The organism is Nocardia sp. BMG111209, assembly GCF_000381925.1.
Lineage (GTDB): Bacteria > Actinomycetota > Actinomycetes > Mycobacteriales > Mycobacteriaceae > Nocardia.
In genome coordinates this window covers 861,114-918,784 of the sequence record NZ_KB907307.1, presented here as the reverse complement: position 1 = coordinate 918,784, position 57,671 = coordinate 861,114, and the positions used below count along the sequence as shown (strand labels likewise).

Annotated in this window: 50 protein-coding genes and 1 riboswitch (2 of these 51 cut by a window edge); of the genes, 22 read left to right on the top strand and 28 right to left on the bottom strand. The window is 70.9% G+C overall.

What is annotated here, in order from left to right; genetic code table 11:
- Positions 1 to 319, bottom strand: the 5' portion of a protein-coding gene (locus G361_RS0104110; RefSeq protein ID WP_026342672.1) for an SDR family NAD(P)-dependent oxidoreductase. Its footprint begins 509 nt before the window's first position; the window shows 319 of its 828 coding nt (coding positions 1-319); the start codon lies at positions 317 to 319; the stop codon falls past the left edge of the window.
- A 26-nt stretch (positions 320 to 345) separates the two neighbouring features.
- Entirely contained in the window at positions 346 to 1,914 is a 1,569-nt protein-coding gene (locus tag G361_RS0104105) for a succinic semialdehyde dehydrogenase (RefSeq protein WP_019925782.1), read from the bottom strand.
- Between the two features lie 131 nt (positions 1,915 to 2,045).
- Between G361_RS0104105 and G361_RS0104100 the strand changes: the two genes are divergently transcribed.
- On the top strand, positions 2,046 to 2,744 hold the full coding sequence (locus G361_RS0104100) for a TetR/AcrR family transcriptional regulator (protein ID WP_155981292.1): 699 nt from the start codon (positions 2,046 to 2,048) through the stop codon (positions 2,742 to 2,744).
- Here the strand turns inward: G361_RS0104100 and recD are convergent.
- From recD to recC, 3 genes are all read right to left on the bottom strand, one after another.
- Positions 2,733 to 4,616, bottom strand: a complete 1,884-nt coding sequence (gene recD, locus G361_RS0104095) for an exodeoxyribonuclease V subunit alpha (RefSeq protein ID WP_019925780.1) — start codon at positions 4,614 to 4,616, stop codon at positions 2,733 to 2,735. The genes G361_RS0104100 and recD overlap by 12 nt on opposite strands.
- A complete protein-coding gene (locus G361_RS0104090; protein ID WP_026342671.1) occupies positions 4,613 to 7,906 on the bottom strand; it encodes a UvrD-helicase domain-containing protein in 3,294 nt (1,097 codons plus the stop codon). Before G361_RS0104090 ends, recD begins: the two co-directional genes overlap by 4 nt.
- A 281-nt stretch (positions 7,907 to 8,187) precedes the next feature.
- On the bottom strand, positions 8,188 to 11,604 hold the full coding sequence (recC, locus tag G361_RS0104085) for an exodeoxyribonuclease V subunit gamma (RefSeq protein ID WP_019925778.1): 3,417 nt from the start codon (positions 11,602 to 11,604) through the stop codon (positions 8,188 to 8,190).
- 374 nt (positions 11,605 to 11,978) lie between these two features.
- Between recC and G361_RS0104080 the strand changes: the two genes are divergently transcribed.
- Entirely contained in the window at positions 11,979 to 12,185 is a 207-nt protein-coding gene (locus tag G361_RS0104080; protein WP_026342670.1) for a hypothetical protein, read from the top strand.
- A gap of 42 nt (positions 12,186 to 12,227) precedes the next feature.
- Positions 12,228 to 13,112 (top strand): hypothetical protein, encoded by an 885-nt coding sequence (locus G361_RS0104075; protein ID WP_019925776.1) that lies wholly within the window; start codon positions 12,228 to 12,230, stop codon positions 13,110 to 13,112.
- Here the strand turns inward: G361_RS0104075 and G361_RS0104070 are convergent.
- The 5 genes from G361_RS0104070 to G361_RS42265 all read right to left on the bottom strand — a co-directional run bounded on the left by G361_RS0104070 (position 13,109) and on the right by G361_RS42265 (position 19,168).
- A complete protein-coding gene (locus G361_RS0104070; RefSeq protein ID WP_196814409.1) occupies positions 13,109 to 13,891 on the bottom strand; it encodes an N-formylglutamate amidohydrolase in 783 nt (260 codons plus the stop codon). The genes G361_RS0104075 and G361_RS0104070 overlap by 4 nt on opposite strands.
- Positions 13,892 to 13,914: 23 nt before the next feature.
- Positions 13,915 to 15,378 (bottom strand): cytochrome P450, encoded by a 1,464-nt coding sequence (locus G361_RS0104065; RefSeq protein WP_019925774.1) that lies wholly within the window; start codon positions 15,376 to 15,378, stop codon positions 13,915 to 13,917.
- 173 nt (positions 15,379 to 15,551) lie between these two features.
- Entirely contained in the window at positions 15,552 to 15,839 is a 288-nt protein-coding gene (locus G361_RS0104060) for a hypothetical protein (protein WP_019925773.1), read from the bottom strand.
- 69 nt (positions 15,840 to 15,908) lie between these two features.
- Entirely contained in the window at positions 15,909 to 17,138 is a 1,230-nt protein-coding gene (locus G361_RS0104055; RefSeq protein WP_019925772.1) for an LGFP repeat-containing protein, read from the bottom strand.
- A gap of 8 nt (positions 17,139 to 17,146) precedes the next feature.
- On the bottom strand, positions 17,147 to 19,168 hold the full coding sequence (locus G361_RS42265) for a hypothetical protein (protein WP_155981291.1): 2,022 nt from the start codon (positions 19,166 to 19,168) through the stop codon (positions 17,147 to 17,149).
- Between the two features lie 276 nt (positions 19,169 to 19,444).
- On the opposite strand from G361_RS42265, the gene G361_RS46635 reads away from it, so the two are divergent.
- The 4 genes from G361_RS46635 (at position 19,445) to G361_RS0104030 (ending at position 23,686) form a co-directional block, all read left to right on the top strand.
- On the top strand, positions 19,445 to 20,155 hold the full coding sequence (locus G361_RS46635) for a TetR/AcrR family transcriptional regulator (RefSeq protein ID WP_019925770.1): 711 nt from the start codon (positions 19,445 to 19,447) through the stop codon (positions 20,153 to 20,155).
- Between the two features lie 103 nt (positions 20,156 to 20,258).
- On the top strand, positions 20,259 to 21,662 hold the full coding sequence (locus G361_RS42255; RefSeq protein WP_019925769.1) for an NAD(P)/FAD-dependent oxidoreductase: 1,404 nt from the start codon (positions 20,259 to 20,261) through the stop codon (positions 21,660 to 21,662).
- A gap of 115 nt (positions 21,663 to 21,777) precedes the next feature.
- A complete protein-coding gene (locus tag G361_RS46630) occupies positions 21,778 to 22,671 on the top strand; it encodes a hypothetical protein (protein WP_019925768.1) in 894 nt (297 codons plus the stop codon).
- Positions 22,672 to 23,065: 394 nt separating this feature from the next.
- Complete coding sequence (locus G361_RS0104030; protein ID WP_019925767.1) at positions 23,066 to 23,686, top strand: hypothetical protein; 621 nt, start codon at positions 23,066 to 23,068, stop codon at positions 23,684 to 23,686.
- A gap of 203 nt (positions 23,687 to 23,889) precedes the next feature.
- Here G361_RS0104030 and G361_RS42245 read toward each other — a convergent pair whose 3' ends face one another.
- From G361_RS42245 to G361_RS0104005, 5 genes are all read right to left on the bottom strand, one after another.
- Positions 23,890 to 24,594: an urease accessory protein UreD gene (locus G361_RS42245; protein WP_019925766.1), complete on the bottom strand. Its 705-nt coding sequence runs from the start codon at positions 24,592 to 24,594 to the stop codon at positions 23,890 to 23,892.
- Positions 24,584 to 25,285: an urease accessory protein UreG gene (gene ureG / locus G361_RS0104020; protein WP_026342668.1), complete on the bottom strand. Its 702-nt coding sequence runs from the start codon at positions 25,283 to 25,285 to the stop codon at positions 24,584 to 24,586. Before ureG ends, G361_RS42245 begins: the two co-directional genes overlap by 11 nt.
- Positions 25,286 to 25,354: 69 nt before the next feature.
- Positions 25,355 to 25,987: an urease accessory protein UreF gene (locus G361_RS0104015; RefSeq protein ID WP_026342667.1), complete on the bottom strand. Its 633-nt coding sequence runs from the start codon at positions 25,985 to 25,987 to the stop codon at positions 25,355 to 25,357.
- Between the two features lie 64 nt (positions 25,988 to 26,051).
- Positions 26,052 to 26,885, bottom strand: a complete 834-nt coding sequence (locus G361_RS42240; protein WP_019925763.1) for an SDR family NAD(P)-dependent oxidoreductase — start codon at positions 26,883 to 26,885, stop codon at positions 26,052 to 26,054.
- An 84-nt stretch (positions 26,886 to 26,969) separates the two neighbouring features.
- Entirely contained in the window at positions 26,970 to 28,466 is a 1,497-nt protein-coding gene (locus G361_RS0104005) for an MFS transporter (RefSeq protein WP_019925762.1), read from the bottom strand.
- Between the two features lie 91 nt (positions 28,467 to 28,557).
- On the opposite strand from G361_RS0104005, the gene G361_RS0104000 reads away from it, so the two are divergent.
- Complete coding sequence (locus tag G361_RS0104000) at positions 28,558 to 29,256, top strand: TetR/AcrR family transcriptional regulator (RefSeq protein ID WP_019925761.1); 699 nt, start codon at positions 28,558 to 28,560, stop codon at positions 29,254 to 29,256.
- On the opposite strand, the gene G361_RS0103995 is transcribed toward G361_RS0104000, so the two are convergent.
- The 5 genes from G361_RS0103995 to G361_RS0103975 all read right to left on the bottom strand — a co-directional run bounded on the left by G361_RS0103995 (position 29,241) and on the right by G361_RS0103975 (position 32,991).
- Positions 29,241 to 30,962 carry an urease subunit alpha gene (locus G361_RS0103995; RefSeq protein ID WP_019925760.1) on the bottom strand — a complete coding sequence of 574 codons (1,722 nt, stop codon included), beginning with the start codon at positions 30,960 to 30,962 and terminating at the stop codon, positions 29,241 to 29,243. The two genes, G361_RS0104000 and G361_RS0103995, sit on opposite strands and share 16 nt — an antisense overlap.
- Complete coding sequence (locus G361_RS0103990; protein ID WP_019925759.1) at positions 30,962 to 31,309, bottom strand: urease subunit beta; 348 nt, start codon at positions 31,307 to 31,309, stop codon at positions 30,962 to 30,964. Before G361_RS0103990 ends, G361_RS0103995 begins: the two co-directional genes overlap by 1 nt.
- Positions 31,310 to 31,317: 8 nt before the next feature.
- Complete coding sequence (locus G361_RS0103985) at positions 31,318 to 31,620, bottom strand: urease subunit gamma (RefSeq protein ID WP_019925758.1); 303 nt, start codon at positions 31,618 to 31,620, stop codon at positions 31,318 to 31,320.
- Positions 31,621 to 31,699: 79 nt separating this feature from the next.
- The gene (locus tag G361_RS0103980) at positions 31,700 to 32,140 is read right to left on the bottom strand and encodes a PaaI family thioesterase (protein ID WP_026342665.1); all 441 of its coding nucleotides are present in this window, start codon (positions 32,138 to 32,140) and stop codon (positions 31,700 to 31,702) included.
- A 143-nt stretch (positions 32,141 to 32,283) separates the two neighbouring features.
- Entirely contained in the window at positions 32,284 to 32,991 is a 708-nt protein-coding gene (locus tag G361_RS0103975) for a hypothetical protein (protein WP_026342664.1), read from the bottom strand.
- A gap of 119 nt (positions 32,992 to 33,110) precedes the next feature.
- Between G361_RS0103975 and G361_RS0103970 the strand changes: the two genes are divergently transcribed.
- The 11 genes from G361_RS0103970 (at position 33,111) to G361_RS0103920 (ending at position 46,910) form a co-directional block, all read left to right on the top strand.
- Positions 33,111 to 34,163, top strand: coding sequence for an iron ABC transporter permease (locus G361_RS0103970; RefSeq protein ID WP_019925755.1), 1,053 nt, complete (start codon positions 33,111 to 33,113; stop codon positions 34,161 to 34,163).
- Positions 34,164 to 34,231: 68 nt separating this feature from the next.
- Positions 34,232 to 35,350: an iron chelate uptake ABC transporter family permease subunit gene (locus G361_RS0103965; protein ID WP_036494069.1), complete on the top strand. Its 1,119-nt coding sequence runs from the start codon at positions 34,232 to 34,234 to the stop codon at positions 35,348 to 35,350.
- Positions 35,347 to 36,249 carry an ABC transporter ATP-binding protein gene (locus G361_RS0103960; protein WP_019925753.1) on the top strand — a complete coding sequence of 301 codons (903 nt, stop codon included), beginning with the start codon at positions 35,347 to 35,349 and terminating at the stop codon, positions 36,247 to 36,249. The genes G361_RS0103965 and G361_RS0103960 overlap by 4 nt, the downstream gene beginning before the upstream one ends.
- A gap of 77 nt (positions 36,250 to 36,326) precedes the next feature.
- Positions 36,327 to 36,749: a BlaI/MecI/CopY family transcriptional regulator gene (locus G361_RS0103955; protein ID WP_026342662.1), complete on the top strand. Its 423-nt coding sequence runs from the start codon at positions 36,327 to 36,329 to the stop codon at positions 36,747 to 36,749.
- Between the two features lie 53 nt (positions 36,750 to 36,802).
- Positions 36,803 to 37,744 (top strand): M56 family metallopeptidase, encoded by a 942-nt coding sequence (locus G361_RS0103950; RefSeq protein WP_026342661.1) that lies wholly within the window; start codon positions 36,803 to 36,805, stop codon positions 37,742 to 37,744.
- On the top strand, positions 37,737 to 39,365 hold the full coding sequence (locus G361_RS50700; protein ID WP_019925750.1) for a DEAD/DEAH box helicase: 1,629 nt from the start codon (positions 37,737 to 37,739) through the stop codon (positions 39,363 to 39,365). The genes G361_RS0103950 and G361_RS50700 overlap by 8 nt, the downstream gene beginning before the upstream one ends.
- A 249-nt stretch (positions 39,366 to 39,614) precedes the next feature.
- Positions 39,615 to 41,051: a GuaB1 family IMP dehydrogenase-related protein gene (locus tag G361_RS0103940; RefSeq protein WP_026342660.1), complete on the top strand. Its 1,437-nt coding sequence runs from the start codon at positions 39,615 to 39,617 to the stop codon at positions 41,049 to 41,051.
- 244 nt (positions 41,052 to 41,295) lie between these two features.
- Positions 41,296 to 42,669 (top strand): hemolysin family protein, encoded by a 1,374-nt coding sequence (locus tag G361_RS0103935; protein WP_026342659.1) that lies wholly within the window; start codon positions 41,296 to 41,298, stop codon positions 42,667 to 42,669.
- On the top strand, positions 42,662 to 43,726 hold the full coding sequence (locus G361_RS0103930; protein ID WP_019925747.1) for a hemolysin family protein: 1,065 nt from the start codon (positions 42,662 to 42,664) through the stop codon (positions 43,724 to 43,726). Before G361_RS0103935 ends, G361_RS0103930 begins: the two co-directional genes overlap by 8 nt.
- Positions 43,723 to 44,613 (top strand): hypothetical protein, encoded by an 891-nt coding sequence (locus G361_RS0103925; RefSeq protein ID WP_019925746.1) that lies wholly within the window; start codon positions 43,723 to 43,725, stop codon positions 44,611 to 44,613. Before G361_RS0103930 ends, G361_RS0103925 begins: the two co-directional genes overlap by 4 nt.
- A 113-nt stretch (positions 44,614 to 44,726) precedes the next feature.
- Positions 44,727 to 46,910 (top strand): malate synthase G, encoded by a 2,184-nt coding sequence (locus G361_RS0103920; protein ID WP_019925745.1) that lies wholly within the window; start codon positions 44,727 to 44,729, stop codon positions 46,908 to 46,910.
- Between the two features lie 96 nt (positions 46,911 to 47,006).
- Here G361_RS0103920 and G361_RS0103915 read toward each other — a convergent pair whose 3' ends face one another.
- From G361_RS0103915 to G361_RS0103905, 3 genes are read right to left on the bottom strand one after another with little or no spacing between them, the layout of a single operon-like run.
- Positions 47,007 to 47,312 carry a DUF3349 domain-containing protein gene (locus G361_RS0103915; RefSeq protein WP_019925744.1) on the bottom strand — a complete coding sequence of 102 codons (306 nt, stop codon included), beginning with the start codon at positions 47,310 to 47,312 and terminating at the stop codon, positions 47,007 to 47,009.
- Between the two features lie 10 nt (positions 47,313 to 47,322).
- A complete protein-coding gene (locus G361_RS0103910; RefSeq protein ID WP_019925743.1) occupies positions 47,323 to 47,625 on the bottom strand; it encodes a hypothetical protein in 303 nt (100 codons plus the stop codon).
- Positions 47,626 to 47,636: 11 nt separating this feature from the next.
- Positions 47,637 to 48,818 (bottom strand): inorganic phosphate transporter, encoded by a 1,182-nt coding sequence (locus G361_RS0103905; RefSeq protein ID WP_026342658.1) that lies wholly within the window; start codon positions 48,816 to 48,818, stop codon positions 47,637 to 47,639.
- Positions 48,819 to 49,546: 728 nt separating this feature from the next.
- On the opposite strand from G361_RS0103905, the gene G361_RS42225 reads away from it, so the two are divergent.
- The 3 genes from G361_RS42225 (at position 49,547) to G361_RS0103885 (ending at position 52,167) form a co-directional block, all read left to right on the top strand.
- Positions 49,547 to 50,119, top strand: coding sequence for an HNH endonuclease (locus G361_RS42225; protein WP_052172724.1), 573 nt, complete (start codon positions 49,547 to 49,549; stop codon positions 50,117 to 50,119).
- On the top strand, positions 50,116 to 50,376 hold the full coding sequence (locus G361_RS0103890) for a WhiB family transcriptional regulator (RefSeq protein WP_019925739.1): 261 nt from the start codon (positions 50,116 to 50,118) through the stop codon (positions 50,374 to 50,376). The genes G361_RS42225 and G361_RS0103890 overlap by 4 nt, the downstream gene beginning before the upstream one ends.
- A 108-nt stretch (positions 50,377 to 50,484) precedes the next feature.
- Positions 50,485 to 52,167 carry a VWA domain-containing protein gene (locus G361_RS0103885; RefSeq protein ID WP_196814408.1) on the top strand — a complete coding sequence of 561 codons (1,683 nt, stop codon included), beginning with the start codon at positions 50,485 to 50,487 and terminating at the stop codon, positions 52,165 to 52,167.
- A 12-nt stretch (positions 52,168 to 52,179) separates the two neighbouring features.
- Here the strand turns inward: G361_RS0103885 and gcvP are convergent, their stop codons facing one another.
- From gcvP to G361_RS0103860, 5 genes are all read right to left on the bottom strand, one after another.
- On the bottom strand, positions 52,180 to 55,032 hold the full coding sequence (gene gcvP / locus G361_RS0103880) for an aminomethyl-transferring glycine dehydrogenase (protein WP_019925737.1): 2,853 nt from the start codon (positions 55,030 to 55,032) through the stop codon (positions 52,180 to 52,182).
- A 187-nt stretch (positions 55,033 to 55,219) separates the two neighbouring features.
- Positions 55,220 to 55,312: riboswitch (glycine riboswitch) on the bottom strand.
- 59 nt (positions 55,313 to 55,371) lie between these two features.
- Positions 55,372 to 55,965 (bottom strand): MerR family transcriptional regulator, encoded by a 594-nt coding sequence (locus G361_RS0103875; protein WP_052172620.1) that lies wholly within the window; start codon positions 55,963 to 55,965, stop codon positions 55,372 to 55,374.
- 173 nt (positions 55,966 to 56,138) lie between these two features.
- A complete protein-coding gene (locus tag G361_RS0103870) occupies positions 56,139 to 56,612 on the bottom strand; it encodes a bifunctional nuclease family protein (protein ID WP_026342656.1) in 474 nt (157 codons plus the stop codon).
- A 72-nt stretch (positions 56,613 to 56,684) separates the two neighbouring features.
- Positions 56,685 to 57,491, bottom strand: coding sequence for a MerR family transcriptional regulator (locus tag G361_RS0103865; protein WP_026342655.1), 807 nt, complete (start codon positions 57,489 to 57,491; stop codon positions 56,685 to 56,687).
- A 14-nt stretch (positions 57,492 to 57,505) separates the two neighbouring features.
- On the bottom strand, positions 57,506 to 57,671 hold the final stretch of the coding sequence (locus tag G361_RS0103860) for an FHA domain-containing protein (protein ID WP_019925733.1). Its footprint extends 314 nt past the window's final position; only the last 166 of its 480 coding nucleotides appear in the window; its start codon lies off the right edge, out of view — the gene reads right to left on this strand; the stop codon is at positions 57,506 to 57,508.

The following is a 57,671-nucleotide window of genomic DNA, read 5'->3' as shown; positions in this document are numbered from 1 at the left end:
CCGCGGTTTCCCAGAAGTACCGATTACCGTGCACCACACCGGCATTGTTGACCAGAATGTCGACGGTGCCGATTTCGCGGTGCACGCGGTCGGCCGCCGCCGCGATCGCCTGCCGATCGGACAGGTCCACGACGTATCGGTGGATCCGGCTGACGCCCGCCGCGGTCAGTTCGGCGGCGGTGTCGGCCAGGGCCGCCGCGTCGATATCCCACAGCACCACGTGCGCGGCCCGCTCGCGCACCGCGCGCTGCGCGAACGATCTGCCCAACCCCCGTGCGGCGCCGGTGATCAGCACCGTCGCCCCGGCCACCGTATCCATGCCCTCGCTCCGTTCGTTGCGCGAATTCACTGCTGCCGCAGCGCTTTCATGAGGCCGAAGTACCGGGTCAGGGTCTTCGCCCACACCGCCTCCGACATGCCCGGCAGCGGCGCGATCGGCAGCGCCCGCTGGGTGGCGACCGTTTGGGTGTCGACGTACTTCCGCAGGCCTTCCGGCCCGTGCCGGCGGCCGCTGCCCGAATCGCCCAGTCCGCCCGAGGGCGCGGCGACACTCCCCCACGCGGCGAGGTAACCCTCGTTCACGTTGACCGAACCGGCCCGCACCCGCGCGGCGACCGCGCGGGCGTGCGCGACGTCGCGGCCGCACACGCTCGCGTTGAGCCCGTAGGCGGTGTCGTTGGCCTGTTCGACGGCCTCGTCGTCGCTGCTCACGCGGTAGATCGACACCACCGGGCCGAAGGTCTCCTCCCGGTACACCGTCATCCCCGGCGTGACACCGGTGAGGACGGTGGGCTCGTGGAAGTACGGGCTCAGTTCCGGCCGGGCCCGCCCGCCGGCGAGTACGGTCGCCCCCTTCGCGACCGCGTCGCCGACGTGCGCGGTGACCGTGTCCAGCTGCCGCCGGAAGGTCAGTGAACCCAGCTCGTACGAATAGTCGAGGGCCGAGCCGAGCGTGAGTGCCTCGGTGCGCGTGGTGAATTCGGCGACGAACCGGTCGTACCCGCTGTCGTGCACGTAGATCCGCTCGATCGATTCGCACAACTGGCCCGCGGAGGCGAAGCAGGCCCGCACCGCGATCCGCGCGGCCGCGCGCGGATCGGCATCGGCCAGCACCAGCATCGGATTCTTCCCGCCCAGTTCGAGCGAGCAGCCGATGAGGCGCTCGCCGGCCTGCCGGGCGATGATGCGGCCGGTAGCGCTGGATCCGGTGTAGTCGACGTAGTCGGCGCGGGCGATCACCTCGCTGCCGATATCCGCGCCACGGCCCAGGACCGCCTGCCACAGACCCTCCGGCAGGCCCGCGCGCCGGGCGGCGTCGACGGCCCACAGCGCGGTCAGCGCGGTCTGATTGTCCGGGCGGGCGATCACGGCGTTGCCCGCCACCAGAGCCGGCAGCGCGTCGGAGGCGGCCAGCGCGAGCGGATAGTTCCACGGCGAGATGACCGCCACCACGCCCTTCGGCCGGTAGTGCACCTCGACCCGGGTGAGCAGCGGCAGCACGCCGCGCGGGGTGCGCGGCGCCAGCAGCCGCGCGGCGCGGGCGGCGTAGTAGCGGGCGTTGACGGCCACGTCGGCGACCTCGTCGAAGGCGTGCACCCGCGACTTGCCGCTCTCCAGCTGGATCAGGTCGAGCACGGTGTCCTGTTCGGACAGCACCAGGTCGTGGAAGCGGCGCAGGATCGAAACCCGCTCCCGCACCGGCACTTCCACCCAGTCGCGCTGCGCCTGCCGGGCCACCGCGAAGGCCCGGTCGAGATCGGCGGCCGAGGACTGCGGCAGGTCGGCGATCGGCTGCCCGGTGGCCGGTGCGAACACCGGGACCGTGCCGGCGCCCCCGGCCACGGCGTGCGCGAGCAGGCGGCGCACCAGCGGAGGCGGCAGCGCCGCGGCGACGGTCGGCGGGGCGGTCGGCATGGTCGGCCCTCTCGGTCGGACAGCGCGCAGTAATTATCTGAACACGCATGTTACGTTAACAGTGATGTTAGATTAATACGCGGCCCGGCGACGTTGTCAACCCCGTACCCCGGTTTGAAAGGATTGCGGACATGACGAGCGATGCAGTGACCGCGTCCGGCACCCGGCGCGGCCGGCCGCCGCAGACCGCGGAACAGGCCGACGAGGTGCGCGCCCGCATCGTCGCCGCCACCGCCGCGGTGTTCACCGAGCACGGGTCGCGCGGCCTGCACGTCGCCCGCATCATCGAGGGGGCCGGTATCTCGCGGCCCACCTTCTACCGCTATTTCGGCAATGCCGAACAGCCGCTGCACGTCCTGCTCGCCGCCTCCAACGACGGCCTGGTCGGCGGTATCCGGGACGCGCTCGCGCAGTCCACCGAACCGGTCGAGCTGGGTGTCGCCCTCATCGACGCCTATCTGGAATGGGCGGCGGGGCACGGCCCGATGCTGCGGCCGGTCTTCGCCGAACTGCACGATCCGGGCTCCCCGGTCTCCGGATACCGCGAGGACGCCTTCGACGACATCCGGGGGCTGGTCCGCGCCAAATTCGCGGCGCTGGGCCGCCGCCCGCCCGGTCCGCTGGAGCTCGACACCGCCCTGCAGGTCTGCGAATTCGTGGTGTACCGGCTGTCGACCGCGCCGCCGGATCCGGCCGCGCTGGCCGCCGCGCGGATCACCATGATCCGCAGCGTCCTGGTCACCCTCGGCAGCCGCGCCGACCTCGAATTCGCCCTCACCCTGCCCGGGTTGTTCGAGCCGGATCCGGGCGACGATCCGTCAGCCGCGTAATCCGCTGGCGCGCAACACCCGGCGGCCGATACCGGCGCGGACCGCCTCCTCGGTGCCGATGATCCGGACGTGGGTGCGGGCCCGGGTGATGGCCGTGTACAACAGTTCCCGGGTGAGCAGCGTCGACTCGGGACCGGGCAGCACCACCGAGACGGTGCCGTACTGACTGCCCTGACTGCGATGGATCGTCATGGCGTACACCGTGGTCACACCCGGAAATTGGGTGGGGTGCACGAGATACGGCTCGTTGCCGCGCTGCAGCGCCGCGCGCAGACCGCCGTCGGCGGCCCGGACGATCACCCCGGTATCGCCGTTGTAGATGCGGGCCTCGTGATCGTTGGCGGTGACCAGCAACGGCTGACCCGGAAACCAGTGCCCGCCACCGTGTTCCGCGCCGAGGCCGGCGGCGGCCACCCAGCCCGCGGCCAGCCGGTCCCATTGTTCGACGCCGAAGCGGCCCTGCCGGTGCGCGCACAGCAGGCGGTGCGATTCCATCGCCGCGAGAGCCGTTGCGGCATCGCCGTGTTCGGCGGCGGCGGTGGCCTCGCGGGCGGCCCGGACCACGTCGGCCCGCACGTCGGTGACGATATCCGGTGCGCACAGCGAGATCTCGTCACCACCGGCGGCCAGCAGCGCCAGCGCGTCGTCGGCGGCGCCCGCGCGCACGGCCACCGCCAGTTCGGCGATGCGGCCGCCGAACCGGCGGCCCCGGGTCAGCCGGACGATACCGCCGCGCAACCGATCCCGCTCCCGCGGGCTCAGCGCATCCGGATGCGCGGCCGGGGCGGCGTCGTCGCCCAGGATCTGATCGAGGACCGGATTCGGCTGCGCCGCAACGGGTCCGGCGACGAGGTCGGCGAGTACGGCGCCGGCGTCGACGGAGGCCAGCTGGTCCGGGTCACCGACGAGGACCAGGCGGGCGTCCGGGCGGACCGCGGGCAGCAGGCAGCTCATCATGGTCAGCGACACCATCGAGGTCTCGTCGACGATGATCACGTCGTAGGGCAGCCGGTTGTGCGCGTGGTGGCGGAAGCGGGTGGCGCCGCCGCGCTGCCAGCCCAGCAGCCGGTGCAGGGTCGCGGCGGTCAGCTCCGGCAGGTCGAGGCCCTCGGCCTGCTCCCGCACCGATTCCTGCAGCCGGGCGGCGGCCTTGCCGGTCGGGGCGGCCAGGGCGATCCGCAGCGCGGGGGCGCCCGGGATCGCCGCCTGATGCGCGGTCAGCAGCGCCAGGATGCGGGCGATGGTGTGGGTCTTGCCGGTGCCGGGACCACCGGCGACGACGGTCGTCCAGTGCGTCGCGGCCAGCGCGGCGGCCACCCGCTGCCGGTCCGGCGGATCGCCCGGCCCGGCGCTGTCCGGGAACAGCCGATCCAGTTGCCGCCGAACGGTTTCCGGATCCACCAGCGGATGGGTGCCGGACCGGTCGGTCAGCGCCGCCCGGATGGTCTGCTCCTGCCGGAAGTATCGGTCCAGGTAGAGCAGCGGGCCGGATTCGTGGTCGACCAGCCGCAGCGGGCGCAGCGGACCGGCGTCGCTGCCGCACACCAGCGGACTGATCCGCAGCGCCGCCACCACGGCGTCGGCCGCGGGCCAGGGCAGGGTGGCCGGATCGATCGCGTCCGGATCGGCGCCGGCGTCGAAACCCTCACCGTCGATACCGATCTCGTGCATCCGCGCGAGCTCCAGGCAGACCGAGCCCGACCGCACCGCGCGCACCGCCAGCGCCGCGGCCAGCAGCACCGGCTCGGCGGACTCGCGGCCCAACCGGCCCAGCCGCAGCGCGACATGGACATCGGCGGCCGACAGCACCCCGGCGGTGTTGAAGACGCGCAGCAGGCCGGTGGCGCGCTGCGCCAGCTGGATGGCCGTCATCGCGGTACCTCGCCGGCGAGCAGTTCCGACAGTTCGATGATCAGTGCCGCGGGGGGATCCCATTCGGAAACGCCGCAGCCGGGCGGGGTTTCGGGTCCGATCATGCCGCGCACGAACAGGTACCGGATGCCGCCGAGATGCTCCTCCGGCCGGTAGCCGGGCAGCCGCCAGCGCAGATACCGGTGCAGCGCAACCGAATACAGGATCGCCTGCAACGGATAGTGGGAGCGCATCATCTCCACGGCCATCCGGTCCGGGGTGTAGTGGTCGACGGTCAGGTCGCCGGTGCCGAGCCGGTTGGTCTTGTAGTCGACCACCACGAAACGCGGGCCGGGCAACCGCAGCACCGCGTCGATACTGCCGGTCAGATAGCCGCGCAGGGGTGTGTCGTCGAGCACGTCGAGCTGATCCGGATAGCTCTCGAACGGATCGCCCGCGGGCAGATGCCGCCGCAGCAGGGCGGCGATCCGATGCAGGGTCGCGTACTCGGCGGCCGGATTCTCGCCACCGGCCAGCGGCAGCTCGAAGGCCAACTCGTTCAGGCGATCCCGGGACGCGACCGCCGCCAGCGAACCCATCGGCGTCCCGGTCCGCGAGCTCGCCGAGGGCCCGCCCATCGGCGTGTGCAGGACCGCGAGCAGGGCGGTGGACAGGGCGGCGATGTCGATGTCGGCCATCAGTTCCGTGACGGCGTCGGCGCTGCGGCGGCGGACCTCGGCGGCGAGGTCGGGGGCGTCGGTGTCGACCAGTTCCAGGACGCCGTGGACCAGGACGCCGAATTCCGCGCCGTAGGGCAGGTCGTTCATCAGAGAGGCTGCGGCGGAAGGTGATTCGGGGGTACCGGCCAGGTCCACCGGGGTCTCGGGTTCGTCGGAGACGCCGGGCGCCTCGTCCGGCGGCACATGCGTGTCGTGCGCACCGGCGGTGAGGGCGGAGTACGAGGTGCGCCGCCAGTCGTGGTCGATGTCGCGGTCGAAGACGGCGGCGGCCAGCTCACCGGTCGCGGCTTCGGCTCGCTCCCAGCGCGGCCGCGCCTTCGCGACCGTCGTGACCCGTTCCGCGTCGATCAGGCCCGGACCGGCATCGGCGGCCCACTGCGGCAGTTGTTCGGCGCACACCTGATCCGGCGGCACCTCGGCGCGGGCGGCGACCTCGGGGGTGCCGGGACCGCGGCCGAAGATCATCCGGTGCAGCGGGGCGAAGGTCGTGCCGTAGGCGGGGGCCCACCACGCCACCACCTGGCATTGCGCCCGGGTGAGCGCCACGTAGAGCAGGCGCAGCTCCTCGCCGGACTCCTCGGCCTCGGCGCGCTTCTTGCGCTCGGTGTATCCGGGGGCCTCGGGGCCGCCGACGTCCAGCACGCGGTCGCCGTCCTCGTGGAACAGCAGGGTCACCGGATTCGGATTCTTCGCGCTGTCCCAGGCGAACGGCAGGTAGACGACGGGGAATTCCAGGCCCTTGCTGGCGTGCACGGTGGCGATCTGCACGGCCGCGTCGTCGCGGTCGAGGCGGCGGCTGCGGTCGGACACCGCGCCCGAGGCGGGATCGCGGACCCGGTCGGCCAGCCAGCGAGTCAGCGCGGTGAGCCCGAGCGACTCCCGCAGCGCGGCCTGGTCCAGCAGTTGCGCGATGTGCCGGAGGTCGGTGAGCTGCCGCTCCCCGCCCGCGACCGCCAGCAGCCGGGGCGCGAGGCGGGTCTCGGCCGCGAGTTTCTCGAAGACCGCGGCGAATCCGGCGCGGCCGAACAGCCGCGCGCCCTCGCGGAGCTGGGTGGACACCCGGCCCACCAGATCCGCACCGCCCGCGTCGATCTCGGCCGCGGTCAGCCCCAGCAGCGGGGTGCCGGCCGCGAGCCGGACCCGGTCGCCGCGGTGCGGCTGTTCCAGGGCGCGCAGCAACCACAGCCAGTCGGTCGCGGCCTCGGTGCCGAAAACGCTTGCGCCGCCGGTCAGTACCGACGCCACACCCACCTCGTCGAGCGCGGCGCGGATCAGGTCGATCTGCGCGCGGGTACGGACCAGGACGGCGATATCGCCCGGCCCGACCGGCCGGTCGCCGAGCCGGACCCCGGAGTCGAGCAGCGCCACCACATCCGCGGCCAGATCGTCGGCCACCCGGGAACGCTGCCGGCCGACCGCCGGGAAACCGGACTTGTTCTTCGGGCCCGCGCCGTCGCGGGTGAAGTACCGCACCCGCAGCGGGGCCGTGGCCGCACCCTCGAGCCGGGTCCGCGGCCGCACCGCCGAGACCGGATGGACCGCGATATCGTTGTGCCCCAGGGCCGCACCGCCCATGAGGTGGGCCAGCGCGCTCAGCAGTCCGGCATCGCTGCGCCGGTTGGTGGTGAGCTCGCGCCGGCCGTCGGCGTGCGCGACCGCGTCGAGATAGCTCAGCACCTCCGCGCCGCGGAAGGCGTAGATGGCCTGCTTCGGATCCCCGACCAGGACCAGTGCCGCGTGGCCGTGGAAGCAGCGGCGCAGGATGTCCCACTGCAACGGGTCGGTGTCCTGGAACTCGTCGACCAGCACCACCCGGTACCGGTCCCGGATGCGGCGGCAGGCCCGCTCGCCGTGCGCCGGATCGGACAGCACCTCGTGCAGCAGCACCAGCAGATCGTCGAAGTCGCGCAGCCCCGAGAGCTGTTTGCGCCGTTGTACTTCCGTCCGCACCGCGGCGGCGAAGCCGACCCGGTCCGCGGCCGGATGATCACCGATCTCCGGGCCCGGCGCCAGCCGCGCGTGCCGATCCTGCACGGCGGCCCGCGCCAGCGTGTACGCCTCCTTCACCGGGAACGGCGCGCCGCCGCGCGCGTACCGCGACAGGTAGAGGTCGTCGGCCACGGTCACGACCAGATCGTCGACGTTGTCGACCAGCCGCGCCCCGGGATCCCGCTCCCCCGCCAGCCCGAGTTCGTCGAGCATGCGCTGACAGAAGCTGTGCGTGGTCGCGATGGTGCCCGCGTCGAAATCGGACAGCGCCGCCAGGACCCGGGCCCGCCGCCGCCGCACCTCCGCCGGATCCGCTTGTACGAGATGGCGAATCAGCTCGTCGTCGCTGTCGCGCGCGGCCGCCGGATCCGCCAGTCCGGCCGCCACCGCCACGAACCGATCCCGGGTCCGCTCCCGCAACTCCTGGGTCGCCGCGCGACTGAAGGTGACCAGCAGCAACTGCGAGACGTCCACCCCGGCCTCGGCCACGAACCGCACCGCGAGCCCGACGATCGCATACGTCTTCCCGGTTCCCGCACTGGCTTCCAGCACGGTCGTCCCGGCCGGGAGCGCACCGCACAACTCGAACGACCGACCGGTGGGCCCCTGCGGATCGTGCGGAAAGTCCGTCTCGGCAACCGTTGCGGCCGTCTCGGTTTCGGACGGCCCGCCGGTGATCGCGTCGAATTGTTCCGGGGGCGTGGCTGTTCCGTCCGCCGCCGGCGCAGGGAGCAGGCCGGTGAGGGTGAAGAGGTCGGGGGTGGGGGCCGGGTCCTCGAGGTGGTGCGCGTGCTGGGTGGCGCGGCGCCGGCGCGCGGGGTGCGGGGCCGGGTCCAGGTCGGTGAGCGAGAAGAGTTCGTCGGTCACGGCTGGCCCTGCGATTCGCAGGCCAGCAGGGGATGCCAGAGGCGGCGCGCGGTGGCCGCGAAGGTGGTGGGTTCGCCGTGCGGATCCGGTTCGGCCAGCGGGGTTTCCATATTCTCCAGGCGGGGGGCAGGGCCCCAGACGTAGCGGAGGTAGCGGTCGGTGTGGTCGCCGAAGGCCTTAGGGCCGTTGGGGCCGCCGAGGAATTCCTGGTCGGCGGCGAGGCGGGCGTCGTCGACGGTAGCACCCTGGGCCCGGCGTTCGGCGTAGACCGCCGACGCGGTGGGGGCGACGGGCAGCGGACCGGCCAGGCCGAGGTCGCGCAGGTCGGCGAGGTCGCGCAGGATCTGTTGTGCCAGTGCGGCATTGGGGGCCGTCAGGGTGGAACGCCAGGCGGGGCGGCCGAATCGGCCGCGGCCCATCGTGACCGCGCGCCAGCCGCGGTTGCGTTCGGTCGCGGCCAGGGCGAGTACCCGGACCCACGCGGCCATGCGATGTTTCGGGGCGAGGCGGGAGAAGGTGGTGCGCACCACGGCGTCGTCGTGGACGTCCGGGACGGTGCCCGAGAGCAGGCGGCCGTCGCCGAGATCCACTGCCACGTCGATGGTCCGGGACGGAATCTCGTGCATCGGCTGCGCCACCCGGACCAGGCGGTCGACGGTGTCCTCCACCTCGTCGAGGACCGCCGCGCCGAGGCCGAACGGCGGCAGGGTGCCGCGGCGCCACTCCGCCGCGCGCAGGGTGGCGGGGTCGACGCCGGTGAGGCGGGCGGACAGCATGCGTTCGCCCATATTCCATTTGGTGAGGCCGTCCAGCTCGATCGGCAGGCGCTGATCGATCTCCTCGTCCTCCTCCGGCACCCGGATGCCCAGGCGCTGCCACAGGAAGGCCCGCACCGGATGTTCCACGAACGAGATCAGTTCGGCCAGTTCGACATCCGCGACCGCGGCGGCCGGCAGCGGGCCGGGCAGGAATTCCGGCGGCCGTTGGACCGGATGGGCCGCGGCGCGCGCGCCGGCCAGCGCGACGGTGTCGAAACTGATCGGCTGCGCGGCGTCGAAGTTGCGACGGTCGAACGCCTGCAACGGATGCCGGGTGACCAGGGTGGCGGCCTCGGATTCGGGGAGATGGGCCCGTACCGCGTCGAGCAGTTCGGCCAGCGGGACCGCGGGTGGCCGGTAGGCGCCCGTCACCGGATCGGCGCCGGTGTAGAGCACGATCAGCCGCTCCTCGGCCGCGGTGAGAGCGTCCAGCAGCAGTTGCCGATCCTCGCTGCGGGCATCGCGGTCGCCGATCCGGGGTTCGCGGGCCAGGAGGTCGTCGCCGTCGATACCGCCGGCGCGCGGGAACACGTCGTCGTCGAGGCCGAGCAGGACCACCACGCGGTGCGGCACCGAGCGCAGCGGCGCCAGGCCACAGACGGTCAGCTCGCCGGTACGGAAATTGGCCCGCGTCGACCGCGCCGACAGCCGCAACCGCAGCAGCGCGGCGATATCCGGCAGCCGCAGCGTGATGTCGCCGGCGTGTTCCAGCACGGCGACCAGGTCGCGGCGCACCTCCGCGGCCTGCCAGGCCTGCGCGCGCGGCACCTCGGTCAGCAGTTCCAGGATGCGGGTGAGCACCTGCTGCCATTCGCTGCCCGCGCGCCCGGATCCGGCGGGTTCGGCGGGCGTCGGCCCGCGCAGATCGCGCACGCACACCGCGAGCCGGTCGACGAATTCGGCGAACCGCCCGGCCAGATCCACGTCACCGGAGTCGACATCGTCGAGGGGCAGGGCCAGATCCAGCCAGTCCTCGGAGGACTCCCCCGCCGCGACACCCAGCAGGATCCGGTCGACGGCGGCGTTGAGGGTGTTCTGCGCGAAGTCGTCCAGGCCGAACGCCTGTCGCTGCCGCTGCCCGATCCCCCAGCGCGCGCCGGTCTCGGCGGCCCATTCGCGCAGCCGCTCGATATCGTCGTCGTCGAATCCGCAGCGCACCCGAACAGGTTCGGACGCGGCGAGATCCAGCACCTCGGTGACGGTGACCCGGCCGTCGGCCAGTGCCAGCACCTGTTCGAGCACCGTGAACACCGGATTCGCGGACCCCTGCGACCGGTCCGCCGGACGCACCCGCAGCAGATGTCCGGGATGTGCGGCGGCCCCGGCGGCATCGGCCGGGGACTGCCCGAACGCGGCGCGCAGCAGCGGCGCATAGTTGTCGACGTCGGGGCACAGCACCACCACATCGCGCGGTTGCAGCGTGGGATCGGCGGCGAACAGTCCCAGCAGCACATCCCGCAACACCTCGACCTGCCGGGCCGGGCCGTGGCAGGAGTGCACCTGCACGCTGCCGTCACCGGCCGGGCGGCGAGCCGGTGGCCGGTCGTCCTCGCGCAGGCCCGCCTGCAAAGCGGAAAGCACGGTGTGCGAAGGGGTTTCGTGCGCCGGGTCGTGATGCGTATCCGGTACCGGCCCGAGTGCGGCGAGCCGCTGTTGCAATTCGCGGACGTCGCGGCCGAGGGCGGCCAGCAGGGGGTGCGCGACGGCCAGCGCACTGTGGTCCGTCGCGCGCACCGCCGCCGGGCGGGGGCTGCCGTCGACCTCGGGTACACCGTTGCGCCGCACCGCATTCGGATCACCGGCGGCCGCGTCGATCGGGGACAGCGCGTGCAGCGCGGCCCACATCGCGGGGCTCGGATGGGTGAGCCAGAGGTGGACGTCGCGGTGGTCGCCGAGGGCCGACAGCACCGCGAGCTGATCGGCGGCGAGCCGGGTGACCCCGAACAGGGACAGCCGGTGCGGCAGGCCGACGGCCTCCGGTTCGGTACGCAGCCGGTCGCACGCACCGGCGAGGCGCTCGGCGGGGCCGGGGGTGCCGAGTTCGGCCCGCAGGCGTTGCCACAGCAGGCATTGCCAGCGCAGATCGTCGGGCAGTTCGGTGGCGGGCGCGCCGGAGGCCCAGGCGCGCAACAACTCCGGACGCTGACTCGCGTAGGTCTCGTACAGCGCGGCGATGCGGGCGGCGGTGGCGAAGCGGCGGCCGGCTCGGTGCGAGCGCGGATCGCCGGCGCCGAGGTGCCGGGCGGGCACCGCGCACCACGGCTCGGCCAGCGCCGCGTCGAGGGCCCGCAACACCGCCCACACCACGCGCTCCGGCGCCCACGGATCGTCCGCGACCGCGATTCCCGTGACCTCGGCCAGTACCCCGGTGACCAGCGCCGCGGGGGTCGGGAAGGTGATGTTGGCGCTGATGCCGTCGCCACCGGCCGCGCCGAGCTGCCGCGACAGCCGCTGGGTGAGCCAGCGTTCGACACCCTTGGCGGGCACCGCGACCACCTCCGCGGCGAACGGATCGGGCAACGGCTGCGAGACCATCGACGCGAGCACATCGGCGAGCGTGTCCGCCCGCTCGGCTCGGTGGATGTGCAGCGCCATCTGCCGCCTCTCTGCGTTCGCGGTGTGGCCGACGGCCGCGCCGGACCGGATGCCCCGCGGTTGCCTGTCGACCGGAAGATCCTACAAACTCGCGGACGCCACACCGCGGTACGACTCGGTTATACAAAAACAAACCAAAAGGAATATTGCTGGCAAACATTTGGCATTAGCCATGGACTGCAATTTCTCCGAAATGACCGGTTGAACCAAATTTCCAGCAACACATAGGTTTCCGTGGCGTTCGTCACAAATCCCGGTTGGCCGAAATTCACCGCCGCGTGTCACCCCGGTCGGCGCGGCGCGATGTGCCACAGTGCTCCGCGGGGAGGATGAGGTTCACGGGGCAAGCGGCATTCGAAAGGCTGGTTCGGTTCATGTCTGCGACGGTGATTCCCCTTCTTCCCAGATCCGGGTTCACGGTCCGCCGCGTCGGCGAACGCTGGGAACTCGTCAACTCCCGTCACTACGGCCGTGCGGTCATCCTGAACGCCTGGCCACGCGACCGGCACACCGAGGCGTTCGAGCACTGTTACCGGCTCAACGGCCGCAAGGTGGAGGACCTGTTGGCCGCTTTCCGCTGACCGGTTGGCCGCTTTCGGGCGCCGCGTCTAGTGTGATGCACCGTGCGTTATCCCCGCGCCGCCTCGCGCGCCACTCGATCCTCGCTGGCCTTCGGTGCCTGCGCCGTCGCCGCCGCCCTCGTGACGGGCGCGCCCTCGGTGCACGCCGCTCCGGCCGCCGCACTGCCGCTGCACACGCAGGGGTGTGCCAACGGTTTCGACTGTGACATGGGCAACCGCATCGCCGCCGCCGACGCGTACATCGCGAGCCGGCCGGGCGCCGTCGGTTATGTGCTGCGCGACCGGGTCACCGGTGGCGTGTACCGAAACGGCAACGCGGACACCATGTTCTGGACCGCGTCCACCATCAAGCTGGCCATCGCCGAGGATCTGCTCAACCGGGCCCGGGTCGGCGCCATCGTGCTCAGCCCGGAGGACCGGTCACTGCTCGAGTCGATGCTGGCCACCTCCAACGACAACGCCGCCGATGTGCTCTGGTTCAAGTACGCGGGCCCCGACCGGATGGCCTACAACAACGCCTTCCGCGCCAACGGGATGACCGGGCTGGTGCCGAAGCCGTCCACCGGCGGACATCCCTTCCCGGACTGGGGTTTCCAGCAGTGCTCCCCCGCCGATCTGGATCGGCTGATGAACAACGTGCTCGACACCATGAATCCGGACGACAAGGGCTATCTGCTCGATCGGATGCGCAATGTCGACACCAATCAGCACTGGGGTGTCTGGGGCGCCGGCGCCTCGATGCGGCCGGGCCTGAAGAACGGCTGGTCCGACGAGCAGGGCGGCTGGGTGGTCAACTCGGTCGGTTTCGCCGGGCCGGGCGAGCGCTACACGCTGGCGATCATGAACGATCTCGGCGACCAGGGCGGCTACACCGAGGGTGAGGAGACCACCACCCACGTCGCGCAGCTGTTGCTGGCCGGGCGCTAGCAACCGTCGATCAGCCGGGCCAGCGCCGCCACGAGGCCGTCCAGGCCGGCGGTCGGCGGCCCGGCCGGTTCGGTGAGGTAGACGTCCCGGCGGATCTCGATCATCAGCGCCGCGACAGCCGGATTCGAACCGTAATGCCGCAGCGGCACATAGCATCCCGCGAACGGGGTGTTCAGCGCGAGCTCACCGCAGGCGGCGAAGGCCGCCCGCGCGGTGGCCGGCAGCGAGTCCGGGGTGTGTGTCGCATCGGTGCCCAGGCACACCGCGGGGCGCGGCCCGTCGGCGTGCAGTTCGTACGGCAGCGGCAGGCGCGGATACGAGTGCACGTCCAGCACGATCGCGGCGCCGGTGGCCGCGAGGCGCTCGTCCACGACCCGCGCCACGGTATCGGCGTACGGCTGGAAGTACTTGTCCAGCAACGCCTTTTCCGCCGCGGCGGCCGGATGTCGCAGCGGCGCACCGCGCGAGGTCCGGGTGTAGACCGCGCCCATGCCGACCGCGCGCATCTCCTCGCGCTCGTCCGGAAACCGTTCCGGATCGATCACCAGCCGGGACAGCGTGTTCTCGACGATCCACGGTGTCACCGCCGCCCGCCGCGCCGCGCGGTGGGCCAGCAGATCGGTACCGGTGTCGGTCATCCGGTCCAGTTCCGCGGCCAGTTCGGCGTCGGTGAGTACGATCGCGGCCCGCACCGCCGCCGGGATGTGCCGGGAACCGTGCGGGACGTGCAGGACGACCGGGCTGTGCGGTGCACCGGGGACCACGCGGGCGGCGGACACCACCGCAGGCTAGCCGATCGGATCTACAACCGCCGCAACCGCATCGGCGCACCGTCACGCGGGAACGGGATGGTGGTGAAGCCCCACGGGATCACGTACTCGTCCGGGATGCGCCACTCGTGATCGCGCACCATGGCCGCGATCAGCGCCTTCACCTCGAACACGCCGAAATGCATACCGATGCACTTGTGCGCGCCGGCCCCGAAGGGCATCCACGCCAACCGGTGGCTGCGGTCCTCCCGGCGCGGCTCGTCGAATCGGGACGGATCGAAACGCAGTGGGTCGGTCCACAATTCGGGCGAGAGGTGGTTGGTGATGTACGCGAGGTCGACATTGGTGCCGGCCGGGATGTAGTGACCGGCGACCTCGGTGTCGCGTACCGCGCGCCGCACCAGGCCGGGTACCGGCGGCACCAGCCGCAGGCTCTCCTTGATGACCAGGTCCAGGTTGTGCAGCCGGTCCAGATCGGCGATGGTCGGCGGCCGGCCGGCGAGATCGGCGTGCAGGGCCCGCGCCTCCTCCCGCACCCGTTCCTGCCAGTCCGGATGATGACCCAGGTAGTACGCGACCGTGGTCGCGGTGGTGGTCGTGGTGTCGTGCGCGGCCATGATCAGGAAGATCATGTGGTTCACCACGTCCTCGTCCGAGAACTGTTCGCCGTCCTCGGTTTTCGCGTGGCACAGCGCGGAGAAGAAATCCGGTGCGTCCGTACGGCGTTTCTCCGGGAGCATGCGGAAGAAGTACTCCTCCAGCAGCTTCCGGCCCCGCAGGCCGCGCCACCAGGCGCCGCCGGGCACCGCGTGCCGCACGATCGCCAGCGCCGCGTGGGTGCAGTCCACGAACGCGGACCCCAGCCGCTCCCGCTCCGGTCCGGCGGCGGCCCCCATGAAGATCGCGGTGGCGATCTCCAGGGTCAGATCCTTCACCGTCGGGTAGAGCTTCACCTCGCGAGCGCCGCCGGGACCCTCGGGCACCCAGCGGGCGATGGCCTCGTCGACCACCGGCGTGACCTCGGCCAGATGCGCCTCCAGCCGGGGGCGGGTGAACGCCTGCTGCATGATCCGCCGGTGGTACATGTGCTCGGAGAATTCCAGCAACAGCAGCCCGCGCCCGAAGAACGGGCCGATGAAGGTGTCCCAGCCCTGCCCGAAGTCGTTGCGGCGCTTGCCGAGTACCTCGTCGATCGCGTCCGGGCCGCCGACCAGCACCCGGTCCACGCCGAGCGAGCGGTTGTAGCTGACCGGCCCGTACCGCTCGTAGCGGGCCAGCGCCTCTGCGGGGCCCCAGCGCAGATACTGCAACGCACGGCCCAGATACGGCAGCCCGATATCGCCGCGGACCGGGACCTGCCCGGCGTCGCGCGGGGTGGCCAGCACCCGCTCCCGGGTCGGTAGCCGGCGCAACAGCCGGTCGATCGGATGCTGATCCGGAATCCGGAACAGCGCAGTGTTCTCGCGCTCCAACACGCTCGCGTCGATGCCGACCATGACTCCGCCTCCGCAAAAAGTACGCTCCGTACATTGGTAGCACGGATCACTTCCGCGCGGATACGGATTCGGCGGGTCACGGCACGGATCGGCCCGCCCCCGCGTCCCGGGAGCGGGCCGATCCGGTGTCACACCGCGCGGGCCGCGCCGATCGTGTGACACCGCGGGCCGCGCTAGTGCGACATCGCGCGACCGTGACCCTGCGGCACGGTGGTCCCGCGGCCGCGCCGCATCAGGCCGATCAGCGCGGTCAGCACCGCGCCGACCGCACCACCGGCGCCGACCTGGCCGATGATCTGCCCGAAGTCCAGACCACCGCTGGTCGCCGCCTGGATGATCGCGCCGGTGACACCGCCACCGACCGCGCCGGCCACACTGTTGGCGCCGATTCCCACGCCGGTCCGGGCACCGGCGAGATTCCCGCCGACCAGCCCGCCCAGCAATCCGAGCAGCCACTCCATGTGACGGCCCTCCTTCCGACTCACGTCGTCACGGAACGAACTCTGTCGCAATCGAATCGGGCTCGCGGGTCACCGGCGCCGCATCCCCGGGTCATCGGGACCCGGATCGCTCTTGTCGGTATGACTGCGCTGACCGGCGCCGACGGCGTTGTTCTCGTACACCACCTCGATACCGCCGACCTCCGACGACGGCCGCTGGTGTACCACCGGTTCCGCGGCGCCGCGACGGGTCTGCGGCGAGGCCGGGACATCGCGGTGCATCGGACCACGCGGGGCGGACCCGGCCGGCGGCGCCGCACCGACCCGCGGCGTCTCGAAACCGGTTCGCGGCGTGTCGAACTCGCTGCGCGGTGGATATCCGGCGCGCACTCCCGGCGCGGCGGCGCGGGGCTGTTCGAACGCGGAGGGCCGGCCCTGCGGTCCGGCGGTGCGGACGGTCGGCTCCATCGCGGTACGCAGCGGATGTTCCTCCGGCCGCGGCGCGGGACGGCGGCCGAGCAGGCCGAGCAGCGCACCCACCACGGCGGCGATCGCCAGGCCGATCGGCAGACCCCACCAGCGGTTGACACCCGAATCACCGGTGCCGGTCGCGGCCGCGGGCGGCGCGGCGATGGGAGGCGTCGCCCCGGCGGCCGGCGGCTGCGGCGCCTGCGCGGTCAGCGAGGCGGCCAGATCACCGGGCACCGTGCTGATGCCGTCGGCCTGCGACCACCTGATCTCGGTGCCGGTGGGGCCGGCGAACGACGTCGCCTGCACCCCGTTCTCGTCGGTCGTGTCCGTGGTCGGATAACCGAACGGACCGGTGACCGAGCCACTGGACCGATATGCGCCGAGCACCCGGTCCTTGATCAGGTGCGCGCCGGTGGACGGGCTCCAATAGATCGCGGCGCCACCGGCTTCCGCGAAATTCTCGACCCGGCCGACGCCGTCGCCGGCATCGGTCTCGTCGGCGGTCGGGAATCCGAGGTCACCGGTCGGGCCGCCGAGATCGCGGTACCGGTTCAGGATGTCGCCGTACACGGCCTGGGCGCCGGTGCCGGGTGAGTAGAAGATGGCGCCGCCCCGGTAGTTCTGCATCGCGCCGTTCGCGACCTGCGCGGCATCGCCGTCCGGCGGACCCAGGACCGACGAGGCGCCGCCGAGGTCGTTGTAGTGGGAGTCGATCGCGCCGGTCGCCTCCGGCGGCGGCCCGGGTGCCGGCACGCCCGGTTCCGCCAGGGCCGCGCCGCCGAGCACGCCCGCGGTCAGCAGGCCGGCGGCGAAGCCGGACAACGCCTTTCGTGACAGTGACGACATCATCACTCCTCTCAGCGGCGCAACCAGTGCCGCCCGCGCGGGCGGTCCTTGTCACGGTCGCGTTCGGATTCCGGTTCCCGGGACTCGATATTGGTCAGTTCCTCGTTCGGCAGGACGTCGGACGCCTTGCCGACGATCCGGTCGAACGGGTGCCGGCCCGTGGCGCGTTCGATGAATTCCACGTCGGCGGAACCACTTTCGTGCACCACCGGTTCGATGTCGGTGGCCTCGCCGGCGAACCTGCGGACGTTGGTGGACATGGTCTCCTGCGTCCGTACGACGCGCTCGACCGGCTTCTCCACCACGCGCTGCACGAAGACCGGCTTCTCGACGACGACCTCGACGACCTTCTCGACCTCCTTGTAGACCGGGCGCTCGACGATCTTCTCCACGATCCGCTCGACGGGCTTCTCGACGATGCGCTCCTGCACCATCTCGACCTCGCGCTCCACGGTCCGCTCGACCAGGACCGGGGTCTCGACGACCTTCTCGAGTACCTTCTCGACCGGCTTCTCGACGACCTTCTCGATGATCTGCGGCATCTCGACGATCGCGTCGACGACCTTGTCCACCGGCCGCTCGACGCGGTTCTCGACGATGTTCGGCTTCTCCACGATCAGTTCGACGGTCCGCTCGACCGGCTTCTCGACCACCTTCTCGGTGACCTTCGGGACCTCGACGATCTTGTCCACGGTCCGCGCCACCGGCCGCTCGACGACCCGCTCGGTGATCTCGGGCTTCTCGACCACCTTCTCCACGACGCGCTCGACCGGCTTCTCGACCACCTTCTCGACGACGTTGGGCACCTCGACGATCCGCTCCACCGGATGGTCGACGGGCCGCTCCACGATGTTCTCGATGACGTTGGGCTTCTCCACGACGCGGTCGACGGGCCGGTCGACGGGCCGCTCCACCAGCCGCTCGACGATGTTCGGCTTCTCGACGACCTTCTCCACGACGCGGTCGACCGTCTTCTCCACCGGCTTGACGACGATGTTCTCCACGACCAGTTCCCGTGGCACCTCGCGCGTCCGGATCACCGGCTTCTCCACGACCAGGTCGACGACCCGTTCCACCGGCTTCTCCACGGTCCGGTAGACGATCCGCTCCACCGGGACCTCGATGATCTTCTCGACCACCTTCTCCACCGGCTTCTCGACGATCCGCTCGACGATCTTCTCGACCGGCTTCTCGACGACCCGCTCCACGATGCGCTGGACCGGGACCTCCACCACCTTGTCGACGATCTCGACCACGGGCTGTTCGATGCGGCGTTCCACCCGCACCGGCTTGTCGACCACGTTGTCGTGGATGTCCACGATCAGGTTCTCGACCAGGCGCTGCACCCGGGTCGGCTTGTCCTGGACCCGGTCGACGACCGCGACGACCAGTTTCTCCACCAATCGCTGGATCTCGACGGGCTTGTTCTGCACCTTGTCGACGATGTTCACGATCGGCTGCTCGATCCGCCGCTCGACGGTCACCGGCTTGTCGACGACCTTGTCGGTGACGGTCACGGTCGGCTGCTCGATGCGGCGCTCGACGGTCACGGGCTTGTCGACCACATTGTCGGTGATCCGCACGTCCGCCCGCTCGACCAGCCGGGAGATGTTCACGGGCTTCTCCCGCACCTCGTCCACGACGGTGACCTCGGGCCTCTCCACCGTGCGGGTCACCCGGACGGGCTTGTCGACCACCTTGTCCACGGTGTCGACGACCAGTCGCTCGACGACCCGCTCGATGGTCACGGGCCTGTCCACGACCGTCTCGACCGGGCGTTCCACCAGCCGCTGCACGGTGAACGGATGATCGCGGACCTCGTCGGCGATGTGCGTGGGTGGCATCGGCTGCGAGGGTGCGGATTTCGGATCGTGGTGCTCGGGATTCGGCATGGGTGCCTCCATAGAGACGATCGGGTTCGCGAGAAAACTGTTCGCCTTCGAATTCCATTTCTGCGCGGTGCACCAACAGACCACAATTACACCCCGAAACTCCGATCGGTCAATCGAGGCCCCGAATTCATCCCACAACATTCGCGGGGTATCCCGGCGGAATCGGCTCGGGTATCGGGGAATTCACTGCGGCCGGGTCCGTGTCCGCGGCCGCCGGTAATCGGAATTCTGCCCGTGAGCGGCGGGAGCGCCGTCACGCGATTCATCGCCATTGTATGACCGGCGACAATTCATCGGTGAATCCGTTTCCGCATCGCAATACCGGCCGGCGGCCGGAAATCTCATCGAATTCTCACGAATTGCGGTGGCCGGCCGATCCCGGCGGCCGACCGGCCGCACGCGATACCGTTGACCACCATGAGCGCAGACGCGGCCCGGACGGACACCGTGCGAGTGGCGAGCCGCACCCGCGGCCGGCCGCCGGGCCCGCCGCGGGATCCGGCCGTCCGGCGGGAGGAACTGCTCGACGCCGCCGAGCGGGTGGTGGCCCGCGACGGCGCGGGGGTGACCATCGCCCAGGTCGCGGCGGAGGCGGGATACGCGCGGACCGCGGTGTACGCGGTGTTCCCGGATCTGCCGGCGCTGGTCGACGCGCTGGCCGAGCGGCACATGGAACGGGTGACCGCGGCCGCGGACACCATCCTGGCCCAGCCGTTGCCGGGGCAGCGGCTGCTGCGCGCGCTGGTCCAGTTGATGTGCGATTTCGTCGACGGCAACCCGAACCTGCACCACCTGCTGATGCAGCGGATGCAGTCCGACGATCCGCCGCCGGCCGCCCGGCCGTTCTTCACCAGATCCGCCGAATGGGCCACCGCGGTCTTCGACGCGTTGCTGCGGGCCGTCGACGCCGATCCCGCGCCCGCCCGCGTCTGGGCCACCGCCACGGTCGGCGCGATCCTGATGTCGGCGGAGGACTGGGGACGCGATCCGGGCCGGCGACCGGACGAGTTCGTCGACCGGCTCACCGCATTCCTCTGGCCGGCGCTGGAATCCGCCGGTGCGGGCCGGTTCACCGGGCCGCTGATCGTGCCGGCGGCCACACTCACCGCCGTCGCACCGGACCGATGAGGCGTTTGTACCGACACTCCGCGCTCGCCGTGACTGCCGGCCGGTTGCCGACTACGGTTGTGACCGTCGCGCGTCGAATTGTCGGGCTTGGAGGGAGTGCCAGATGAGTATCGAAACCGCCGGTGGCGGGCGCCACCGGGTCGTGGTCATCGGATCGGGGTTCGGCGGTCTGTTCGCCGCCCGGCATCTGCGCCGCACCGACGTGGACGTGGCGCTGATCTCCAAGACCTCCACCCACCTGTTCCAGCCGCTGCTGTACCAGGTCGCCACCGGCATCCTGTCCACCGGCGAGATCGCGCCCGCCACCCGCCTGGTGGTGCGCAAATACGCCAACACCCGGGTGTTGCTCGGCGATGTGCACGACATCGACCTGGTCAACCGCACGGTCACCTCCCGGCTGCTGAACCAGGACACCGTCACCACCTTCGACAGCCTCATCGTCGCCACCGGGGCCCAGCAGTCGTATTTCGGCAACGACCAGTTCGCCACCTACGCGCCGGGCATGAAGACCATCGACGACGCCCTGGAACTGCGCGCCCGCATCCTCGGCTCGTTCGAGGAGGCCGAACTGGCCCCCACCCAGGAGGAGCGGGACCGGTTCACCACCTTCGTGGTGGTCGGCGCGGGCCCCACGGGCGTCGAGCTCGCCGGGCAGATCTCCGAACTGGCCAATCGCACCCTGGCCGGGGCGTTCCGGGCGATCGACACTCGGCAGTCCCGGGTGGTGCTGGTCGAGGGCGCCAACGCGGTCCTCGCCCCGATGGGCCCCAAACTCGGCGGCAAGGCGCACGCGCAGCTCGAGAAGATGGGCGTCGAGGTCCAGCTGAATTCGATGGTCACCGGTGTCGACGCGCGCGGCGTCACCATCAAGGACAGTCAGACCGGCGACATCCGGCGCATCGAGGCCGCGTGCAAGGTGTGGTCGGCGGGTGTGCAGGCCAGCCCGCTGGGCCGGATGCTCGCCGAGCGGTCCAAGGGCACCGAGATCGATCGCGCGGGCCGCGTGGTCGTGGAACCCGATCTGACGATCAAGGGATATCCGAACGTCTTCGTCGTCGGCGATCTCATGGCCGTCCCCGGGGTGCCGGGCATGGCCCAGGGCGCGATCCAGGGCGCCACCTACGCCGCCCAGCAGATCACCGCGGAGCTGAAGGGTAAGCAGACCCCGGCCGACCGGAAGCCGTTCCACTATCTCAACAAGGGCAGTATGGCGACCATCTCCCGGTTCAACGCCGTCTGCCAGATCGGCAAACTGGAGTTCGGCGGGTTCCTCGCCTGGCTGGCCTGGCTGGCACTGCACCTGTATTACCTCATCGGCTACCGCAGCCGGGTGGTCACCGTGTTCCAATGGTTCGTCTCGTTCTCCGGACGTAATCGCGGGCAGATGGCCGCCACCGAGCAATGGGTTTTCGCCCGGCTCGCCCTCGAGGCGCTCAACGGAAATGACGAGGACGCGCGGGACGTCCGTACGGAAATCGGCACGGACAGAAAAGAATCCGCCGGCTGATCCCGTATCCGCGCCCGCGCGGCGCGGCGCGCCACACCGCCCACACCAATCCGGAACGCCGGACGGATCCGAATGTCATGTTCGGAATACGTTCGCATTCACGAGAAAGGTCATCATGGGCACAAGCCAGCAGGGTGATCCGGCGCCGCGTCGGCGGCCGCTCGGTTCGATCCTCGTCGCCGGAACGATTCCGGTCGCCGTATGCCTCGGAGGCGGCCACGCCGTGGCCGACGCCCCGGCCGGGACGCCGCCCGCGGTGTCGGCCGAGACGCCCGCCGACGCCACCTCCGCCGATCCGGGCGAGGTCGAGGCCGCGGCCGGCAGCGCCGCCGATCCGGAGGCCGCCCCGATCCCGCCGGTGTCGGAGGCCGCGCGGGCGCAGGACGCGGGCGAGGCGGATGCCGACGCCGCGGCCGACCAGGCGCCGATCGCCGCCGACGTCCCGGCGCCGAAGGTGTACGTGGGCCGCAACTCCAGCACCGGGATGCGGGCCGAGCCGGAGAACACCGGCCTGGCCCCGGTCGACGCCCAGCGCCTGCACCTGCCGAATCCCGGGACCGTGCCCGATGTGGCGCCGATCCAGGCGCCGGCCGGGAAGCTGCGCTGCGGCGATGCGAAAGTCGACGTCCCGCCGTGGCTGGGCCCGGTGCAGGCCGGTCAGGTGAACGAGGCGTCGGCGCGCACCGAGGCGCAGCTGGCCCGCACGCTGGACTCGGCCGGTTTCGCGCCGAGCCGCTCGGACCGGATCGCCGCCGGCACCCTGGGCGGCGCCGCGACCGGCGCCGTCGTGGGCGCCATCGCGGGCCTGCCGCCCGTCCTGCCCGGCCTGGTGGTGGGCACCGTCGTCGGCGCGGTCATCGGCGGTGTGAATGCCTACAACGCGCCGGCGATCGAGCCGCCCCTGGTCGACAAGCCGGCCGTGGAGTCCCCGGCCGCCGACGCGTCCGCTGCCGACTCGCCCGCCACAGCCGAGTCCGCCACCCAGACGCCCGCGACCGCCGACGCCTGAGCGCCGGGCACGATACGGCCCGGAGGCCGGGATCCCCTGTGGGATCCCGGCCTTTCGCCGTCCCGGACCGAATTCGAATGCGTCCGTACGGAATCGGCGCATCCCTCCCCGGTTCCGGCCCACCCGGGCGACCGCCTCCCGACCGCGCGGCTCGCGGCGTGTCGTGAGCTGCACCAATCCACTCGGCGACCTGGTCCGAATGTCGAGCGTCGACATTCCCCCGAACGAAAGGTCGTGTATGGCCGCAGGTAAACACAGGGCGCCCAACCCGCATCGCAATCGGGTGGGCACAGTGGTGGCAGCAGGTGCCGTCCCACTAGTCCTGGCGGTCGTCGGAGCCGGCACTGCACACGCAGCAGCCGGTACTCTGCCGATCGCGCAACAAGATGATGCGATGCAGGAGTGGCCGGCAGCCGGCTCGCCGAACGAGCAGCCCTACGAGGGCCTGCACATTCCGCACAACGAGCTGAGCTCGCTCCAGTCGGCTCGGTCGTTGCCGAACCATCACTACCTGGCCCCGGTCGGGACGCTGCACACGCCGGTGCCGGTGACCCCGGTACCGCCGATCGCGCCGCCCCCGGGCAAGTTCCGCTTCGGTGACGTGCAGGTCGACGCGCCGAACTGGATCAACCGCGATCAGGCGATCACGGTCAACGACACCTCGGCCCAGACCGAGGCCGGTCTCGCCACCTTCCTGGACTCGATCGGCATGGAGCGCAGCCGCTCCGATCGGATCGCCGGTCAGACCCTGGGCACCGCCGCCATGGGCGCGGTCGCGGGTGCGAGCGCGGCCCTGCCGCTGACGCTGAGTGCGGCGGCCATGGGCGGGTTGTGCGGGCTCATCGCGGGCGTGCCGTTCCTGCCGATCGGCCTCGTCGCCGGCCCGATTCTCGGTGCGGCGGTGGGCGCCGCGGCGGTCACGATTCCCGCCGCCGCAGTCGGCGCCGGAGTCGGTGCCGCGGTGGGTGCGGTGGGTGGACTCACCGCACCCTCCCGCGTGCTCGGGGATATCTGACCCGGCCGCACAGGTTCGACCGGGGCGGGCGCCGGAACTCGGCGCCCGCCCCTCCTGCAAAGAGCGTCGGGTGCGACCACCGGTACCCCGGCCGCGCACAAACCGACCCCCGGCCGCGCGCAGACCGACCGGACCGGCACTGGCAGCCGCTGGTATCCCGGCCGCGTCGCAGCCCGGGGCGGACCCTCGCGGGTGCCGCGGAATCAGTCCGCCACACTCGCCGCGACGGCCGGATCACGTTGCGCCGCAATCGAATCGGGGTAGGCGGCCAGGGCGGGACCGGTCCAGGTGAACAATGTCCCGCCGGCGGCGAGGGGTAGCAGGGCGGCCGATCCGGTTGTGCGGGTGAGGGTGTCGTCGGGGACGGCGAGGATGCTCACCAATGCCCGTGGGGCGGTGAGCAGGTCGTCGGTCGGGGCGCCCGCACCGAGCTCGAGGCGGTGGCGGAGCAGCGGGAGACCGGCGCGGTCGGCGATCAGGTCGCCGCGCCAGCGGCCGGAATCCTCACCGCTGCGGCCGATCTGGATGTGTTCGGCCAGGTGGAGGGTCGCGTCGGCGGCCAGGTCCACGGTGGTGACGGCGTGGTGTTCGGCGCCGTCGGCGACGACCGTCGGCTCCGGGGCGAAGTCCAGGTGCGCGCCGGCCCCGACCGCGAGCCGCCAATACGCCACCGACAGCGGGGTTTCCCGTCCGGGCAGCGCGATGGTCGCCGCGACCGTGCGCAGTCGCAGCCGGGCGCCGGGCGCCACCCGGATCTCGATATCCAGTTCGTCGCCGCCGACCGGGGTGGCCGCGGTGCCGACCAGGTGGACGGTATCGGCCGCGGTGGCCCGGGCCGTCATCGCGCCGGTGGCGCGGATGTGCGGCCAGGCCCCGGGACGGGCGAGGATCCGCAGCTCAGTGCGCAACCGCGGCGTCCGCGTCGGCGGCGGCCCGGACCTGTGCCCGCACCCAGTCCAGGACGGGGGTGGCCGCCGGATCGCCGGTCAACGACGTGAACACGAACGGGCGGCCCTCGCGCACCGCCGTCGAATCCCGGTCCATCACACCGAGATCCGCGCCGACCAGCGGCGCCAGATCGGTCTTGTTGATCACCAGCAGATCCGAGAAGGTCACGCCCGGACCGCCTTTGCGCGGAACCTTGTCGCCGCCGGCCACGTCGACGACGAAGATCTGCACATCGATCAGGCCGGAAGAGAAAGTGGCGGTAAGATTGTCGCCGCCGGATTCGACCAGGATCAGGTCCAGCGGCGGGTTGGACTCGATCAGATCGTCGATCGCGTCCAGATTCGCGGTGATGTCGTCGCGGATCGCGGTGTGCGGGCAGCCACCGGTCTGCACGGCGGCGATCCGCTCGTCCGGCAGCACCGCGTGCCGGCGCAGGAAGTCCGCGTCCTCGGTGGTGTAGATGTCGTTGGTCAGCACGGCCAGCGACAGTTCGTCCCGCAGTTCCCGGCACAGCGCGGCCACCAGCGCCGTCTTACCGGAGCCGACCGGCCCGCCGATCCCGATCCGCACCGGCTCCCCCGGGGTACGTTCCCGCCGGGGGCGGTCGTGGCCGTGGTCGTGCGGTTCGCCGTCGATCAGGTGTGGTGGCATATCGCTCTCCTTCGCTTCCGCGCCCATCCTGACGGACGCACGTAAAGGGCGTGTAACTCGCCTCGGCAACTACGAGGCGAACAGCGGCATCCCCCGTAGCAGATGCCGCTGTGCGAGCACATCCTGCAACGGATCCGACAGGGCCGCGAGCCCGGTCACCGCCTCTGCCGCCGTCCGATCGCACAGCGCGGTGAGACGCACGGTACAGGCGGCGACGGCGGCCGGATCCAGCGCCAGCAACCGCTGCGCGGCGGTCGCGGCCCCGGTCATGGTCGTGTAGACGACGACCCCGGCGATCTGCGCGGGGGTGAGCCCCGCCGCGATCCCGGCCACCCCGAACACCGTCGGCAGATGCGGCCGGGAACCCAGCGCGGCCCAATCCTGTTCGGGCCACAGTTGTTTCGCCAGGCGCAGCATCCCGCGTCCCTGCGCGCGCGAGGCGGTCCGCGCCGCCGGCGCCGGCGTCCGGGCGTCCGCCTCGGCCTCGGCCCGCTCCGGATCCAGCTCCCCCGCGCACACCGCGGCCGCCAGTGCGGCGGCCACCAGCCCCGAGGTCCGGATCCGCCGCCGCAGATACGCCTCCACCGACGCGACATCCCGCACCAGCCCGGAGACCACCGCCTCCTCGACGCCCCCGGAGTGCACATGCCCCCCGATCGGCAGCCGAGAATCCGCCAGCGTCATCACCATCGCCACACTCATCGCCCACACCTCCGCACCCGGCCTCCCCGCGATCCTAAGGCCGGTCACCGGACCCGACCAGCCGCTACTTCCCGCGCCGGGACCTCGGCGAGCGGCGCAGGGTGCGCGCCATGAGCCGATGCGCCGGACCGCGCGCGAGTTCACCCCAGGCGTTCAGCGGTCCGGACCACCAGGGCGAGATCGCCACCGGCCGCGCGACCAGGGCATGACAGATCAGATCGGCGGCCTCGTCGGCGGTGAGGCCGGGCAGCTCGCCGAAGTCGGTCGGCGCGCTCATCCGGGTGTGCACCAGCGGCATGTAGATCGAGGTGACGGCCACCTCGTCGCCCGCGACCTCGGTCGCGACCGTGCGCAGCCAGGTGTCGAACGCGGCCTTGGATCCGGCGTAGGCGGACCATCCCGGATTCGGCGGCATCCGCAGCGCCCACGTGGAGATGTTGACGATCTGGCCCGTACGGCGTTCCCGCATACCGGGCAGCAACGCGAGCAGCAGCCGCACCGGGCCGAGATAGTTCACATCCAGCGTGCGCGTGACGTCGTGGAACCGGTCGTAGGTCTCGGCCACCGACCGGCGGATCGAGCGGCCCGCGTTGTTGACCACCACATCGACCCGGCCGTGCGCGGCGAGCACCGCCGCGGCCAGCCGCTCGATCCCGTCGGCCTCGGACAGATCCGCGGGATATACGTGCGCGACGCCACCGGCCGCCGCGATCTCGGCGGCGACCTCCCGCAATTCGTCCTCGGACCGGGCCACCAGCAGCACCGTCGCCCCCGCGGCCCCGACCTTGCGGGCCGCGGCCCGGCCGATCCCGTGCGAGGACCCGGTCACCAGCACCACGCGCCCCGCCACCGCGGCCCGCAGATCCCCCTCCCGCGGCTTGTGCGTCGGGTACAACAACCGCGTCGCAATCCGTTCGCGCGCGGGCCCGCCGCGCGGGCGTATGGTCGCTCACCCTCGTGACTCTAGAGGCGTGGCCGAGGCTCAGTGCGGCACGGGCGCCGCATCGGCGGGACTGTGGCGCCGGGCCGACACCAGCGCCACGACCGCCATCGCCGCGAGCAGCCCCGCGGCCACGATGATCGCGGCGTGGACCCCGCTGACGTAGGCGGCGCGGGCGGCGTGCGCGAGCCCGGCGTCACCACGGGCGAGGGTTTCGCCGAGGGTGGACCCGAAGGCGCCCTTCGACCGGAATACGAGCGTGACCAGGGAGCCCAGCAGGGACAGGCCGAGTCCGTTGCCGAGTTCGAAGCTGGTCTCCGAGATGCCCGCGGCCGCGCCGGCGCGATGCGGCGGCACCGCCGAGATCGCGACGTCGGAGACGAGGGTGAAGCACAGCCCGTACCCGAATCCGGCGATCGTGGAGCCGGCCACATACCAGCCGACGCCGCCGTCCACGCCGATGCCGAGCATCAGCAGGTTGCCGATCGCGGCGGTGCCCAGGGCCAGCGCGAACGAGCCGGCCGCGCCGAGCCGGCGGCCGATCCGGGCCCCGCCCATGGACACGACGAAGACCATCGCGGCCGCCGGAATGCTCAGGACCGCGGCCGCGAGCGGGTCCCGGCCGGTCACCGATTGCAGATAGACACTGCTCAGATAGCCGATCCCGGACAGGGCCAGCATGCCGACCGTGCTGGAGCCGACGGCGACGGAGAAGCCCGCCCGCCGGAACAGGCTCAGGTCCAGCAGCGGATCGTCGAGATGGCGCTGCCGTCGCAGGAACGCCCACAGCAGTCCGGCGCCGATCACCGCGAATATCGCGTCGCCGATCGCGACACCGTCGGCCGCGGCATGCTTCACCGCGTAGATCAGCGGCAGGATGCCGCCGATGGACAGCACCACGCTGATCGGATCGAGCGGGCCGCGACCGGCGCGATGTTCCGGCAGCAGCCACGCGCCCAGGGTCAGGAACACCACCAGCACCGGCAGATTGACCAGGAAGGCCGAACCCCACCAGAAGTGGTTCAGCAGCAGGCCGCCGATGATCGGCCCGAGGGCGGACCCGCCGGCGAAGAAGGCCGTCCAGATCCCGATGGCGGTGGCACGGGCCCGCGGCTCGGCGAACAGGGCCGAGATCAGCGCCAGGCTGGACGGCAGCAGGGTCGCGCCGCCCGCGCCCATCAGGGCCCGCGCGGCGATCAGCACCCCGGCGCTGGGGGCGAACGCACCCAGGACCGAGCCGATCCCGAACACCGTCGCACCGCCGAGCAGGATCCGCCGCCGCCCGAACCGGTCGCCGAGATTACCCATGGTGATCAGCAGGCCGGCCAGCACGAAACCGTAGACGTCGAGGATCCACAGCTGTTGCATCGCGGACGGGTCCAGCGCGGCGCTCAGGGTGGGCATTGCCAGGAACAGCACCGAGACGTCCATCGACACCAGCAGCACCGGCAGCAGCAGGACGGCCAGTCCCAGCCAGGCGCGGCGGTGTGACCCCGCCTGCGGGGCCGCGTCGGGCACGCGGATATCGGTCGAGGTCATGTCCTCTCCTTCGAGGATGCGTACGTCGTACGCGGGCAGAACTGAGTACAGTGTACGCAAAGGGTTCCAGAAACGAAAGTGAAATCATCCCATGACCGAGCCCAAGCTCACCCGCGCCGCCATCGTCGACGCCGCGGTCGCCATGGCCGACGAGACCGGACTGGACGCGCTGTCCATGCGCCGGATCGCCGAGCGCATCGGGGTGGGAGCCATGTCGCTGTACCGGCACGTGCCGAACAAGGACGCGTTACTGGCCGCGATGACCGACGAGGTCGCCCGTCGCTACCCCTATCCCGAGCCCGAACCGGACTGGACGTGGCGGGACCGGGTCCGGGTGGCCGGCGAGATCGATTGGCAGCTGTACCAGCAACATCCGTGGGTGCTGTTCACCTTCGCCGTGCCGCGCTACAACTTCGGCCCGCACAGCCTGGCCTGCCTGGAGTGGCTGGTCGCCGGCTTCGGCGAACTCACCGCCGATCCCCGCGTCGCGACCCGGATGGCGCTGTCGCTGTGGAGTTATCTCGCCGGTATCGCGGTACAGCAGGTCAGCGTCGGATTCCTCGCCGAGCACGACAACGAGGACGAGGAGCCCTCGGGCCTGGCGTCGCTGCTCGACGGCGACCCGCGCTGGCCGGTGCCGCCCGCGCTGGAACCGCTGGTCGGCTCCGGCCGCGGCGATCTGCTCGATCCGTACCGCCTGCTGCGCGCCGGACTGGACGCGCTCTGCGACGGATTCGCCGTACAGGCCGCCGCCGCAGCGCGGCCCGAACCGGCTCAGAACAGGAAGTAGCGCTGCGCCATCGGCAGTTCCGTGGCGGGCTGCTCCGCCCACACCTCACCGTCGATGCGGACGGTGAAGGTGTCCGGATCCACCTCGATCCGCGGCAGGGCGTCGTTGTTCGGCATATCGGCCTTCGTGCGCGCGCGGACGTTCGCGACCGGGACGAGAGCGCGCTGCACCCGCAGCCGATCGGCGAGGCCGTCCTCGATCGCCTGCTCGGCGACGAAATGCAGTGACGTCTGCGCCACCACGGCCGGCGCGGCGCCGAACATCGGCCGCGGCAGCACCGGCTGCGGGGTGGGGATGGAGGCGTTGGCGTCGCCCATCGCCGCCCAGGCGATCGTGCCGCCCTTGAACACCAGATCCGGCCGCACCCCGAAGAACTTGGTATCCCACAGCACCAGATCGGCCAGCTTGCCGACCTCCACCGAGCCGATCTCGTGGTCGAGACCGTGTGCGACCGCCGGGCAGATGGTGTATTTCGCGATGTAGCGCCGCACCCGGTTGTTGTCGGCCCGGCCGTCGCCGGCCAGCGCGCCGCGGCGGCGCTTCATCACGTGCGCGGTCTGCCAGGTGCGCATGACCACCTCGCCGATCCGGCCCATCGCCTGCGAGTCCGAGCTCATCATCGAGATCGCGCCCAGATCGTGCAGCAGATCCTCGGCGGCGATCGTGGACGGCCGGATCCGGCTCTCCGCGAAGGCCAGATCCTCCGGGACCGCCGGATTCAGGTGATGGCACACCATGAGCATGTCCAGATGCTCATCGATGGTGTTGACGGTGTGCGGCCGGGTCGGATTGGTCGAACCGGGCAGCACGTTCGCGACCCCGGCGAGGGTGATGATGTCCGGCGCGTGCCCGCCGCCGGCGCCCTCGACGTGATAGGCGTTGATGGCCCGCCCCCGGATCGCGGCGATGGTGTCCTCGACGAAACCCGCCTCGTTCAGCGTGTCCGAGTGCAGCGCCACCTGGACGCCGGAGGCGTCGGCGACGGTGAGGCTGGCGTCGATCGCCGCCGGGGTGGAGCCCCAGTCCTCGTGCAACTTGAAACCGCCCGCGCCGCCGCGCAATTGCTCCCACAGCGCCTCCTGGCGCACGGTGTTGCCCTTGCCGAGCAGCAGGACGTTCACCGGCCAGGGATCCATCGCCTCGAGCATCCGGCCCAGATGCCAGGCGCCGGGGGTGACCGTGGTGGCCTTGCTGCCCTCCGCCGGGCCGGTGCCGCCGCCGGCCAGCGTGGTGATGCCCGCGCCGAGCGCCTCCGGCACCAGCTGCGGGCAGATGAAGTGCACGTGGGTGTCCAGCGCGCCGGCGGTGAGGATCTTCCCGTTGCCGGCGACGATCTCCGTGGACGGTCCCACCACCAGTTCCGGATGCACGCCGTCCATGGTGTCCGGATTACCGGCCTTGCCGATGCCCACGATCCGGCCGTCGCGAATACCGATGTCGGCCTTGATGATTCCCCAGTAGTCGACGATCACCGCACCGGTGATCACGGTGTCCGGAGCGCCCTCGGCCCGGGTGGCGCGGCCCTGGCCCATGGATTCGCGCAACACCTTGCCGCCACCGAATACGGCCTCGTCACCGGCGAAACCCGGTCCGCCGCTGCGGTCTTCGGTGATCTCGATCAGAAGATCGGTGTCGGCCAATCGAATCCGGTCCCCGGCGGTCGGGCCGTACAGTGCCGCATAGCGAGCGCGCGAGATCGATGCCATCAGCGGTCCAGCTTTCCGGGAGCGTGCAGATCGATACCGTGGACCTCGCGGGTGCCACGCAGCGGGACCAGCGAGACCCGTTGTCCCAGACCGGGTTCGAAGCGCACCGCGGTACCGGCGGGAATGTCGAGACGGCGGCCGTGCGCGGCCTCTCGGTCGAACCGCAGCGCGCTGTTGGCCTGCGGGAAATGCACGTGGCTGCCGACCTGGACCGGCCGGTCGCCGGTGTTGAGGACGTCCAGCTCGAGCCGGTCGGCGCCCGGGTTGATCTCGATATCGCCGTCGGCGAAGAGGTATTCGCCGGGAATCGGGCCGGATCGCGCCGGATCCGGAATATCGTGTGCCATGCCGCGCCCTAGCCGATGGGGTGGTGAACGGTGACGAGTTTGGTGCCGTCCGGGAAGGTGGCCTCCACCTGGACGTCGTCGATCATCTCCGGGACGCCGGCCATGACGTCGTCGCGGGTGAGGACCGTACGGCCGGAGGACATCAGCTCCGCGACGGTGCGGCCGTCGCGGGCGCCCTCGAGGACATGATCGGTGAGGATCGCGACCGCCTCCGGATAGTTGAGCTTCAGCCCGCGTGCCTGCCGCCGGCGGGCCAGCTCGGCCGCGTAGCTGAGCATGAGCCGTTCCTGCTCGTGCGGCGACAATCGCATGCGTGCTCCTCGCGAAGTATGTGCGCGACATTGTGGCACGCACGCGGGACCGCGTCGCGCCGACCGATTGCCGGGTGGGTCAGCTCTCGTTCGTGAGGTTCTGCAGCCGCACCTGGCCGCGGGCGACCACCCGCTCCTGATCGTCGGTGATCACGACCTGCCACAGTTGCTGCGAGCGTCCGCGGTGGATCGGCGTCGCGACCCCGTGCACCGTGCCCTCGCGGGTCGCGCGCAGGAAGTCGGTGTTGTTGTTGACGCCGACGACCCGGCCGCGATCGCCGAACCAGATCCCCGCGGCCACACTCGCGAGCGTTTCGATGATCGAGCAGTAGACGCCGCCGTGCACGATCCCGTGCGGCTGATGCAGCCGCGGCGTGACCACCAGTTCGCCGGTCACCCGATCGGGGCTCAGCTCGGTGAACTTCAGCCCGATCAGGTCGCTGAAGGAGTCGCCGCTGAGCGCGGTGAGCTGCTCGGGCGTCATACCGGCGAGGGAGGCGGGGGGATCTTGCTCGGTCATGAATCCAGCGTTACACACAGCCCGCGAAGCGAAACGGCGGGTCCCATCCCGGATGGGACCCGCCGCGGCAGGGATCGGGAAGTCGACCGCAGCCCTCGGGACTAACACTCGATCCGTACGCCGAATTCGATTGTAGGGCAGCCTTACCTAACAAGGCAAGCCCGGCGCACCGGGAGCCGCCGTTCCTCGAGCGCCGCCACGAAACCCTGACCGCGCGCGCTGCCCGCCGCCGACGAGGTGCGCGCCAGCTCCGGCACATAGGTCGCCGCGCCGAGCACGCTCTCCCCGACCAGCGCCCAGTACCGGCGCGGGCCCAGCCCGGCACAACGGAACATGGTGTGCTGCACCAGCCGTAGCGCCGGCTCACAGCGATGCGCGAGCCACAGGTACAGCGCACGATCGCACGGCAGCGTGACCACACCCGGCGCACCGGCGAGCCGATCGCCCGTCACCACGCGCAACGTGGTGTCGTCCAGGCCCGCCCAGTCCACGCCGCCGTCGTTGTCGGAGTGCATCCAGAGGTTCTCGAGGCCCGGGTCCCAGGCCCGGCCGTCGGCCACCAGCAGCGCGGTGACCCGGCCGATCACGCCGTGGATCAGCGCGGTCGCCACCACCTCGGCGGCGATCTCCGGACTGGTCATCTCGGCGACGTGCCGCCGGTACATGAGTTCGACCCGGCCCTCCCGGATCCCGTCGGCGAGCCGCCACCAGCGCCGCCGGCCCTGATCGGCCATACCGGCGACGGCGTAGACGCGAGGATGGTCCGGCTGCATCGCGCGCAACCTGGCACAGACCTGCCCGAACGCGGGCTCGTGGTGCGGTGGGGGGCACACGGGCATGGGTGCGGACATCGAACCTCCTTCAGGTGCGGGGTCGTCCGAAGTCGGCGCTACGGCCGAAAACGAAAGATAGGTTAGGCTTACCAGACTTGTCGAGCAATGGTTGAAACCGTCAGGAGTTATTCGTCACCGTGACCGCTGTAGTCACCCGCCGGCCGCGGCGCGGAAAACCGCCCCTGGCCGCCGGATTGGCGGGCCTCACCGTGCTCGTGCTGTGCGCGGCGGCGGTGGGTATCGCGGTGGGGGCGCGGGCGCTGTCCCCGGACGCCGTCTACCACGCCCTCACCTGCCCCGGCGACTGGCCGCTGCACTGCCCGTCGCGCACCCCCGCCGACCGGATCGTGCGCGAATTGCGGTTGCCCCGAACCGGTCTCGCGATCGTCTGCGGTCTCGCCCTGGGTGTCGCGGGTGCGCTGATCCAGGGGTACACCCGCAACCCGCTCGCCGACGCGGGCCTGCTGGGCCTCAACTCCGGCGCGGCGTTCGCGGCGGTGCTCGGCATCCACCTGTTCGCGCTGACCCAGCCGCGGCAGTACATCTGGTTCGCCTTCGCGGGCGCGCTGGTGGCCGGGCTCGTGGTGTTCGCGGCCTCGGCGGCCGGCGGCTCGCTGGCGAGCCCGCTGAGCCTGGTGCTCGCCGGCGCCGCGGTCAGCGCGCTGTTACAGGCCCTGACGAACGCGGTGATCCTGCTCGACCAGACCGCGCTGGACACCTACCGGTTCTGGGTGGTCGGCTCGGTGGCCGGGCACGACGCCGGGGTGCTGCGGCAGGTGACGCCGTTCATCGCGCTCGGCGCGGTGCTGGCGGTGGCGGCCGCCCCCGGCCTGAACGCGCTCAACCTCGGCGACGACGTGGCCCGTGGACTGGGCGTGCACATCGCGCGCAATCGCACGCTGGGCCTGATCGCGGTGGTGCTGCTGTGCGGCGCGGCGACCGCGGCGGTGGGACCGATCGCCTTCCTCGGACTGGTCGTCCCGCATCTGGCCCGGATGATCACCGGACCGGATCACCGCTGGCTGCTGCCGTATTCGGGACTGCTCGGCGCGCTGGCGCTACTGCTGGCCGACATCGCCGGCCGGATCGTCGCCCGGCCCGGCGAGGTACAGGCCGCGGTCGTACTGGCGCTGGTCGGCGCACCCTGCTTCGTCGTCCTGGTGCGCCGCCGCCGGACGGTGAACCTGTGAGCGCCGCGCACCCGGGGCCGGGGCCGGGAGAGCATGGCAGCGAAGGCAATTCGGCAGTGGGTGCAACGATGACAGTGGATGCGGATCCGGCGAGGGTGCGCGCGGAGGCCGTGCCGCTCACGCGGGTCCGGCCCGCGATCCGGATCGGGCCGTTCTCGGCGGTGCGGCGAATCTCCGTGCTGCTCACGGTGATCGCGCTGGCGATCGCGGTGTTCGTACTGTTCGCGATCGATATCTCCGTGGGCGCCTTCCAGATTCCGCTGGGCCGGGTACTGGATGTGCTCGGCGGCGCGGGTACGCGCGCGCAGCGGTTCGTCATCCTGGAGTCGCGACTGCCGCGCGCGGTGACCGCGGTGATCGCGGGGGCCGGACTCGGGCTCGCGGGCGCGGTGAGTCAGTCCATCCTGCGCAATCCGCTGGCCAGTCCGGATGTGCTGGGTATCGGCACGGGTGCGAGTTTCGCGGCGGTGGCGGTGATCGGCAGCGGCACCGCGGGCACCGGGCTCGCCGCCACGACCGGGGTGCCGCTGGCCGCGCTGGGCGGCGGACTGCTCACGGCCGCCGTCATCTATCTGCTGGCGTGGCGTCGCGACGGCGCCGGATCCGCGGGAGTCTCCGGAATTCGCCTGGTACTCATCGGCATCGGCGTCAACACGATGTTGACCGCCGGGGTGAGCTGGCTGCTCACCCTGACCTCCCGGACCGACGCGGCCCGCGCGCAACTGTGGCTGACCGGATCGCTCGACGGCGCGGACTGGTCCCGGACCGTCCCGGCCGCGATCGGGCTCGCGGTGGTGCTGGCCGGCGCGGCCGCCTCGGCGCGCACGCTCGCGGCGCTGCGCTTCGGCGACGAGACCGTGCGGGCCCTCGGCGTCCGGGTGCAGACCGCGCAGGCCCTGCTGGTCGGCAGCGCCGTGATCGCCGCCGCGCTGGCCACCGCGGCGGTCGGGCCGCTGACCTTCGTCGGCCTGGCCGCACCCCAGATCGCCCGCCGGCTACTGCGCCTGCCCGGCGAACCGGTGCTCGGATCCGCGTTGTGCGGGGCGCTGATCGTGCTCGCCGCCGATATCGCCGCGCGCACGGTGGTACCGGTGGATCTGCCCGTCGGCATCGTCACCGCGGCCTGCGGCGCTCCCCTGCTGCTGTTCCTGCTCGTTCGCATCAATCGGAAGGCCGCGCGATCATGACCGACACCTCCCTGAGCGCAGCCACCTCCGCGACCACCGGCCCCGAGCGGGCGACCGGCGACGGCGCAGCGGCCCGGCTGGCGGCCGACGACATCACCGTCGGCTACGGCGGCCGGGTGGTGATCGACGGGCTCACCCTCGACATCGAACCCGGACTGGTCACCACGATCATCGGTCCCAACGGCTGCGGCAAGTCCACGCTGCTGCGCACGCTGGGCCGGCTGCTGCGCCCGAAGAGCGGACGGGTGCTGCTGGACGGGCGGGCGATCGCCACCCTGAGCACCAGGGAGGTGGCCCGGATCGTCGGCATGCTGCCGCAGACGCCGACCGCTCCGGAGGGGCTGACCGTCGCCGATCTGGTCGCGCGCGGGCGGCATCCGCATCAGTCCTGGTTGCGACAGTGGTCCTCCGACGACCGGGACGAGGTGGCCGACGCGCTGGCCCGGACCGGCGTCGCCGATCTGGCCGGCCGCACCCTCGACGAATTGTCCGGCGGTCAGCGGCAACGGGCCTGGATCTCGATGGCGCTGGCCCAGGGCACCGACATCCTGCTGCTCGACGAGCCGACCACCTACCTCGACCTCGCGCATTCGCTGGAGGTGCTGGACCTCGTCGATCATCTGCACGCCGATCTCGGCCGCACGGTGGTGATGGTGCTGCACGACCTCAACCTGGCCGCCCGCTACAGCGACCGGCTGATCGTCATGCGCGACGGGCGGATCGTCGCCCAGGGCGCACCGGGCGTGGTGATCGATGAGCAACTGCTGCTCGAGGTGTTCGGGCTGCGGGCCGAGGTGCACGTGGATCCGGTGTCCGGGCGGCCGCTGATCATCCCGATCGGCACCCGGCATGTGACCGGTACCATCGGCGGACCCGCTCCGCGTCCGGAAGAGCTATGAAAAATACCACACGGCTACCGACTGGTTACGACGGCCTGTAGTACGCATTTGCGTCGTTGCCTCCGTAAGCTTGTGGAATGGCAGGTCTTGGTGAACTCGAGAAAGCGGTCATGGACCAGTTGTGGTCGGCCGACGAACCGCAGACGGTCCGGCAGGTCCACGAGGCCCTCGCAGCGCGGCGCGAACTCGCGTACACCACGGTGATGACCGTGCTGCAGCGCCTGGCCAAGAAGAATCTGGTCGTGCAGCAGCGCGACGATCGCGCGCATCGGTACGCGCCGGTGCACACCCGCGACGAACTGGTCGCCAGCCTCATGGTCGACGCGTTGCAGCAGGCCGACGAGGTGGGCAGCCGCCGCGCGGCGCTCGTGCACTTCGTGGAACAGGTCGGCAAGGACGAGGCTGCCGCGCTGCGCGAGGCACTCGCTAAGCTCGAAGCTGCCGAGGACGCACGCAGCACGACCGACGACGAGGACACCGGAGTCGCCCCGCCGCAGTGACGTGTGCCCGCGAACTCGGCCGCCAGGAGCCCCCACAACGCAGTGAGCTGAGCATGAACGCAACCGCGCCGATCTTCGCCGGTCTCGCCTTGTTGCTCGCGGGACCGGTGCCTGCCCTCCTCGGTCGAGCGGCATGGCCGTACCGGACGCCGCGGGCGGCTTTGGTGTTGTGGCAGTCCGTCGCGCTCGCGGCGGTGCTGAGCGCCTTCGGTTCCGGTCTGGCGATCGCGAGCCTGCTGCTGGTCCCCGGCCCGAACGGCCGGCCCACCACCTCGCCGACCCGGGAGATCGCCGCGCTCGGCCTGCCGCTGTGGCTGATCTACGTCGTCGTGTTCGCATTGACCCTGCTGGTCGGGGCGCGGCTGATCTGGGCGGTGATCCGGGTCGCCGTGCACACCCGCCGTCGCCGGGCCCGGCATCGGATGCTGGTCGATCTGCTCGACCAGGGCAGCGCCGATCAGCATCGCGCCGCCGACATCCGGGTGCTGGCCGCCGCCGAGCCGATCGCCTACTGCCTGCCCGGCCTGCGCCGCCGCGTCGTGCTCAGCCAGGGCACCTTCACCAACCTGACCGAATCCGAGCTGACCGCGATCGTCAGCCACGAGCGCTCCCATCTGCGCGCCCGGCACGATCTGGTGCTGGAGGCGTTCACCGCCGCGCACGAGGCGTTCCCCCGGGTGGTCCGCAGTAAATCCGCGCTGGATTCGGTGAAACTGCTGATCGAGTTGCTGGCCGACGATACGGCGGTGAAGGCCACCGGCCCCACTCCCCTGGCCCGTGCGCTGGTCGCCTGCTCGAATTCCACCGCGCCGCAGGGTGCGCTGGCCGTCGGCGGCCCCACCACCCTGATCCGCATCCAGCGCCTGGCGGGCCCGCTCGGCGATCCGCGCATCGCCTCGGTGGCGTATCTGGCGGCCGCCGCGATCCTGGTCGTACCCACCCTCGCGGTGGCGATCCCGTGGCTGGTCGAGCTGAGCCGGTTGTTCCGTGCCTGAGGGCCCGGCCCGCTTCGCCGACCTCGGCCTGCCGCCGGTACTGGTGCAGGCCCTGCGGCGCGACGGCCTGGAGACCGCGTTCCCGATCCAGATCGCGGTGATCCCCGACATCCTGGCCGGTCACGACGTCCTCGGCCGGGCCGCGACCGGCTCCGGCAAGACCCTCGCGTTCGGCCTGCCGATGCTGGTCCGGCTGATCCGGGGCGCGTCGGCCCCGAAGAAACCCCGCGGCCTGATCCTCGCCCCCACCCGGGAACTGGCCCTGCAGATCGAGCGCGCCCTCGACGAACCCGCCCTCGCCCTCGGCCTGCGACTGGCCACGGCCGTCGGCGGCGTCCCGATCAAACGCCAGATCGACCGCCTGGCCCGCGGCGCGGACGTCCTCGTCGCCACCCCCGGCCGCCTCGCCGACCTGATCGCCCAGGGCGCGGTCCGCCTGGAGGCGATCCGCGTGGTCACCGTCGACGAGGCGGACCACATGGCCGAACTCGGCTTCCTCGACCAGGTCACCACCCTGCTGGACCACATCCCCGCCGACGCCCAGCACCTGCTCTTCTCCGCCACCCTCGACGCCGCCGTCGACACCCTGACCCACCGCTACCTCCGCACCCCGATCCACCACGCAATCCCCGCGCAACTCCCGTACCACCCGCCCACCGGCTCGAGTTCCGGTACCGGCCACAGCGAAACACCCGCGAGCGACGCGGCCACACCCTCGGGATCGAATTCCGGCACCGGCCAAGGCGAAACACCCGCGGACGACACCTCGGGCACCACCGCCACCATGCCTGCCGACCGGGACAACCCGCCCCTGCCGGGGACGCACGCGCTCCCGGCCGAGACCCCCGCTCCGACGGGCGGCACCGCAATTCCTGCTGCGGCACAAGCCGATTCGACCGGCGTCGACGACAACCCGGATCGCACCGATCCACCCACTGCTCGCGACGCCGGAACGGCGAAACCGATTGCGGGCGGCTCGAATCCGGCATCGGCCGCGCACTACCTGCTGCTCGTACGCCGAGCCGACAAGCGGGCCGTCACCGCCGAGATCGCGGCCCGGCCGGGACGCACACTGTTGTTCGCGCGCACCCAATTCGGCGTCGACAAGCTCGCCCGCCAACTGCGCGAGGTGGGCATCCCGGCGGTGACCCTGCACGGCGGCCGAACCCAGAACCAGCGCACCCGGGCACTGACCGCCTTCGCCGACGGCACCACCTCGGTCCTGATCGCCACCGACATCGCCGCGCGCGGGATCCACGTCGACGACATATCCCTTGTGCTGCACGTGGATCCGCCCCAGGACAGCAAGGACTACATCCACCGGGCCGGCCGCACGGCCCGCGCGGGCGCCACCGGCCTCGTCGCCACCCTCGTGACACCCGACGAACAGCCCTCCACCGCAACCCTGCTCGCGGATGCCGCCGTCACCTACGACGAATTACCCACGCGCCCAGGCGATTCCGCACTGGCGGCGCTGACCGGCGCCCGCCGCCCACCCGGCACACCGGTACCCGACCCCACCGCCCCCGAAACCACCGAACCCCGCCCACCGGCCGATCGCCCCCGCCGCCCCGGCGCCCGCACCTTCCCGGGCCGTCGCCGCTCCCGCCCCGGCCGCTGATCCGCCCGCGGCGCACGGCTCCCGGGTTCTGGACAGCCGGTTGCGGGACCGGGGCACGCCGCACGGCAAGTACGGGCGATTCGATTCCCGTTGCCCGATCCGCTCGGATTCGACGTGTCCGCAACGGGTTTGCCGATCCACGGACGGTGAGGTCGCGGAACCGGGCACTCCGGTCGGCATGACGGACTTCCTGACCGGACTGTCGCGGAACCCCGAGAAACGTCGGTGCGGACCGGTACCATCGCGGGGGTGCAATTCCTTCCAGGTCACACACCCCCGTACGACCTCACCTACGACGACATCTTCCTGGTGCCGAACCGGACGGATGTGGCGTCGCGCTTCGATGTCGACCTGTCGTCCGAGGACGGGACCGGTACGACGATCCCGATCGTGGTCGCCAACATGACCGCGGTGGCGGGGCGGCGGATGGCCGAGACGGTCGCGCGGCGCGGCGGCATCGTGGTGTTGCCGCAGGATCTGCCGATCAGTGCGGCGTCGGACACCATCTCGTACGTGAAGAGCCGGTCGCTGACGGCCGACACCCCGGTGGCGCTCGGACCGGACCATTCGGTGTCCGAGGCGCTGGCGCTGATCCACAAGCGGGCGCACGGCGCGGTCGTGGTGGTGGAGAACGGGCGGCCGGTCGGGGTGGTCACCGAGGCCGGCTGTGCGGATGTCGACCGGTTCGCACGGGTCGGCGCGGTCGCGGCCACCGATTTCGTCAGCGCGCCCGCGGACACGAGCCCGCGCGACATCTTCGAACTGCTGGAGTCGCGGCACGCCAAACTGGCGGTGCTGCACGCCGCGGACGGCACCCTGGCCGGCGTCATGACCCGGACCGGCGCGGTCCGCACGGGTATCTACCGTCCGGCCGTCGACGGGCACGGCCGGTTGCGCATCGCCGCGGCGGTCGGGATCAACGGCGATATCCCCGCGAAGGCGAAGTCGCTGGTCGACGCGGGCGCCGACGTGCTGGTCATCGATACCGCGCACGGACATCAGGCGAAGATGCTGGAGGCGCTGCGCTCGGTGGCCGATCTGCGGCTGGGTGTGCCGCTGGTGGCGGGCAATGTGGTGTCCGCGGCCGGCACCCGCGATCTGGTCGACGCCGGCGCCGACATCGTGAAGGTCGGGGTCGGGCCCGGCGCGATGTGCACCACCCGCATGATGACCGGCGTCGGCCGCCCGCAGTTCTCCGCGGTGGCCGAATGCGCGGCCGAGGCGGCGAAGCTGGGCGTGCACATCTGGGCCGACGGCGGTGTCCGGCATCCACGCGATGTGGCGCTCGCCCTCGCGGCGGGTGCGGCCAACGTGATGATCGGGTCCTGGTTCGCCGGCACCTACGAGTCGCCGGGCGACCTGCGCGCCGACCGCGACGGCAACAAGTACAAGGAGAGCTTCGGCATGGCGTCCAAGCGCGCCGTCGCGGCCCGCACCGCCACCGATTCCGGCTTCGACCGGGCCCGCAAGGCCCTGTTCGAGGAGGGCATCTCCTCCTCGCGGATGCGGCTGGATCCGGAGCGTCCGGGCGTCGAGGACCTCATCGATCACATCTGTTCGGGTGTGCGCAGCGCCTGCACCTACGCCGGCGCCCGCACGGTCGCCGAACTGCACGAGAAGGCGGTTCTGGGCGTGCAGTCGGCCGCCGGATTCGCCGAGGGACGCCCGCTGCCGTCGGGCTGGTGAGCCGGGGACCGGTGCGCGGCGGCCGAGAAGGTGTCGGCCGGTGCCGGTAACATGGGTGACGCCGGGCGCGGGGGTCGAGATCCTCCTCATCGCCCGGCACATCCGTGAACTCAGCTCGCGAAAGGAACCAGTTGTCACCCGCGTCCGAGGGCGCCACACAGGAGGGCTCCTCTACCGAGCCGGGTGACAAACCCGGCGCCCCCGTCACCGCATCGTTCTCGCCCCCGCCCCGGTGGTGCTGATCGTGTCGGTTCTGATCACCCTGCTCAGCCTGGTGGGTTTCGTCGCACTCACCCTGGGCACCGCGTTGTTCGTCACCGCGGAATTCTCACTGACCACCCTGGAACGCAGCACCGTCGAGGCACATGCCCGGGACGGTGACCGGCGGGCCCGTCGGGTCCGCCACGCGCATCGCACCCTCTCCTTCCAGCTGTCCGGCGCACAGCTCGGCATCACCATCACCACGCTGGTCACCGGCTATATCGCCGAACCCGTGCTGGCCGGGCTGTTCGAGCCGCTGTGCACCGCGCTGGGGCTGGGTTCCGGTGCAGCACACGGTATTTCGATCACACTGGCCCTCGTGCTGGCGACCTCGCTGTCGATGATCTACGGCGAACTGGTCCCGAAGAACATCGCCATCGCCTCACCGCTGGGCGCCGCCCGGTTCTCCGCCGGTCCGATGATCGCGTTCTCCACCACATTCTCCTGGCTGATCAAACTGCTCAACGGCGCCGCCAACTGGGCGGTCCGCCGGCTGGGCGTCGAACCCGCCGAGGAGTTGCGCTCGGCCCGCTCGGCGGAGGAACTCGGTTCGCTGGTGCGCACCTCCGCGCAGCGCGGCGTCCTCGATCAGCGCACCGCGCAGGTCGTGGACCGTTCGCTGGAATTCGGCGATCGCAGCGCGGAGGAACTGATGACCCCGCGGGTGAAGATCGAGTCGCTGGAACGCGACGGCACCATCACCGACCTCATCGCCGCCGCCGCCCGCACCGGCTACTCCCGGTTCCCGGTGGTCGACGGCGACCTGGACAACACCCTCGGCATCGTGCACATCAAACAGGCCTTCCGCTATCCGGTCTCGCAGCGCAACACCATCCGCCTGCAGAATCTGGCCCGCCCGGTGCCGATCGTGCCCGCCAGCCTCGACGGCGACGAGGTGCTCGAACGCGTGCGCGCCGACGGTATGCAGGTCGCCCTCGTGGTCGACGAGTACGGCGGCACCGCGGGCCTGGTGACGATGGAGGACATCATCGAGGAGATCCTCGGCGACGTCCGCGACGAGCACGACGAGGAGGAACTCGACGTCCGCCGGGCCGGCACCGGCTGGAACTGCTCGGGCCTGCTGCGCATCGACGAGGTGGCCCGCGCCACCGGCTACGACGCGCCCGAGGGCGAGTACGAGACCCTCGGCGGCCTGGTGCTGACCCGCCTCGGCCGCATCCCGGTGGTCGGCGACGAGGTCCTGCTGCCGCAACCCGGCGTCGAGCCGATGGAACCGCACACCGACGGCGGCTGGCTGGCCACCGTCGACCGGATGGACGGCCGCCGCATCGACCGGGTGCTGCTGTCCCCGATCGACGCCGTCGCGGTCGCGCTGTGGGAGCGCAGCCATGAATGACGTATTTCCCGTCCTGCTGACCCTGATCCTGGTCGGCGGCAACGCGCTGTTCGTCGGCGCCGAGTTCGCACTGATCTCGGCCCGCCGCGACCGGCTCGAATCGCTGGTCGCCCAGGGCAAACGCGGCGCCACCACGGTCATCCGCGCCGGTGAGCATCTGTCGATGATGCTGGCCGCGGCGCAGCTCGGCGTCACGATCTGCTCGCTGCTGCTGGGCCGGATCGGCGAGCCGGCCGCGGGGCGGCTGCTGCATCCGGTGTTCGACCTCGTGCGCGTGCCCGACCAGGTGCAGCATCCGATCTCGTTCGCCGTGGCGCTGGTCCTCGTGGTGGTCCTGCACATGCTGCTGGGCGAGATGATCCCGAAGAACATCGCCCTGGCCGGTCCGGAACGGGTCGCGTTGCTGCTGGTCCCGGTGCTGCTGGGGTGGCTGCGGGTCGCCCGCCCGCTGATCACGCTCTACAACCTGGCCGCGAACCTGTCGCTGCGGGCGCTGCGGATCGAACCGAAGGACGAGCTGGACGCGACCGTGTCGTCGGTGGAGCTGGCCGAGATGATCGGCGAGTCCCGCTCCGAGGGCCTGCTCGACGAGGAGGCGCACCGCCGCCTCACCCAGGCGCTGGGCACCACGGACCGGATCGTCGCCGATGTGATGGTGTCGCTGGCCAAGGCCCGGTCGGTACCGCTGCGCGGCGACGGCACCACCCTCGGCGATATCGAATCCGCCGTCGCCGAGACCGGTTACTCCCGCTACCCGGTCCGCGCCGACGACGGGTCACTGGTCGGATATCTGCACGTCAAGGACGTGCTGGACAAGGTCGCCGACGATACCGCGGGTCCGGGCACGCCGATCCCGCGCTCCGATATCCGGCCGCTGCCGACGGTCGGCACCGGCACCGCGCTGTACGAGGCGCTGGCCCGGTTGCGCCGCACCAACAGCCACCTCGGCCGCGTGGTCGACACCCGCGGGAACACCGTCGGCATCGTCGCCCTCGAGGATCTGGTGGAGGAATTCGTCGGCACCGTCCGCGACGCCACCCATCGGATCGCGGAATGAGCGGCGACCCGCGGGTGCTGCCCGAGCCCGAGTGGCGGGCCCGGGCGGCCACGCACCGGTTGCGGGTCGACGCGCTGATCGGCGCGTATCTCGACCGGCGCGCGGCCGGCACGAAACATCCGGTGATCGACTTCCTGTTCACCTACTACGGCCACAAATCGGCACAGCTGCGGCGCTGGCATCCCGGCTACGGCGTCGCCCTGGCCAACGCCGCCGAGTTCGCGAGCGCCCGCGGCTACCACGAGGGGCCGGACGGCGGGTCCCGGACCGCCGATCCGGCGTTCCTGCTGGCCCGCCGCGACACCGTCGCCTTCGTCGCGGATCTGTTGCGCGCCACCGCGTCCCGGCCCGCGCAGCTGTCCTGTTTCGGCCTGCACGAGTGGGCGATGGTGTACCGCACCGACGAGGTCCGCCACCGGCAACTGCCACTGCGCCTGGGCCCTCACGGCACCGACGCGGTCGTGGACTCGATGCCGTTGCGCTGCACGCATTTCGACGCCTACCGGTTCTTCACCCCGGCCGCCGCGCCGCGCAACGCCGAGCCGCTGACCCGCGAAGATCAGGTCCACCGCGAGCAGCCGGGCTGCCTGCACGCGACCATGGATCTGTACAAGTGGGGTTTCAAGCTGGTCCCGCTGATCGATTCCGACCTGCTGCTGGACTGCTTCGAACTGGCTTGCGCCGCACGCGATCTCGACATGCGCGCCAGTCCGTACGATCTGTCCGGACTCGGCTACGCCCCCGTCCCGGTCGAGACGCCGGCGGGCCGGGCGGAGTACGTGCGCGAACAGTCCCGCCTGGCCGATCGCGCCGCTCCACTGCGCGCGCGGCTGCTCGACGCGACGGCGGATCTGCTCGCCGAGGCCCGGACGCACACCGGGGAATGAACCGCCCGCGCGCGGGAATGCATATGGTCACAGGCCCTGCCGACCGGCACCTACCGCCGGGTAACATGACAGGCGTACTAAATCCATCCGGCTTTCTCGAAATGAGGCAGTAGATGACAGAGCGGATCCAGGTCGGCGGGCTTCAGGTGGCCAGCGTTCTCCACGACTTCGTCGAGAACCACGCGCTCCCCGGCACCGGCGTAGATTCCGCCGCGTTCTGGGCCGGTGCCGAGGCGATCATCACCGAACTCGCCCCGCGCAACCGCGCACTGCTCGCCGAGCGCGACGCGATCCAGGGCAAGCTGGACGCCTGGCACGCCGAGAACCCGGGTACCGGCTACGACAAGGCCGCGTACAAGAAATTCCTGGTCGAGATCGGCTACCTGACCGAGGAGCCGGCCGACTTCGCCATCGGCACGCAGAACGTCGACGACGAGATCGCCACCACCGCCGGCCCGCAGCTGGTGGTGCCGGTGATGAACGCGCGGTTCGCGATCAACGCCGCCAACGCCCGCTGGGGCTCGCTGTACGACGCGCTGTACGGCACCGACGCCATCCCGGAGACCGGCGGCGCCGAGAAGGGCTCCGGCTACAACCGGGTCCGCGGCGACCGGGTCATCGAATGGGCCCGCAACTTCCTCGACGACGCCGTGCCGCTGATCACCGGCTCGCACATCGGCTCGCGGGCGTACACGATCGTCGACGGTGAACTCGAGGTCACCCTCGAGGACGGCACCGATATCGGCCTGGCCGACGCGTCCGCACTGGTCGGCTACCTGGGCGACCCGGCCTCGCCGCGTTCCGTGCTGCTGCGGCACAACGGCCTGCACATCGAGATCGAGATCGATCCGACCTCGCCGATCGGCGCGACCGACACCGCCGGCGTCAAGGATGTCGTGCTGGAGTCCGCGGTCACCACGATCATGGATTTCGAGGATTCGGTCGCCGCGGTCGACGCCGAGGACAAGGTGCTCGGCTACCACAACTGGCTGGGCCTGATGAAGGGCGACCTGGCCGAGGAGGTCAGCAAGGGCGGCAAGACCTTCACCCGGACCATGAATCCGGACCGGGTCTACACCGCGCTCGACGGCTCCGAGCTGGCGCTGCACGGCCGGTCGCTGCTGTTCGTCCGCAACGTGGGCCACCTCATGACCTCCGACGCGATCCTGGATCCCGAGGGCAACGAGATCCCCGAGGGCATCCTCGACGGCCTGCTCACCTCGCTGATCGCGGTGCACTCGCTGCGCGGCGCGGCCCGGGTCAGCAACTCCCGCACCGGCAGCGTGTACATCGTGAAGCCGAAGATGCACGGCCCGCGGGAGGTCGCGTTCGCGAACGACCTGTTCGACCGGATCGAGGAGGTGCTCGGCGTGCCGCGCAACACCCTCAAGGTCGGCATCATGGACGAGGAGCGCCGCACCACGGTCAACCTGAAGGCGTGTATCGCCGCCGCGCGCGACCGCGTGGTGTTCATCAACACCGGCTTCCTGGACCGTACCGGCGACGAGATCCACACCTCCATGGCGGCCGGGCCGATGGTCCGCAAGGCCGATATGAAGAAGCAGCAGTGGATCACCTCCTACGAGGACTGGAACGTCGACACGGGCCTGGCGACCGGCCTGCCGCACAAGGCGCAGATCGGTAAGGGCATGTGGGCCATGCCCGATCTGATGGCCGACATGCTGCAGCAGAAGATCGGCCACCCGCGCGCCGGCGCCACCACCGCGTGGGTGCCGTCGCCGACCGCCGCCACCCTGCACGCCACCCACTACCACCTGGTGGACGTGTTCGCGCGGCAGGCCGAGATCGCCCGCGGCGGCGCGCGCGCCACCGTCGATCAGATCCTGGAGATCCCGCTGGCGGCGGACCCGACCTGGTCCGCCGAGGAGATCCGCTCCGAGCTGGACAACAATTCGCAGTCCATCCTGGGCTACGTGGTGCGCTGGATCGACCAGGGCGTCGGCTGCTCCAAGGTGCCCGACATCCACGATGTCGCGTTGATGGAAGACCGTGCGACACTGCGCATCTCGAGCCAGCTGATGGCGAACTGGCTGCGCCACGACATCGTCACCGCCGACGAGGTGGTGACGAGCCTGGAGCGGATGGCCCCGGTGGTCGACCGGCAGAACGCCGGCGACCCGCAGTACCGGCCGATGGCCCCGGATTTCGCCGGCAGCGTCGCGTTCCAGGCCGCGAAGGAACTGATCCTGGAGGGCGGCACCCAGCCCAACGGCTACACCGAGCCGATCCTGCACCGTCGCCGCCGCGAGGCGAAGGCGCTGGCCGCCAAGAACTGACACCCGCACCACCGAAGCGATGAGCCCCGGCCGAATCGGCCGGGGCTCATCCGTTTTCGTACGCTGCCGGAGGTCCCGGTCAGTGTGGTGATCGGATCACAGGTGTTCCGGGTGCGCCAGCGGCCAGCCGCCGGCGGCCAGCTTCGAGGCCACCCGGGCCACATCGTCGTCGCCGGGCTGCTCGTGCGCCAGCTCGGTGATGGCCGCGCCGATCGCGGCCTCGTCGATCTTCTCCGGATCGGCCGCGGTCAGCTGCGCGACGACCTCCTCCACCTCGGCCTCGGTGAGGCGGCGGTGCAGGATCGCGAACAGCGCGACGTAGTCCTCCGACGGCACGCCGTGCGGGTAGCCCGCCCGCAGCCACCGCAGGATGGATTCCAGCAGGGAAACGTTCTTCGTCATGCGATTGAGCTCACTTCTTGGGGGGCTTGGCGCCGAACAGCTGGATGTCGAAGGTGTGGCTGATGAAGTCCTTGGCGACGTACACGATGCCGAGGACGACCGCGATGATCACGATGGCGAAGCAGATATAGGCGATCGCCTGGGCGGCCGGATTGCCGCGCCGCGCGGTGGCCGTGCCGCCCTCCGCGACGGCCGGCTCCAGCGCCCAGAAGCGCACTCCCAGACCGAAGATCAGCGGAATGCCCGCACCGAGCAGCAGACCGATGAGGGTCACCTCGCCCAGGGACTTGATGATGGCGTAGAAGGTATGCATCAGTGATTCCCCTAGACGTTCGCCGGCGTGGCGGGAGCGGCGGGCGTCGAGCTGCCCTCCCATTCGGCGTTGACATTGCTGGTGTCGACCGGGTTCTTGCGCGAACGCAGGAAGATGTAGCCGGACGCCACGAGCAGGATGACCAGATCGACCAGCGCGCCACCGATGCCGCCGATCGCGTCGGCCAGCCACCAGCACAGGGCGCCGACGACGGCCGCCAGCGGCAGGGTGAAGACCCAGGCCAGCGCCATCCGGCCCATCACGCCCCAGCGCACCTCCGCACCCGGCTTACCGAGGCCGGTGCCGAGGATGGAACCGGTGGCCGCCTGCGTGGTGGACAGCGGCAGGCCGAACTGCGCCGAGGTGAGAATGATTGCCGCCGAGGAGGATTCGGCCGCGAACCCCTGCGGGGAGTCGATCTCGACCAGGCCCTTGCCCAGCGTGCGGATGATCCGCCAGCCGCCCAGGTAGGTACCCGAGGCGATCGCCAGCGCGCACAGCAGTTTCACCCACAGCGGGATGTCGTCCTTGTTGGTGAAGGTGCCGTGGGCGACCAGCGCCATGAAGATGACGCCCATCGTCTTCTGTGCGTCGTTGGTGCCGTGCGCCAGCGAGACCAGCGCCGCGGAACCGATCTGGCCGATCCGGAAACCCTTGCGCACCTTGGTTTCCTCCGAATTCCGGGTGAGCCGGTAGACGAGGTAGGTGCCCAGCGCGGCGACGAGGGCCGCGACGAACGGCGCCAGCAGCGCCGGCAGGATGACCTTGTTGATCAGGCCGGTCTTCTGATCGCCGGTCCAGATCACGCCGCTGGCGCCCAGCGCCGCCATCGCGGCGCCGATCAGGCCACCGAACAGGGCGTGCGACGAACTCGACGGGATGCCGAACAGCCAGGTGATCAGATTCCACAGGATGGCCCCGACCAGGCCCGCGAAGACGATGTGCAACAACGCCATATGGTGCACGTTGCTGATGTTCAGCAATCCGCCGGACACCGTTTTCGCGACCTCGACCGAGAGGAAGGCGCCGACCAGGTTCAGCACCGCCGACATCGCCACCGCCGTGCGCGGACCCAGCGCCCCGGTGGCGATGGAGGTCGCCATGGCGTTGGCCGTGTCATGGAAGCCGTTCGTGAAGTCGAACGCCAGCGCGGTGACTATAACGATGAGTAGTACAAGCAATTCTGCGCTCACGCGATCAGTTTCGTACTGCTCGCGATCACCGGCATACCGGCCGCACAATAGTTCACACGACGTTCAACGGGACAACGCCTCCGGTCGCATCGCCGCCACCCGGCCGATATCCCCCGGTGACGGGCGCCCGAGGCCCGGACGGACTGTCCACGCCATAACGTTTCGGTTACGCTGCCGGGGTTCATAGTCAACCGAATGTGAGGAAATCCGATGGGCAGTACCGCCATCGACGTCGTGGCCCTGATCGTGCAGCGCGTCGCCACCTGGTTCTCGTGGGCGTCGACCGGGTCGTACGGTCCGATGCCCCTGTGACAGCCGATGTCCCGGTGACGCGCGCGTCGCCCTGATATCGGGTTCCACCGGTGCGGTGGAACAAATTCCCGGGCCCCCTCGTTGTACAACACGGCGAGGGGGCTCATCTGTGCGTGCGGCCCCCGGCGGGACGGAAAAAATCACCCGACAGCGGGGGTACCGCTGTGCCACCATGAAGGCGATGACCAGGCGGCCCGGCAGGGCCGCGCACCGAGTTTCCGAGGGGAGGTGGCCGATGCCTTCGAAGTTTCCCGTTACCACGACAGATGTTGCCGGACAGCATCTTCCGGAACAGCGGCGGCAGTTGCCGGATCGTCCGGTATGCGGCCGCCTCGTAATCCGGGCCTGAGTTCCACCGGCGCCCTTCCCTTTTCCTTCGACTCGCGTTCATCCCTTCACGAAACACGGTGGCACCCATGTCATTGCAGCGCGCTGCGGCGAATCTCACCCCCGACAACTGGATACACACGGACGTACTCGTCCTGAACGCCTCCTACGAGGCGCTCACCGAGATCGGCGCCGAGCGCGCGGTGGTGCTGCTGGTCAGCGGTGCGGCCGAGTCGATCGCGAACCGGGAGCCGTATTTCCCGGTCCGTTCCAAGCATCTGGAGCTCGCGCTGCCGGAGACCATCCGGCTGCTGCGCTACGTGCACCTCGAGCATCAGGTCCTCGTCCACGACGAGAGCCGCGCGACGCTGGCGGGAGTACTGCGGCGGGACCGCAACCGGTGCGGTTACTGCGCCGGCTGGGCCCGGACCGTGGACCACATCTGGCCGCGCAGCCGCGGTGGCCCCAACACCTGGGGCAATCTGATCGCCGCGTGTGCGCCCTGCAACAGCCGCAAGGCCGATCGCACCCCCGAGGAAGCGGGTATGCGCCTGTTGTGGGAGCCCAAGGCGCCCAACCACATCGAGAAGAAACAACGGCGGATCTGGAAGAACCTGTCCGCCGCCCCCACCACTCCCGAGACAGGAGGGATCCGGACATGACCGACACATTGCAGGAGCTGACCCTGGTGGATCTGCTCCCGCGCTCGGATTCGCAGAGCTGGGCGGAGGCCGCCTGCCAGGGCGACCCGAACCACGAGGCGTGGTTCCCGTACCCCTCGCAGGACTTCGCGTACGCGCGCGAGGTCTGCGCGGGTTGCCCGATCCGCCGCCAGTGCGGCGAGTTCGCGGCGAACACCGGCCAGTCCGGTGTGTGGGGCGGCCACGAATACGACCGTGGCCGGATGATCCGGCGCTGAACCCGACGGCCGGATGTCCCCGGGTGGACATCCGGTCGTCCGTCGTGCCCGGGGTCCGTACCGGACGGGCGACGCGCCGCAGTTCGGACCGCCCTACACTGGTCCGTCGTGGGTACACATCGCAGTCGCGTGACCGGCTCCCGGGGCGTGAGCAAGGGACTGGTTACCGGCGTGGTCGCGGTGGTGCTGCTGGCCGCCGTGGTGACCGGCTGGTTCTGGTTGCGGCAGCATGCCGACTCGCAGGCGAGCAGCTCCCACGAAGGCTGTGTGGAGGGCTCCTCGTCCCTGCCCGTCACCGTCGATCCCGATATCGCCGCCCAGGTACGGGCCGCCGCCGACCGGTACAACGCCACCAAACCGATCGTCCGCGACCACTGCGTCACGGTCGCGGTCACGGTGCAGCCGTCGGCCGCGGTCGTCGCCGCGTTCGGCGCCGGCTGGGATCAGAAACTGGGCACGCAGCCCGCGCTGTGGATTCCCGATTCGTCGCGGTCCATCGAGGCGATGCGGGTGCCGGGCCTGATCCAGGGCACCCCGGGCGCGGTCGCGGTCAGCCCGATCGTGCTGGCGGTCCCGGACCAGCTGCGCCAGGCGCTGGAGTCCGCGAAGGTCAGCTGGTCGGATCTGCCTCGGCTGCAACAGGGTTCGCTGTCGGAGCTCGGTCTGTCCGGCTGGGGTGGGCTGCGGATGGCGATGCCCGCCGGGGACGGCAGCCTCGCCGCCGCGCTCGCGGTCGGGTCCGCGGTGTCCGGCTCCGATCCGCTCACCGACGACACCGCGCACGCGGGCCAGGTGACCTCCGCCATCTCCCGGCTCGCCGCCGGCGCCCCGCAGACCGCCGACAGCTCCTCCGCGCTGACCACCGCCGCGGGCGCGACCGCCGCCAACGCCGCGGTGCACGCCACCGCGGCCACCGAACAACAGGTGCAGGGCAGCGGTCTCACCGCCTATCACCCCACCGGCGCCGCCCCCGTCGCCGATCATCCCGCGGCACTGCTCACCGGATCCTGGGTGGACAAGACCCAGAACCTGGTCGCGGGCGTGTTCGCCGACTACCTGCACGCCCCCGACCAGCAGAAGCTGTTCACCGACACCGGCTTCGCCGCCCCGCCCGCCGCACCGCTGCCGGTCACCGCGAAGCCGGTGCTGGACCAGGTGCGTTCCGTACTGGCCAAGCCGGTGCTCGGCGTGCAGGCGACCGTCCTGATCGACACCTCGGCGAGTATGGCCGCCAAGGACGGTGTGCTCACCCGGCTCGGCAACACCCTCGGCGCGCTGCAGTCCACGATGGACGTGATGCCCGCCGATTTCGGGCTGGGCGTGTGGACCTACTCCGATCTCGGCGCCGGCGGGGACGGCGACGGCGCCGCCGCCTACCAGGTCCAGGGCGCCACCGCCCCGCTGACCCCGGCACACCGCACCGAACTGGCGAAGTCGCTGAGCACCGTCAGCCCCGACGAGGTGAAGACCGACCGCACCTACGCCACGCTCGAGGCCGCCTACAAGAACGCCGTGAAGAACTACGCGGACGGCCACACCAACTCGATCCTGCTGATCACCGGCGGCCCGAACGACGACTCCGCGATCACCGGCCCCAAGCTGCTGTCCGATATCGCCGCCCTCGCCGACTCCGCGCACCCGATCCGCATCGATGTGATCGTCGTCGGCGGCAAGGGCTCGCAGACCCTGCAAACCCTCGCCCAGCAGGCCAACGGCACCTACACCAGCCTGACCAGCTCCGATGACCTGAAGTTCGGCACGGCGATCTCGCAGGCGCTCACCACGTCCTGAGCGGCGACCCGCTCAGGCGTACGCCTCGATCGGCGGGCAGCTGCACACCAGGTTGCGGTCGCCGTAGGCGCCGTCGATGCGCCGCACCGGCGGCCACACCTTGGCCCGCGCGTGCTGCACACCCTGCGGATAGACCGCGACCTCCCGGCTGTACGGATGGTCCCACTCACCGACCAGGCAGGCCGCGGTGTGCGGGGCGCCGCGCAGCGGATTGTCGTCGGCGGGCCAGACCCCGGCGGCCACCTGATCGATCTCCGCCTTGATCGCGATCATGGCGTCGGCGAAGGCGTCGAGTTCCGCGAGATCCTCGCTCTCGGTGGGCTCGACCATCAGCGTGCCGGCCACCGGGAAGCTCATGGTCGGCGCGTGGAAACCGTAGTCCGCCAAGCGTTTCGCGACATCGTCGACGGTGACGCCGGTGCGCTTGGTGAGTTCGCGCAGATCCAGGATGCATTCGTGGGCGACCATGCCCCCCTCCCCGGTGTACAGCACCGGGAAATGCGGATCCAGCCGTCGCGCAAGGTAATTCGCGGAGGCGATGGCGGTGAGGGTGGCGCGGCGCAGCCCGTCCGCACCCATCATCCGGATGTAGGCCCAGGTGATCGGCAGGATCGAGGCGGAGCCGTACTCGGCCGCGGACACCGCGTGCGATCCGGCCTGCAACGGATCGCCGGGCAGGTACTTCGCCAGATGCGCGCGCACCGCGACCGGCCCGACGCCGGGACCGCCACCGCCGTGCGGGATGCAGAAGGTCTTGTGCAGGTTCAGATGTGACACGTCGCCGCCGAACCGGCCCGGCCGGGCGAGGCCGACCAGGGCGTTGAGGTTGGCCCCGTCGACGTACACCTGACCGCCCGCGTCGTGCACCAGCGCGCACAGCTCGGCGACCTCGTGCTCGTACACGCCGTGCGTGGACGGATAGGTGATCATGATGCAGGCCAGCCGGTCGGCGTGGTCGGCGATCCTGGCGCGCAGATCGTCGAGGTCGACGTCGCCGTTGTCGCGGCACTTCACCACCTCCACGCGCAACCCGGCCATGGCGGCCGAGGCGGCGTTGGTGCCGTGCGCGCTGGACGGGATCAGGCAGGTGTCGCGATGCGCGTCACCGCGATCCAGGTGGTAGCGGCGGATCGCCAGCAGTCCGGCGTACTCGCCCTGACTACCCGCGTTGGGCTGCAGGCTGACCCGGTCGTAGCCGGTGACGGCGGCCAGCCAGCCCTCCAGATCGGCGATCAGCCGCAGCAGGCCCGGCACATCCTCCGCGGGCGCGTACGGATGCAGCCGCGCGAAACCGGGCCAGGTGATCGGCTCCATCTCGGCGGTCGCGTTGAGCTTCATCGTGCACGAGCCCAGCGGGATCATGCTGCGATCGAGCGCGATGTCCTTGTCCGAGAGCCGCCGCAGGTAGCGCAGCATCGCGGTCTCGGTGTGGTACCGGGTGAAGGCGGGATGGGTCAGGAACGGCGAGGTGCGGTTCTCGACGTGCGGGCGGCGGTGACTGCCCGGCGCACCCGGATGTCCGTGTGCCACCGCACCTTCCGGGCCGACCGGGATCTCGGCGCCGAAACAGTCCAGCACCGCGACCACGTGCACGTCGGTGGTCGCCTCGTCGCAGGCGATCGCGACATGATCCGCGTCGACCGGCCGCAGGTTGATGCCGCGGCCCTTGGCCTTGGCGATCACGGCCTCCGCGCCGCCGGGCACCCGCACCAGCACGGTGTCGAAGAAGGTCTCGTGCACGACCGCGTCGCCGAGCCCGGCGGCCAGCCACTGGGCATGCCCGTGCACCCGCCGGGCGATCTCGCGCAGCCCGTCGGCGCCGTGGTAGCTCGCGTACATCGCGGCCACCACGGCCAGCAGGACCTGCGCGGTGCAGATGTTGCTGGTGGCCTTCTCCCGGCGGATGTGCTGCTCCCGGGTCTGCAACGCGAGCCGGTAGGCGGTGTGCCCGTCGGCGTCGACGGAGACCCCGACCAGCCGGCCGGGCAGCTGCCGCGCGTATTTCGTGCGGACCGCGAGGTAGCCGGCATGCGGCCCGCCGAAGCCGAGCGGTACGCCGAAGCGCTGGGTGGTGCCGTAGCAGACGTCGGCGCCCTGTTCACCGGGCGGCACGATCAGTGTCATCGCCAGCAGGTCGGCGCCGACGGCCACCAGCGCGCCGCGGTCGTGTGCGGCCGTGATCACGGCGGTCCGGTCCACGACCCGGCCGGATGCGCCCGGGGTCTGCAGCAGGACGCCGAAGAACTCCCCCGCGGGCAGCTCGCCGGCGCTCAGATCCGCCTCGACGATCTCGATGCCCAGCGGTTCCGCGCGGGTGTACAGCACGGTCCGGGTCTGCGGGAACAGATCGGTGTCGATCAGCAGGCGGTGCGAGGTGTTACCGCGATTGGCCCGCTGCAACAGGGTCATCGCCTCGGCGGCCGCGGTGGCCTCGTCCAGCATGGAGGCGTTGGCCACCTCCATCCCGGCCAGATCGCAGACCATGGTCTGGAAGTTGAGCAGGGCCTCCAGCCGGCCCTGGCTGATCTCGGGCTGGTACGGCGTGTAGGCGGTGTACCAGGCCGGATTCTCCAGCAGGCTGCGGACCAGGACCGGCGGGGTCAGGGTGTCGTAGTACCCGAGGCCGATCATCGAGGTGGCGACGGTGTTCGAATGCGCGAGGGCGGCCAGCTCGGCGAGCACCTCGTGTTCGGAGGCGGCCGGCGGCAGTACGTCGAGGCCGTCCTCGCCGGCGGGGTCGAGGATGCCGGCGGGCACGACCTGTCCGGCCAGCTCCTCCGGACCGGCGACGCCGATCGTGGCGAGGATGTGCGCGAGGGCGTCGGCGTCGGGTCCGATGTGGCGGTCGGCGAAGGGTCGGGTCACGGCAGCTCCTGCGCAGAGGGTCGGGCGGATCACCCTGCTCGCAGGGCGACGGCAACTTCGGCCCTCCCCCTCTGTCGCGGCGCCTGAGAGATTCGGGGCCACCGCACCGCGCACGCGGACGACAGCACCCTTTCCCCATGGGCGGATGGCCCGCATTGTGTGCGGCCATCACTTTCCAGAGGCGTCGAAACTCCGTACGGTCCCTGGTGCCTGAGAGATTGACGGGGAGGTGCTGCTCCTTCGGCGTCCGGAACTACCGGAACTCTCCCGCACGGCGGCGACGCACCCTCAGTGTAGACACGCGGGCGTGTCGATCATGTTTCCGACTCCGGCCGTGACCTAACCGGTCTTGCGGTTGAGGCGGACCTTACGCCGGAAGGCCAGCTCGTCCTCGGGTCGTTCGGAGGCGGTGTGTTCCTCGGCACGTTCGCCCGGGAACGCGGCGATCGCTCCGGTGAGCTCCCGCATCGCGCCGTTGACCGCGATACCGAAGACGCCTTGGCCGCCCTGCAGTAAATCCACCACCTCTTCCGGCGAGGCACATTCGTACACGGTCGTGCCGTCGGAGAAGAGGGTGATGCCGGCCAGATCCTCGACCCCGCGGCTGCGCAGGTGGTCGACGGCGATGCGGATGTTCTGCAGCGAGATACCCGCGTCCAGCAACCGCTTGACGATCTTCAGGACCAGGATGTCCTTGAACGAGTAGAGCCGCTGGCTACCGGAACCGGAGGCGCCGCGGATCGAGGGGACCACCAGCCCGGTACGGGCCCAGTAGTCGAGTTGCCGGTAGGTGATCCCGGCGACCTGGCAGGCGCTGGGAACGCGATAACCGACCAATTCATCGGGAACCGTATCGTCCGGGAACAGTCCCGGCTGAACAGCTGCGGCAGGCCGCGCCCCGGATGCAGTCGTCTGCTGCGGTTGGTCTCCCACTGGCCACTCCCTCACTGCATACCGTAGAACAAACAACCCCGATGGGTGGCTCCGGCCGCTGCGGCGCCACCACGGCCCAACTGTCGAGGCTACTCCCTCGATTGTCCGGGTAGCACAGGCGCCGACCAAACACCGCGCACGGCGAGTTTTTCAACCTCTACTGGAGGGTTCGATCAGCTGTCGGTCGCCTTGAAGTCGTCGGGCGAGACGGATTCGAGGAACTCCTTGAACTTCTCCACCTCGTCCTCCTTCTCGTCCGGCATGACCAGACCGGCCTCCTCCAGCACCGGCTCCTCCGCGTGGATCGGGCAACCCACCCGCAACGCGATGGCTACCGAGTCCGAGGGCCGCGCCGAGATCCGCAGGCCGTTCTCGAACACCAGATCCGCGTAGAACGTGCCCTCCCGCAGATCCACGATCCGGACCTCGGTGAGGGTGTGCCCCAGGTCGTGGATCAGGATCTTGATCAGGTCGTGTGTGAGCGGACGGATGGGCGTGACGCCCTCCTGTTCGAGGACGATCGCCGTCGCCTCCGCCTGGCCGATCCAGATCGGCAGATAGCGATCACCGGCAACCTCGCGGAGCAACAGCACGGGCTGATTCTGAGGCTGCTCGACCCGAATGCCGATAACACGCATCTCACTCATGCTGTCTCGCCTCCCATGACTCCGCCGACCGCCGAGCAGTGTCGGCCGTATCACCGAGTCTAGGCGAAGATTTCAGCCGCCGAGGGCGGCCCGCACCGACGTCTTCACGAGGCAGGTGTGCAGGGTCAGCGACAGCGCCGCCAACTCGCGGGCCGTCTCCTCGGCGCGGGCGCGGGCGCCGGCGTCCCGGCTCTTGGCGATGGGTGCGGCGATCTGCGCGACCATCGCGGCCTCGCGGTCCGCGGCCAGCTTGAACGCGCGCAGATGCCTTGCCTCCAAACCGAATTCGCTCATCGCGCGGGCGGTGCGGGCCAGCGTCACGGCCTCGGCGTCGAAGAATCCGGCGGGCCCCGGGGTGATCAGACCGGCGCGCAGGAGTTCGGTCAGGAATTTCTCATCGATCCCGGCCCGGGCGAGCAGATCGCCTCTCGTGACCCGGATCTCGTGGTCGGTTCGCAGCTCGTCCGGTGAGACCTCACCGGGAACCACACCCAGCCGCCGCGGGGTCAGGGGTGTGACCTGCGCGTCGGCGGCGCCGGGCGCACGCCCCGGACCACTCGCGCCGGCGCCGCCGGCCCGGGCGCGCGCCTCGCGCACCCCGACCGTCGCGGCGCCGCTGTCGATCGCCTCGAGTTGTTCCTTGATCACTTTCAACGGCAGATACTGATCCCGTTGCGCCGTCAATACGAACCGGAGTCGTTCGACGTCGGTCACGGAGAACCTGCGATAACCCGAAGGCGTGCGCTCCGGGCTGATCAACCCCTCGGATTCGAGGAAGCGGATCTTCGAAATCGTGATGTCCGGAAAGTCCGGACGCAGCAAATCAAGCACGGAGCCGATCGACATGCCTCCGCGCGTCCATTGCGCTGCGCCAGTCATCTGGGCGGCCCTGATTACAGAGCGCCCGCCGCCGAATCGCTCGCGGCGGCACGCGGACCGGTCAGGAACACCAGACGGAACTTGCCGATCTGGACTTCGTCACCGTTCTGCAATTCGGAGGAATCCACCGGCTCCCGATTCACGTAGGTGCCGTTCAAGCTGCCCACGTCCACCACCTGG

Coding starts and splice junctions, on each gene's coding strand:
- G361_RS0104105 (WP_019925782.1), bottom strand. CDS start 1,914: ATGCCGACCGCCCCGCCGACCGTCGCCGCGGCGCTGCCGCCTCCGCTG.
- G361_RS0104100 (WP_155981292.1), top strand. CDS start 2,046: ATGACGAGCGATGCAGTGACCGCGTCCGGCACCCGGCGCGGCCGGCCG.
- recD (WP_019925780.1), bottom strand. CDS start 4,616: ATGACGGCCATCCAGCTGGCGCAGCGCGCCACCGGCCTGCTGCGCGTC.
- recC (WP_019925778.1), bottom strand. CDS start 11,604: ATGGCGCTGCACATCCACCGAGCCGAGCGGGCGGACACGCTCGCCGAT.
- G361_RS0104080 (WP_026342670.1), top strand. CDS start 11,979: ATGTCTGCGACGGTGATTCCCCTTCTTCCCAGATCCGGGTTCACGGTC.
- G361_RS0104065 (WP_019925774.1), bottom strand. CDS start 15,378: ATGGTCGGCATCGACGCGAGCGTGTTGGAGCGCGAGAACACTGCGCTG.
- G361_RS0104060 (WP_019925773.1), bottom strand. CDS start 15,839: ATGGAGTGGCTGCTCGGATTGCTGGGCGGGCTGGTCGGCGGGAATCTC.
- G361_RS0104055 (WP_019925772.1), bottom strand. CDS start 17,138: ATGATGTCGTCACTGTCACGAAAGGCGTTGTCCGGCTTCGCCGCCGGC.
- G361_RS42265 (WP_155981291.1), bottom strand. CDS start 19,168: ATGTTGTGGGATGAATTCGGGGCCTCGATTGACCGATCGGAGTTTCGG.
- G361_RS46635 (WP_019925770.1), top strand. CDS start 19,445: ATGAGCGCAGACGCGGCCCGGACGGACACCGTGCGAGTGGCGAGCCGC.
- G361_RS42255 (WP_019925769.1), top strand. CDS start 20,259: ATGAGTATCGAAACCGCCGGTGGCGGGCGCCACCGGGTCGTGGTCATC.
- G361_RS46630 (WP_019925768.1), top strand. CDS start 21,778: ATGGGCACAAGCCAGCAGGGTGATCCGGCGCCGCGTCGGCGGCCGCTC.
- G361_RS0104030 (WP_019925767.1), top strand. CDS start 23,066: ATGCAGGAGTGGCCGGCAGCCGGCTCGCCGAACGAGCAGCCCTACGAG.
- ureG (WP_026342668.1), bottom strand. CDS start 25,285: ATGCCACCACACCTGATCGACGGCGAACCGCACGACCACGGCCACGAC.
- G361_RS0104015 (WP_026342667.1), bottom strand. CDS start 25,987: ATGAGTGTGGCGATGGTGATGACGCTGGCGGATTCTCGGCTGCCGATC.
- G361_RS0104005 (WP_019925762.1), bottom strand. CDS start 28,466: ATGACCTCGACCGATATCCGCGTGCCCGACGCGGCCCCGCAGGCGGGG.
- G361_RS0104000 (WP_019925761.1), top strand. CDS start 28,558: ATGACCGAGCCCAAGCTCACCCGCGCCGCCATCGTCGACGCCGCGGTC.
- G361_RS0103995 (WP_019925760.1), bottom strand. CDS start 30,962: ATGGCATCGATCTCGCGCGCTCGCTATGCGGCACTGTACGGCCCGACC.
- G361_RS0103990 (WP_019925759.1), bottom strand. CDS start 31,309: ATGGCACACGATATTCCGGATCCGGCGCGATCCGGCCCGATTCCCGGC.
- G361_RS0103985 (WP_019925758.1), bottom strand. CDS start 31,620: ATGCGATTGTCGCCGCACGAGCAGGAACGGCTCATGCTCAGCTACGCG.
- G361_RS0103980 (WP_026342665.1), bottom strand. CDS start 32,140: ATGACCGAGCAAGATCCCCCCGCCTCCCTCGCCGGTATGACGCCCGAG.
- G361_RS0103975 (WP_026342664.1), bottom strand. CDS start 32,991: ATGTCCGCACCCATGCCCGTGTGCCCCCCACCGCACCACGAGCCCGCG.
- G361_RS0103965 (WP_036494069.1), top strand. CDS start 34,232: ATGACAGTGGATGCGGATCCGGCGAGGGTGCGCGCGGAGGCCGTGCCG.
- G361_RS0103960 (WP_019925753.1), top strand. CDS start 35,347: ATGACCGACACCTCCCTGAGCGCAGCCACCTCCGCGACCACCGGCCCC.
- G361_RS0103955 (WP_026342662.1), top strand. CDS start 36,327: ATGGCAGGTCTTGGTGAACTCGAGAAAGCGGTCATGGACCAGTTGTGG.
- G361_RS0103950 (WP_026342661.1), top strand. CDS start 36,803: ATGAACGCAACCGCGCCGATCTTCGCCGGTCTCGCCTTGTTGCTCGCG.
- G361_RS0103930 (WP_019925747.1), top strand. CDS start 42,662: ATGAATGACGTATTTCCCGTCCTGCTGACCCTGATCCTGGTCGGCGGC.
- G361_RS0103925 (WP_019925746.1), top strand. CDS start 43,723: ATGAGCGGCGACCCGCGGGTGCTGCCCGAGCCCGAGTGGCGGGCCCGG.
- G361_RS0103920 (WP_019925745.1), top strand. CDS start 44,727: ATGACAGAGCGGATCCAGGTCGGCGGGCTTCAGGTGGCCAGCGTTCTC.
- G361_RS0103915 (WP_019925744.1), bottom strand. CDS start 47,312: ATGACGAAGAACGTTTCCCTGCTGGAATCCATCCTGCGGTGGCTGCGG.
- G361_RS0103910 (WP_019925743.1), bottom strand. CDS start 47,625: ATGCATACCTTCTACGCCATCATCAAGTCCCTGGGCGAGGTGACCCTC.
- G361_RS42225 (WP_052172724.1), top strand. CDS start 49,547: ATGTCATTGCAGCGCGCTGCGGCGAATCTCACCCCCGACAACTGGATA.
- G361_RS0103890 (WP_019925739.1), top strand. CDS start 50,116: ATGACCGACACATTGCAGGAGCTGACCCTGGTGGATCTGCTCCCGCGC.
- G361_RS0103870 (WP_026342656.1), bottom strand. CDS start 56,612: ATGAGTGAGATGCGTGTTATCGGCATTCGGGTCGAGCAGCCTCAGAAT.
- G361_RS0103865 (WP_026342655.1), bottom strand. CDS start 57,491: ATGACTGGCGCAGCGCAATGGACGCGCGGAGGCATGTCGATCGGCTCC.